This is a genomic window from Streptomyces sp. NPDC059695, from assembly GCF_042733785.1.
In the GTDB taxonomy this organism is placed as follows: Bacteria; Actinomycetota; Actinomycetes; order Streptomycetales; family Streptomycetaceae; genus Streptomyces.
The window spans coordinates 402,737-455,804 of record NZ_JBHWFF010000001.1 but is presented as its reverse complement, the minus strand read 5'-3'; the positions used below and the strand labels follow the sequence as shown (position 1 = coordinate 455,804).

Here is a 53,068-nt window from a genome sequence, read left to right as displayed (position 1 = left end):
CCCGGGTGCGGGTCGGTTACCTGGTCGGCCCCGTTGGGGGGGGGCCCGCGGGGGTGGCGGTCGCCACGCCAAGCCGGGGCGCCCCGGTCGTGGGGGGCCGCCCCCGGCCCCCCGCCCCACCGCCCCCGTGTGGTCGGCAGGACCCGCCCCTTCAGCGCGTCCCGACCGCCGCGCGCACGGCCCGCCGTGCCATGGCGCAGTCGTCGTGCAGCCGCCTCAGCAGCAGCCGCTGTTCCTCGCCGGGCGCGAGCGCCCCCGAGGGCACCGGCACGGAACCGGCCGGCGGAGCCTCCTTCATGGTGCGCTGCACCGCCGTCTCGTAGGTACGGATCTCCCGCGTCAGCACGATCATCAGGTTCACCAGGAAGGCGTCCCGGGAGGCCGGTCCGGCCTGCTGGGCGAGCTGACTGATCTGGCGCCGGGCCAGCGGCGCGTCACCGAGCACCGCCCACAGCGTCGCCAGGTCGTAGCCCGGCAGGTACCAGCCCGCGTGCTCCCAGTCGACGAGGACCGGCCCCGCGGGGGACAGCAGGATGTTGGAGAGCAGGGCGTCACCGTGACAGAACTGGCCCATGCCCTGGCGGCCGCCCGCCTGCGCCAGACCGTGCAGCAGCTTCTGCAGGTCGTCCCGGTCCCGGTCCGTGAAGAGGCCGAGTTCGTGGTAACGCGCGATCCGGGCGCCGTAGTCCAGCGGGGCGTCGAAGGTCCCGGCCGGCGGCCGCCAGGCGTTGAGCCGGGCGATCGCGCCGAGCGCGGCCCGCACGTCGGCCCGGGGCGGAGCCTCGACGGGGTGGCGCGACAGCGCCGCCGCCCGCCCGGGCATCCGCTCGATCACCAGCGTGCAGTTCTCCGGGTCCGCGGCGATCAGCCGCGGCGCGCGCACCGGCGGACGGTGACGGACGAAGGAGCGGTAGGACGCTATCTCGTGCCGGAACCGCTCCACCCACGCGGGCGAGTGGTCCAGTAAACACTTCGCGACCGCCGTGGTCCGCCCGGTCGTCCCGACGATCAGTACGGAACGGCCGCTGCGCCGCAGCACCTGCACGGGGTTGAACTCCGGGCAGATCCGGTGGACCGACGCGATCGCCATCTTCAGCTGCGCCCCCTGGGGGCCGGACAGATCGATTCTCCCGCTGACGGGCTGGGTACCGGTGCCGCCCGCCCAGCGCCTCGGCCTGACGGCCTGCGGGGCGGGGGCGAGGTACGGACCGGCGCCGGCGGGGATGATCCGGTGCTGCGGCCGGGGCGGGGCGGACACGGAGGACGATGCTGTGTACATGGAGGACAGATCCCTTCGTGTGCCGACGAGTTGCGTGCGTCGCCCCGCCCGCCCCCGGTCCGCACCCTGGGGAATGAGGGCCGGTCGGCGGGGCGGGGTGGCGCGTTCCTACCTGACACCCGGGCACGGGTGGCGGAACATCTCGCGCACCCTGGCGAAGCCTGGCGAATTGTCGCCAGGCCTATGACAGCGGGCTACTGTCAACTCAGCCGAGAACCTGGGGGCTTAGACGTGACCGAGCAAACCAACACCCGCCTGGCAGACCTGTTCGGCCTGGCCGGCTGGTCCAAGGGCGAACTCGCGAGACTGGTCAACCGGCAGGCGGCGGCCATGGGCCACCCCCAGCTGGCGACCGACACCTCGCGGGTGCGGAGGTGGATCGACCGGGGCGAGACCCCGCGCGATCCCGTCCCCCGGGTGCTGGCAGCACTGTTCACCGAGCGACTCGGCCGTGTCGTGACCATCGAGGACCTCGGGTTCGTACGACACGGGCGCGCCGGAAAGAAGCAGGACGTCAGGAAGACGGAGAACCCTGACGAACTGCCCTGGGCACCCGATCGTACGGCGGCGGTCCTCACCGAATTCACGGGAATGGACCTCATGCTCAACCGACGCGGCCTGGTGGGCGCGGGTGCCGCGCTTGCCGCCGGCTCCGTACTCAGCAACGCCATGCACGACTGGCTGCAGACCGACCCCGCACGCAAGGGCGCCGCCCCGCGGGCGACCGATCCCCTCCACGCCGACCCCGCCGGGTACGACCGCTACGAGGCCGCCCCCATCGGGTCGGAGGAGATCGAGGCCCTGGAGCACTCAGTGGAGGTGTTCCGTGCCTGGGACGCCTCCCGGGGCGGCGGACTCCAGCGCAAGGCGGTCGTGGGCCAGCTCAACGAGGTGGGCGGCATGCTCGCCTACCGCCACGCCGACCACCTCCAGCGCCGTCTGTGGGGCGTCGCCGCCAACCTGGCGGTCCTGGCGGGCTGGATGTCCCACGACGTCGGTCTCGAACCGACGGCGCAGAAGTACTTCGTCATCGCCGCCCACGCGGCGCGCGAGGGCGGCGACCGGCCCCGGGCCGGCGAGGCGCTGTCCCGGGCCGCCCGTCAGATGGTCCACCTGGGCCGTCCCGACGACGCGCTCGACCTCATGAAGCTCGCCAAGGCGGGCTCGGGGGAGCGGGTGCTGCCGCGCACCCAGGCCATGTTCCACACCATCGAGGCCTGGGCGCAGGCCTCGATGGGCCGGGGACAGGCCATGCGGCGCACGCTCGGCGAGGCCGAGGAACTGTTCGTGTCCGACCGGCAGGACGAGAAGCCGAGCTGGATGCAGAACTTCGACGAGGCCGACATGCACGGCATGCAGGCCCTCGCGTACCGCACCCTCGCCGAGCACGACCCGACGGCGGCGATCCCGGCGCAGCGCCACGCCAAACTGGCCCTGGAACTGCGGCGGGGCGGCCACGACCGCTCGAAGCTGTTCGACCACATCTCCCTCGCCTCGGCGTGCTTCATCGCCGACGACCCGGAGCAGGCCGACCGGTACGCCCGGCTCGCCCTGATGTCCATGGGGGACACGTCGTCCCACCGGACCTGGGACCGGCTGCGGGAGATGTACCGGCTCACCGGACAGTACGCGGGCTACTCGAGGATCGAGAACCTGCGCGAGGAGATCGAACTCGCCCTCCCCAGGTCTCCCGTCAACCGCCCCAGGACCGGACAGGCCTGAGCCTCCCCGTCCGGTGGGACGGGGAGGCTCGGGTCAGGTCGTGGCGGAATCCTCAGCGGGGAACCCGCGGTGGTCCCGGCAGGCGATCCCGGTGTGCGGCGCCCGTGTCACGTGCCGTCGGCCGGTGTCAGCGGGAGACCCGCACCACCATCACGCAGGCGTCGTCCTCGCGTGCCTCCTCGCCGAACTCCTCCAGCACCGCGCGCACGCCGTCCTGCGCGTCCCGCGCCCGGGCGAGCCGGGGGCCGAGGGCGAGGAGCCGTCGTGCGCCCGTGTCGTCGTCCGTGCCACCGCCACGGGTCAGCCCGTCGGTGTGCAGGACCAGCAGGTCACCCGGGAGCAGCCGGGTCTCGGCCTCGCCGTAGGCGGCGCCGGTCGTCGCCCCGAGCAGCACTCCCTCGGGCCGCCGGAGCGCGTGCCCCGTCCCGTCGCGGAAGAGCAGCGGGGCGGGGTGGCCGGCCTGGGCCCACACCAGGGTCTGGGCCACCGGGTCGTACCTGCAGCACATCGCGCTGCCGAGCGCGGGCTGCACCGAGGTCTCCAGGAGCTGGTTGAGGTGGCCCATCAGCGCGGCGGGCCGGATGCCGGCGACGGCCATGCCGCGCAGGGCCCCGAGGAGCATGGCCATGGAGGAGGTCGCGGCGACCCCGTGGCCGGTCAGGTCGCCGACGGTCAGCAGCGCGTCGCCGTCGGGCAGCGCGAGGGCGTCGTACCAGTCGCCGCCGATCAGCCCGGTGCTGGCGGCCGGGAGGTAGTGCGCGGCCACGTCGAGCGGGGCGGGGCCGCCGTGGGCGAAGCGGAGCGAGCCGCGCCACGGCGGGAGGACCGCCTCCTGCAGCTCGACGGCGACCCGGCGCTCGGTGAGCTCGATGTGGCGGCTGCGCTCCAGACTGTCCCGGCTCTCGCGGACGGCCCGCTCGCTGCGCCGCAGTTCGCTGACGTCCCGGAGGACGGCCCACATCGAGGCCGTGCAGCCGTCGGAGTCGAGGACGGGTTCGCCGGTCATGTGCACCGTGCGCACGCTGCCGTCCGTCCGCACGATCCTGAACTCGCCGTCGATCGGCTTCCCGTCGATGAGGGAGTCCGTCACCATCGACTGCAGGACGGGCTGGTCCTCGGCGAAGACCATCGTGGGCATCTCGTCGAGGGACATCGGGCCGCTCTCGCGGGGCCGTCCGAAGATCTGGAACAGCTCCTCGGACCAGCTGACCTCGTCGGTGAGCAGGTTCCACTCGGCACTGCCGACGCGGGAGAGCAGCGAACCCGTGCGGGGCGGGGCGGCCACGCCGTACGCCGTGCCGGGGGCGGTCGGCAGCGAGGTGTCGACGACGGCCTCGCCCGCCTCGGCCCCGGACTCCTCCTGAGGGATCGCGGTCGCCGGGACGCCTGCCCGGAGCTGTCCCAACTGGGCACCCAGATCGTCGAGTTGGTGCACCGCGAGGTCGCACAGGGCGCGCTGCCAGCGCTGTCGGGGATCGTCCTCGTCCGCCGCGGCGTCCCTGCGGACGGCGTCCACCTCGCCGCGCAGCCGACGGGTCTGCGTGATCAGCGCGTCCACCGCGCCCGGCTCCGGGGGTTGGGCGGGGCGGTCCGCGAACAGATGGGACGGCATGTCGTACTCCGATACAGGCGCGGCGCGGCCAGGTGTGGAAGGTGGCCCGGAGACGACTGTGGCACAGCCCGCCGAAGCCCGTAAGGGATTTGGCAACACTCGATCCGGTGGTGCTTCTGGCATATGTCAAAGGCCCGGCGATTATCGGACAGTGCGCGACGCGTTACGGTGCTCGGGTGGTGAACGACGACGGAAACGGCACGGTGGGCGCGGGTGTGAGGCCCACGGGCGGCCCGGTCGCGGGGGAGTCGGGCATGCGTACGGGGGTGGGTGCGGTGGTACCGGAGGATCGAGCGCCGGGAGCGCCGGGAGCCGGCGCGGGCGGCGACGTCACGGGTGCGGGCGCCGAAGCCGTGGGTGAGGTGTCCGTGAGCGCGGTGGGTACGGCGGTGCTGCTCGCGGCCGCCCCCGCCGGACGGGGCCGCGCGATGGACGCCGCCTCCGTCCTGCCTGCGCTCGCCGCCGTCCCGCCCGGGATCCTCACCGGCACCGCCGCCGCCACGGTCGTCGAGCTCGCCGATCCGCTGGACCCGCAGACCGTCCTCACCCGGCTGCGCGCGGCGGCCGCGAGCCCGGGCCCCCTGGTCGTCTGCCTGGCGGGCCAGCTCCACCTCGACCGCCGCCAGCGGCTGCCGCATCTCGCGCTCGCCCGCACCACCCCGGCGACGCTCCGCTACACGGCGCTGCCCTGGCACTGGCTCGCCGGCGAACTCGGCGTGCGGCCACCCGGCACCACGACCGTCGTCGCGGACCTCGCGGCCGACCCGGAGGTCTGGCAGTGCCTCGCCGCCGCCCCGGGGCTGCTGCACCTGGGACCCGGTCCCCTGCTCCACGCGCGCGTGGTGCCCGCCCCGCGCAGGGGCGAGCCCGCGACCCCCGAATATCTGCGTGCCCGGGCCGAACTCTGGCGTTCCGGAGTCCGGTTGAGCCCCGAGGCGGCGCACGCGGAGGCCGCCGCGCGCGCGGTGGCGGTGGCACCCGTACCGGAACCGGTGTTCCTCACGCCCACCCCCGCACCTCCGCCGGCGCGGGCGGGTGCCGCCGCGCCCGCGCCCCCGACCCGTACCCCGTCCACGCCCCGGCCCTCCCGCGTCCCCGTCGCGGGGTCCGCCCCGGCGGCCGCCCGTGTGCCCCGGCCCGCACCCGTGCCGGCGATCCCCCCGGCCTACGCACCCGCGACCCCTCCGGCCCCCGCTCCCGCCGCTGCGGCCGGTGCCGCGGCGCCCGTGGACCCCCACCCCGCGATCCTCGCCGCCGCCATGGCCGGGCGGCACGGGGAGGCGGCGGCGGTGGCGGCGGCCTGGGAGCACGACGCCCTGCGCCGCCACGGGCCCCGGTCGGTGGAGGCCGTGCACTGGACGGAGGTGCGCGCCGACCTCGCCCGCCTCGCCGGAGAACCGGCCCGCAGCTGCGAACTCTGGCTCGCCGCCGCCGAGGCCCGGCTCGGCATGCTCCAGCGCGCGGACGATCCCGACGTCGAAGGAGCCGTCGACCGCGCCCACCACCAGTGGGAGCACATCGAGGATCCCGCCCGCGCCCGCGCGCTCGGCCCGACCCTCGTCGACCTCCGGCGACGGGTCCCCGGCCGCCGCCCCGGCGCCCTCGCCGCGCTCACCCGCCGCATGACCTGAGCGGCCGGACCGGCGGGAGGGACTGCCCCCCGCCCGCCGGCCCGCCGCGGACCACCCGCTCCGAGCCCCCTTTCCGGGAAGGGACCCGCCCCATGACCTCGCTCGCCACCGCCCAGCGCTCACTGGCCGATCCGTCCGTGCGCCACCCGCTGTGGCCGCCGCTCACCGGAGGCTGCCCCGTCACGTCCACCGAGGACGTGGCGTACCCCCTGGACATCGACTACGCCTACGACCGGGTCCCCGCCGACCTGTTCGCACGCCCGGCCGCCCACGGTCTGGAACGCTGGGCCCCGCTGCTCCCGCCGCTGGCCGCGCCCGGTCTCGGCGAGGGCAACACGCCCCTGGTGGGGCTCCCCGACGGCGTCTGGATCAAGGACGAGTCCCGCAACCCGACGTGGAGCCACAAGGACCGGCTCAACCGGGTCGCCGTCAGTGCCGCCGTCGCCTCGGGCGCGCGCGGTGTCGTGGTCTCCTCGTCCGGCAACCACGGAGCCGCGGCCGCCGCCTACGCGGCCCGTGCCGGACTGCCGTGCGCCGTCTTCACCTCCCCGGACGCGCCGCCCGCCGTCGCCTCCCACCTCCGCGCCTACGGGGCGACCGTCCTCACCGTCCCGCTCGCCTCGGTGCGTCCGCTGATGCGCCGCATCGTGGACGAGCTCGGCTTCCAGAGCGTCAGCAGCGTCACGGACGGCGCGCACACCGGGCACCCCTTCGGCCCGGAGGGCTACAAGACGATCGCGTACGAGATCGCGCTCGACCTGGGGCGCGCACCCGCGGAGGTGCATCTGCCCACGGGCTACGGCGAGTTGCTCTTCGGCGTGGCCAAGGGCTTCCAGGAGCTGGCGCGGCTCGGCGTCACCGGATCGGTGCCCCGCGTGTACGCGGCGGAGCCCGCGGCCGCCGGTGCGCTGACCGAGGCCCTGCGCACCGGCCGGCCCGTCGCCCGCGTCCCCGTCGGGCCGACGGCCGCCTACGCCATCGACTGCGAGGTCAACAGCTACCGCGGCGTCCTCGCGGTCCGCACGACCGGCGGAGCGGTCCGTACCGTGACGGATCCTCAGATGGCTGCGGCGAAAGCCGAGTTGGCGGCCCAGGGGATCTGGTGCGAGACCTCCGCCGCGGCCGGGCTCGCCGGCTTCCGCGCCCACGGGTCGCGCGGGACCGAGGGGCCGGTGGTGTGCGTGGTCACCTCCAGCGGCTACAAGGACGTCGCCACGGCGCGGGAGTCACCCGCGCCGACGCCGCAGGACTGGGAGTCGATCAGGGACGCCCTGGCGGCGGCCGGAGACCGGCCCGACTCCGGTGCCTGACACTCCACTTGACCTCGACCGCGCTTGAGGTGTGACGATGATCCACATGACCACCGAATCCACGAACCACGCGGCGGACACCGAAGCGATCCGCCGGCTCGTCGCCACCGTCGAGCACTCCCAGCAGAACAAGGACCCGGAGGAGTTCCTGGGCCTCTTCCACCCGGACGCGATCTGGACGACGGCCCACGGCAAGGTCCTCATCGGCCGCGACGCGATCGCCGAGTTCACCCGTGCGGTCCTCCCCGCGGCGAGCTGGGACGGCAAGGTCACCTACGAGGTGGCGCACGTGCTCTTCATCCGCCCCGACGTCGCGGCGGTCAAGGTCCGTCAGCGGTACCTCTCCCCGGGGGAGGAGAGCGAGGGCGCCCCGCTGTACGTGGTGTCGAAGCAGGACGACGGCCGCTGGCTGCTGACCGCCTGCCAGAACACGGGGGTCGTCGCCGGCTGATCCGCCGCTTCGGGCAGGGTCAGGTCCGGAGCCGGAGCGCGGCGGGGACGGTGCGCACCCTCACCGTCCCCGGCCCCGCTTCCGCCTCCGGCCTGAGATGATCGGAGGCGTGACCGTCTCGCCGCACCCCGCTCCCCTCCCGGAGCCCGCGCCCCCCGCCGGTCCGCTCGTCACCGAGCGGCTGGTGCTGCGGGCCGTCCGGAGCGCCGACCTGCCCGCCGTGACGAGGCTGTGGACCGATCCGGAGGTGCGCCGCCACCTGGGCGGCCCCGTGATCGACTCGGTCGTCCGGATCCGGCAGCGGAGGATCGTCGGGGCACCCGGTTTCCACGCGGTGGTCCGGGCCGAGGACGGTGTCCTGCTCGGACTCGTCACGGTGGAGGCGGGCGGCCGGGGCGGAGAGACGGAGGTCTCGTACCAGTTCCTGCCCGAGCACTGGGGGCACGGCTACGCGCGCGAGGCGGTCGCCGCGGCCGTGGCGCGGGCCCTGGAGACCACGCCGAGCGTCGTGGCGGTCACCCAGGAGGCGAACCACAGGTCCCGCCGGCTCCTGGAGGCCGTCGGCCTGGAGCACGCCGAGTCCTTCGTCGAGTGGGACGCCCGCCAGGTCCTCTACCGCCGGTCCCGATGACGGCCCGCCGCATCCCGGACCCCCCTGCCGAGGAGCTCTGCCCCATGTCCTTCCTGGTGATCGGCGAGTGCGTCGCCGACATCGTGCGCGGCGCCGACGGCGCCGAGCGGATCCACCCGGGCGGCAGCCCCGCCAACGTCGCCCTCGGCCTCGGCCGACTGGGGCGGGACGTCACCCTGCTCACCCAGCTCGCCGACGACCCCACCGGGCGGCTGATCGCCGACCACCTGAAGGGCGCGGGCGTACGGGTCGAGATCGGCGGCGCACCCGTCCGCACCCCGTCGGCGGTCGTCGGGCTCGACGCGCACGGGCACGCCGCGTACACCTTCGACATCGCCTGGACGCTGGAGACCGACGGGCTCCCGGGGCAGGAGCGGCCCGGTCACGTGCACATCGGCTCCATCGCGGCCGTCACCGCCCCCGGCGCGGCCGCCGTCGTCGCCGAGGTCGAGCGGCTCCGCGGCGGCGCCACGGTCAGCTACGACCCCAATGTGCGGCCCGCGCTGATGGGGGAGCGCGGCGAGGCCGTCGCCCGCGTCGAGCGCTGCGTCGCACTGAGCGACCTGGTGAAGGCGAGCGACGAGGACCTGGCCTGGCTGTACCCCGGCGAGGAGCCGGAGGCGGTCGCCGCCCGCTGGCTGGCGCTCGGCCCGGCCGTCGTCCTGGTCACCCGGGGCGCGGCCGGCTCGCTCGCCCTCACCGGGCGGGGCACGGTCGTCGCCGGGGCCCCGAAGGTTTCCGTCGTCGACACGGTCGGCGCGGGCGACTCCTTCATGTCCGCCGTTCTCGACGCCCTCGCCGGGCGGGGGCGGGAGGCCCTCCTCGCGCTCGGCGCCGAGGACCTCGCGAGGCTGCTGGCGCGGGCCGGCGCGGCGGCGGCCGTCACCGTCTCCCGGGCCGGCGCCCAGCCGCCCGACCGGGCCGAACTGGACGCGGCCGGGGAGCGGTTCGCCCTCAGGTACGGGCGTGTGTCGTGATGTCCGACGCGAACTGGTCGATCATCTCCGGCGTGACCGTCGGCCGGCACTCGGCGATGGCCTCCAGGTAGTCCGCCGTGCTCGCGCCGGGCGCCGGGGCGTCGCCGCCGCGCCCCCCGACGGCGAGCAGGTCCCGCTCGAAGGAGGACTGAGCGGCGATCCGGGCCGCGTGCTCGATGTCGGCGGGGGTGAACAGCTCGCTCGCGAGCACCAGTTCGTCGATGTCGACGTCCGTGCGCCCGTCGGTGTAGCGGGCCCAGATCGCCGCCCGCGCCGCCTTGTCCGGCGTACCGATGGGGATCAGGTAGTCGAAGCGGCCGGGGCGGAGGAACGCCGGGTCGAGGGAGCGGATCGAGTTGGTGGCGCAGACGAGCAGCCGTTCGTCCCGCTCCCGGAAGCCCGGGATGAGCTTGAGGAGCTCGTTCGTCACGCCGTGCATGCCGCCGGGCTGGGCGGGCTCGGAGCGGACCGGGGCGATCTCCTCGACCTCGTCGATGAAGACCAGCACCCGCTCCAGCTCGGCGATCCGGGCGAACGCGGACCGCAGGGCGGCGGCGAGGTTGCCCTCGTCGGCGAGCCGCGAGGGCAGGATCTCCACGAAGGGCCAGCCGAGACGTGAGGCGATGCCCCGAGCGAACGTGGTCTTGCCGGTGCCGGGCGGGCCGAACAGACACACCGCGCGCGGCGGCCGCACCCCGTGCCGGGTGGCCCGCTCCGGCTCGGCCAGGGGCAGCACCACCCGGCGCTCGATCAGGTCCTTCTCCCGCTCCATGCCCGCGACCTTCGCCCACAGGTCGCCGGGGAGCAGCCGGCCGCCCAGGTCGTCGAGGAGCCCGGCGGCGGGGCCGTGCAGCGGTTCCACCTTCTCGAAGTACGCGACGGCCGGCTGGCGGGTGTACCCGGCGTTCAGCAGTCCCTCGCCGAGGAGCTCCTCCTCCGGCAGGACGTAGGCGATGCGTCCGACGCGGGCCGCGACGAGCCGTCGCTCCAGCTCCACGAGCAGGGCGCTGGCGAGGCCGCGGCCCCGCCACGCCGAGGAGATCGCGATCCGCATGACCCAGGCCCGCTCGCCGGAGACGCACGCGAGCGCCGCCCCGATGGGGACGCCCTGGTGCACGGCGACCACGGCCGGCTGGCGGGTGGTGAGGGCGCCGATGCACTCGGCGAGCGAGAAGACGGACTCCTGCCCGAGCTCGGCGGTGGTGTCGATCAGATGGACGACGGCGGCGAGATCGCTCTCGCGGTAGTCGTGGATGTGCCAGTTCACCGGTGGTTCCGCCCCTCGTTCGTGCCGTTGCGGCGAGGCTAGGCGGGGCGGTGGGAGCCGGTCGTGCGCCATCGCGCACAAGGCGGTGCGGTCAAACGCTCCGCGGCGGCTCTATGCAGAGGCGCCCGTACGCGCGAGACCCCCGGAACGGGAGGTCCGGGGGCTCGGGCTTCGGCGCGGAGGGAGAGCGCCGTCAGTAGGCCGGGGCGGCCTTCGGGTTCGGGCCGTGCGCGTTCTGCTGCTGCTCGCCCTCGCCGGCGCAGAAGACGATCAGGACGATCACCCCGGCCACCGGGATGAGGGCGAGCAGAGCCCACCAGCCCGAACGTCCGGTGTCGTGCAGGCGGCGGATCAGCACGCCCACGTACGGCAGGAGGACGGCGAGCCCGTAGAGGGACGACAGCAGCCTGAAGCCGATCACCTCGTCCACCAGGGTCAGGACGGTCAGGATGATCGCGTTGAACAGGACGAACATCCAGAATTCCTTGCGGCGCGCTCTGCCGTCGAACACCGCGTACTTCTTGAGAACGTCGACGTACCAGTTCACCTGGGCCCCCCGGGGAATGGGTGTGGGAGCGGAAGCTCTCTCTGTGGAGCAAGGTCTGCGCAGAACCCGGGTGGCTGAAACCACATCGGTCAATTCGTTACCGGGAGATTGCCGTTGACCAGAGGTGCGCGTGAACGGCGACACCTCCGGTGGGGGAGGTGCCGCCGTTCAAGGAGAGGACCGACGACGGTCCGGGGGATCAGAGCGTCACGTCGTCCGCCGCTTGGTCATGAGCAGTCCGCCGGCCGTGAGGGAGAACAGGCAGACACACGCACCGGTGATCACGTTGCTGAGGATCATTCCCGTGTCGGGGTTCCGGGTGACCACCCACGGCGCCACGATCAGCCACGCGCCCAGGAGCAGGACGACGAAGTTCAGGTCCTGCGACCTCTCGGGGACCATCGACATGCACAGGCCCAGCAGGGCGAGGGAGATGCCGACGATCAGGTTGGTGAGGGCGAGCTCCGGCCGGGCGGCCGCGAAGTGGACCGTCCACGCCGAGATCGCGGCCCACACACCGGCGAGGATCACGAGCTCCTCGACGGCCGCGACCCCTCGGGTCTGGAGCATGCGGGCATATCGGTCCCGCATTTCCGGTGCGTCCGGGTGTCCCGCGATATCACCGTGGCGATGAGAGACGTCGGCCATGTGACTCGCCTCCTTCTGGCGTCATGCATGTCAGGCCGCAGTGCGGCAGTCACGCCGCTGCTTCATTGTGCGCTTATCTGGCCTTTATGTGTAGGTCTGCCCGGTACGTGATGCGCACAGAATCGAGACCGTTCCTGTGCAGGGATCCACCAAAGGGCGATTTCTCTTCGGCGAAAATTCGATGCAAAGGTGGACCGTGCCTCGTATCGATATGCGGGGCTCCCCGTGGCGCGTGGCCGGTGATGCCCCGGCGTAGCCTGGAAGAGGACTCGGGGAAACGGGCCTATTCCACCGCCGGGAGTGCATGATGGCCGGCATCGTACGAAAGAGCTTCGACTCGGCTGACGAGACGCGCCCCTTCGAGGGCGACAAGGGCAGGCTCGACCTGCTCATCGGTGACGGCGGCTCGGTGGGCCGCGCCGTCTTCGAGCCGGGCTGGAAGTGGTCCCAGCACGTCAAGCCCCTCGCGGGCACCGACAGCTGTCAGGCCTCGCACGTCGGGTACGTGATCAGCGGCCGTATGAAGGTCGTCATGGACGACGGGGAGACGGCCGAGTTCGGCGAGGGCGACTACATGGAGGTCAAGCCGGGCCACGACGCCTGGGTGGTCGGCGACGAGGCCTGCGTGGCCCTCGACTGGACGGGCTTCGGGAACTACGCCCTGCCGCAGTCGTCCTGACTCACCCGACCACGGCCCACCGCCCCGGGCGCGGGAGCGGCACGGCGCCCGGGGCGGACAGGGGTCACACCGCCGCGGGCTCCGGCGCCGTCGAGTCGCCGGACGCGATGCCGAACGCCGGGTCCGGCACCGACTCGGGCGCCAGCAGCACTGAGGAGCGGCCGTCCACACCCACCGGGACGTCACCGTCGATGGTCACCCGGCGCAGCTTGCGCTCGTGGTCGTCGGAGTCGTCGACGCCGTAGTGCTGGGTGGCCCGGTTGTCCCAGATGGCGACGTCGCCGACCTGCCACTGCCAGCGCACGGTGTTCTCCGGGCGCTCGATGTGGCCCTGGAAGAGGTTCAGCAGGGCGCGGGAGTCGGTGCCCGTCAGGCCGCTGATCCGCTGGACGAAGTTGCCCAGGAGGAGGGTCCGCTCGCCGGTCTCCGGGTGGACCCGTACGACCGGGTGCTCGGTGAGGAACTTCGTCGAGGCGAAGACCTCCCGGAAGCGCAGCAGCTGCTCCGGCAGCGCCCCGGGGCGCAGGGCCGCGTAGTCGTAGTCGTTGGAGTGGACCGCCCGCAGGCCGTCGGCGAGCGCGCGCAGCGGCTCAGGCAGGTTCTCGTACGCCGTCGCCGTGTTGGCCCACAGGGTGTTGCCGCCGTAGGGCGGGATGACGACCGCGCGCAGGACGGAGAACGCGGGGTAGGCCGGAACGAAGGTCACGTCGCTGTGCCACTGGTTGGCCCGGCCGCCGTAGTCGGAGTCGATCGGGAACGAGTAACGGCCGTCGGCCGAGGGCACGGTGGGGTGGGCCACGGGCGTCCCGAGGAGCCGGCCGAAGGCCTCGTGGGCCTCCTCGTCCAGGTGGTCCTGGTCCCGGAAGAAGACGACCTTGTGCGCCAGGAGCGCGGCCCGGATCTCGGCGACGGTCTCGGCGGGGAGGTCGCCGCCGAGGCGGACGCCGGAGATGACGGCGCCGAGACGGCCGCCGACCTTCTGGACGGTGACGGGGGTGGTCGCGGTCGACATGACGGATCCTTTCGGAGGTCCGGGGAGGCCCGGAGCAATTAATCTCGGAGCGGAAGCAATGCGGTGACGAGGAGCCCGCGCGGCGGTTCGAGCCGGAGCCCGGCGCCGGGCGAGCCCCGCGCCGGCCCGGCGCACGGGACGGCGGGACGGCGCGGGAAGGACGTGCGGGAGAAGGGGTGTACGGGAGAGGTGACGTACAGGGATGGGTGTACGCGAGGAGGTGGCGTACACGGGAGGCGGCGGGTCCGGCGGACCGGCCACGCGCCGGAGTCGCGAGGGGTCAGGCGCCGCGGACGGCGGGACAGGAGGAGATCGCGAACATGTCCCGGAGACTCGCAGCGGCCGCCGCCGCGCGTCAAGCGACCGTCCCCGCCCCGAACCGCCGCCCGTGATGGTTGAATCGGCGCCTGCCCGGCCTTGCCGGGCCGATCCGTCGCACCTCGCGGAACCGCCGTTGACCAGCGGCGACACTCCGTCGCCCGCCGGTCCGGGCCGACCTCGGCGGCGGGTCCGGCGGGCCCGCCGCCCACGGCCCGGGGATTTCACACCGCCGCAACAGTGGCCACGCCGCGCCGGCGGCAGGACCGCACCGGTGACCGCACCGCACCGGCGACCGCCGCCGTACCCGTGATCAGAGAGGCACCCATGACGACCACCACCCCGCACGCTTCCCGCAGGGCGGGCGACGGACGGCGCGAGGCCAACGCCGCCACCGTGCTCAGGACCGTCCTCGACCACGGCCCGGTCGCCCGCGGCGCCGTCGCCCGGCTCTCCGGGCTCAGTCCCGCCGCCGTCTCGCGCCAGGCCACCGACCTCACCCGGCTCGGCCTCCTGCGCGAGCTGCCCGAACTCGCCGGGGGCGGGGGAGTGGGGCGGCCCCAGATTCCCGTCGACCTCCACGTGGGAGCCTCCGGAGGGCCCGTCGCAGGCGGCGTCCATCTGGGCGTCCCCGGCTCGACGTTCGCGCTCGTCGACCTGCGCGGACAGGTGCTCGCGCGCCACACCCACCCCCACGACGGCATCCCGCCCGACGCCCTGCCCGGCGTCGTCGCCCGCGCCCTGCGCGACTTCCTCGACGCCCACACGCGGGGGCGCCCCCTGCTCGGCGTGGGCGCCGCGGTCGGCGGCTGGGTGGACCCCGCCGAGGGGGTGGTCGTCCGGCACGACGCCCTGGGCTGGCGCCGCCGTCCGCTCGCGGCCGAACTCGCCCGAGGCCTCGGCGGGCGCGTCGTGCGCCTGGACAACCACGCCCGCTCCATCGCCCAGTCGGAGATCCTCTTCGGGCGGCCCGCCGCCCGCCGCAGCCTGGTCCACCTCTTCGTCGGCAACGTCGTCGACGCGGCCGTCGGCCTCGCGGGCGTCGTCCACCAGGGGCCCGGCGCGGCGGCCGGGGACGTGGCCCACCTTCCGGTGCCCGACTCCACCGTGCCCTGCCCGTGCGGGCGTTCCGGCTGCCTGGAGGCCACCGCCTCGAACACGGCGCTCGGAGCCACCGCCGTGCGCCGGGGCATCGTGCCCGAGCCCGACACCTCCCTCGTGGTGGACGCGGCGGCGGCCGGGGACCGCCGCGCCGACCGGCTGCTGCGCGAACGGGCCCGCGCGGTCGGACGCGCCGTCGCGCTCCTCCTGGACGTCCTCAACCCCGATCTCGTCGTCGTGACCGAGCAGTCCAGCGTCCTCGAACCGGACTATCTGGAGGAGATCCGCGGCGCCGCGATCGACCTCTCGCATGTCTGCGACGACCCCGAACGCATCGTCAGTCCACATGCCGGACCGGCCACACTCCCCGTCGCGGCCGGTACGGTGCTCCTGAATTCCCTGTTCAGAAGGCCTCTTGAGACGGCAGCCGAGCTGTTGACCGCGCCGTCCGCCGGCTGATCTTGTCTCGGAATGCGGTCAACGCCGGTTGACCGCTCCGCGAAGCCGCTGTCATATTGCTCCCGTGAATCCGGACATGCGCCTCATCTCCCGCAGGCACGTCGACCTCTGTCGACAGGCCAGCGCGGTCTGTGCCGTCCGCGCCTGACTCCGGCGCCGGTCGCCGCACCGGCCTCCTCGGTCCCGCCCCGGCACCGCCGCACGCGGGCCGCTCGCCGTACCCGCGCCGAGTCGTCCGTACGGACCCTCCTCCGCGACGGACCGCCGCGTCTCCGCGTGCCTCCGGCGTACCCGCGTAGCTCTCCCCGTACCGCTCCACGCACCTCCGCGCCTCCCGCGGGCGGTACGGGCCTCCCTCCGTGCCCTCTTCCTCCCGCCCCGCGCCCTCTTCCTTCCGCAGTGGAACGAATCCGTGCACCCTGCGGCCTCACACCTTCTTCCCCAGGCAGGCATCGATGACCGAGCTGTCCCCCTCCACGCCCACCGCCCTCACCCGGCGCACCACCCTGCGCGCCGCGGGCGGCGGCACCCTGCTGCTCGGGCTCGGCCTCGCGGGCTGCCGTTCGGCGGTCTCCGCGACCGAGGCACCGGCCGGCAATGCGGCTGCGGAGCCCCGGCGCGGCGGCACCCTCACCGTCGCCATCAACTCGGACTTCACGCCGAGCCTGCTCTTCGCCCAGAGCGGCCAGTCGCTCCAGCACCGGCTGATCTACAACACCCTGACCCGCTACGACGACCGCCTGACGCCGCAGCCCGAGCTCGCCACCTCCTGGGAGTACGCGAAGGACGGCCGCAGCATCACCCTCAGGCTCCGCACCGGCGTCACCTACCACGACGGCCGGCCCTTCACCGCCGACGACGTGATCTTCGCGGTGAAGAACCTTCAGAACCCCCTGCGTGCCGCCCAGTTGAGAGCGACGGCGGCCGCCGTCACCGGATTCGACAAGCGCGGCGACCACGAGCTGGTCCTCAGGCTCGCCCACCCGGTGAACAACCTGTTCGACCTCTTCGAGTTCATGATCCTCACCGACCGGAACAGCGTCGAGGACGCCGTCACCGGCAAGAGGCTCATCGGCACCGGCCCCTTCCGGCTGACCGGGTGGAGCCCCGGAGCGGGCCTCTCCTTCACCCACAACGAGACGTACTGGCAGCCCGGCCGCCCCTACCTGGACGCCGTCGAGTTCCGCGTGGTGCCCCAGGCCGACGCCCTGCTCTCCTCCCTCCGCACCGGCCAGTCCCAGCTGTCCTACAGCGTCCCCGGCAGGAACCTCGCGGTCGTCGCCGCCCAGCCCGACCTCGCCATCAGCGAGTACACCACCGGAGGCGGCGCCTACTACCTGGGCGTCAACACCACCGTCGCGCCGCTCGACGACAAGACCGTCCGCCAGGCCCTCGCCTGGGGCATCGACCGCGAGCGCATCCTCAAGCAGGTCCTCGGCGGCTACGGACTCGCCTCCGCCACCCCCTGGCCCAAGTCCTCGCCCGCCTTCACCGAGAGCGGCCGCACCCACTACACGTACGACCCCGGCAAGGCCCGCGAACTCCTCAGGTCCGCCGGCCACTCCCGGCTCGACCTGCCGCTCCTCCACATCAACCTGCCCGGCGACACCGCCGTGGCCGAGGCGATCCAGTACGACCTCCGGCAGGTCGGCGTCCGGACCACCCTCCAGCCCACCGACCCGGCCACCGCCCAGAAGAACCTCATCTCCCAGAAGATGCCCGGACTGTGGACCATGAGCCACGGCTTCGCACAGGTCCAGCCCTCCACCCTGGCCGTCAGCGCCTACCCCTTCAACGAGGCCAAGAACACCTCGAAGTTCCGCTCGGCCGCCTACACCAAGGTCGTCCGCGAGGCCTGGACCACTCCCGGGACCGGCGCCCGCGCCAACGCCCTGCGGCAGCAGATCACCGACACGCTCCTCGACGAGTCGTTCATCATCGACCTCGTCATCCGCGGCTCCGTCCAGGTCGCCGCGGAGCGGCTGCACGGCGTCACCCTCAACAAGTTCGCCTACCTCAACCTCGACGACGCCTACCTGGCGGGCTGAGATGCGCGGCTACCTCCTGCGCAGGCTCCCCTCCGCGCTCCTCGTCCTCCTCGCCGCCTCCTTCCTCGCCTTCGCCGTCCTCCGCCTGGTCCCCGGCGACCCCGCCGCGGTCCTCGCGGGCCCCGACGCGAGCCCCGAGACCGAGGCCGCCATCCGTGCCGGGCTCGGCCTCGACGCACCGCTGCCCGTCCAGTACGGGCGGTGGATCGGCGCTCTCCTCACGGGTGACCTCGGACCGTCCTACGCGATCGGCGGCCAGACCGCCGACCTCATCGGCGACGGACTCGGCGCCACCACCGAACTCACCCTCGGAGCGCTGCTGTTCGTCGTCGTCCTCGGCGGCGCCTTCGGCATCCTCGGCGCGACCGCCCGCAACCGCTGGATCCTCGGCACCGTCCGCGTCCTCACCACCGGCGCCCTCGCCGTCCCCCCGTTCGTCACCGGCGTCCTCCTCGTCCTCCTCTTCTCCGTCCTCCTCGGCGTGCTGCCCCCGGGCGGCCGCGTCCCCCTCCTCGCCGCACCCGACCTCGGCGTGCAGTACCTGCTGCTGCCCTCGCTCTGCCTCGCCCTGCCCAGCGCCGCCGTCCTCGGCCGCTACCTCAAGGACGGCATCGAACGCGCCCTCACCGAGGACTACGTCCGCACCGCCACCGCCGCCGGAATCGCCCCCCGCCGCCTCCTGTGGCGGCACGCCCTCCCGAACGCCCTCCCGCCCGTCGTCACCCTCCTCGGCATGCAGACCGGACACCTCCTCGGAGGCGCCGTCCTCGTCGAGGCGATCTTCGCCTGGCCCGGCCTCGGACAGCTCGCCGAACAGGCCCTGGTCCGCCGCGACTACCCGGTCGTCCAGGACCTGCTGCTCCTCCTCGTCACCGTCTTCGTCCTCGTCCAGCTCCTCACCGACCTCGTCCACGCCCGGCTCGACCCCCGCATCAGGTGGGAGTGACCGCCATGACCACGCTCACGCAGCACGCCGGCCCGGAACCCGCCCGCGCGAAGCGCACGCCGCCCGGCGCGCGACGGCCCCGCCACGCCTACCGTGCCGCCCTCGCCACCGCCCGGGGCCGCACCGGTCTCGCCCTCGTCGGCGCCGTCGTCCTCGCGGGGCTCCTCGCCCCGCTCCTCACCGGACACGGCCCCACCGACCAGAGCGGCCTGTCCCTCGCCGCGCCCGGCACCCCCGGCCACCCGCTCGGCACCGACGACCTCGGCCGCGACCTCCTCGCCCGCCTCCTGTACGGCATCCGGGCCGACCTCGGCATCATCGCCGCCGCCGTCCCCCTCGGAGCCGCCCTCGGCTGCCTCCTCGCCCTGGCCGCCGCCGCGCACCCGGTCCTGGACACCGTCGTCCAGCGGACCTTCGACCTGATCCTCGCCTTCCCCGGGCTGATCCTCGCCCTCGCCGTCACCGCGATCCTCGGCCCGGGCCGGCTGCCCGTGATCCTCGTGATCGCCCTGGCCGAGATCCCCGTCTTCGGGCGGCTCCTGCGCACCGGCATCCTCGTGCAGCGGGGCCGCGAGTACGTGACGGCGGCCCGCGTCGGAGGCACCTCCGGCGGCCGGATCCTCACCCGGCACATCCTGCCCAACGCCGCCGACCCGCTCGTCGTCCAGATCGCCGTCTCCCTCACCGTCGCCGTCTTCGTCGAAGGCGCCATGAGCTTCCTCGGCGTCGGCGTCCGGCCCCCCGAGCCCACCCTCGGGGCCGTCCTCAGCCAGTCCATGCCCTACCTCGCCCAGGCCCCGCACTTCGCCGCCGGACCGCTCGTGACCGTGACCGCGCTCGTCCTCGGCCTCTCCCTGACCGCCGAGGCACTGAACCGGGAGATACGCCGATGACCGCCCCACCGCTCCTCGAAGTCCAGGACCTGGACGTGGAGTTCACCACCCCCGACGGCGGCACCCTGCGCGCCGTGCGGGACGTGTCCTTCACGCTCCGGCGGGGCGAGACCCTCGCCGTCGTGGGGGAGTCCGGCTCCGGGAAGTCCACCACCGCCCTCGCCCTGCTCCGGATGCTCCCCGGCACCGGCCGGATCACCGGCGGCTCCGTGCGCCTCGACGGCGAGGACCTCGCCACGGCCGGCGAGGAGCGGCTGCGGGCCGTACGCGGCGCCCGGATCGGCATGGTCTTCCAGGACCCGATGACCGCCCTCAACCCCGTCCTCACCGTCGGCCGTCACCTCGACGAGGTGCTCCGCGCCCACCGGGGCGGGAAGAGCGCGGCCCGGGACAAGGCCTCCCGCCGGGCCCGTTCCGTCGAACTCCTGCGCCTCGTCGGCATCCCCGACGCCGAACGCCGGCTCGACGACCACCCCCACCGGTTCTCCGGCGGACAGCGCCAGCGGATCCTCATCGCGATGGCCCTCGCCGGCGAACCCGACGTCCTCCTCGCCGACGAACCGACCACCGCCCTCGACTCCACCGTCCAGGAGCAGATCCTCACCCTCCTCGGCGACCTCACCCGCACCACCGGCACCGCGCTCGTCCTCATCACCCACAACATGGGCGTCGTCGCCCGCGCCTGCGCACGCGTCCTCGTCATGTACGGCGGCACCGTCGTCGAGGACGGCCCCACCGCCGAGGTCCTCACCCGGCCGCGCCACCCCTACACCGCCGGTCTCCTCGCCGCCGTGCCCCGGCTCTCCGCCCCCTCCGGCACACGCCTCACCGGCATCCCCGGCACCCCGCCCGACCTCGGCCTCCCGCTCGCCGGGTGCGCCTTCGCCGCCCGCTGCGCCCTCGCCGAGGACCGCTGCCACACCGCCGTGCCCCCGCTGACCACCGTCACCGGAACCGTGCGAGCCGCCTGCCACCCCGCCGCCGAACGCGACGAACCGCTGCCCCCGCCCCCGCCGCCCGTCAGGATCGACCGGCCCGCGCCCGGCGCCGTCGTCCTCCGCGCCGACGGGCTCACCAAGACGTACAGGAGCCGGGGCCGCCGCTCCTTCACCGCCCTCGACGGCGTCTCCCTCACCCTCGCGGCGGGAGAGACCCTCGGCATCGTCGGCGAGTCGGGCTCCGGCAAGTCCACCCTGGCCCGGGTCCTCGCCCACGCCCACCCCGCCGACGGCGGCCGCGTCCTCCTCGACGGCCGGGACGTCACCCGCCCCGGCCGCGCCGAGCTGCGCGCCGTACGCCGCCGCGTCCAGATGGTCTTCCAGGACCCCTACGCCTCCCTCAACCCCCGCATGACCGCCGGCGAGATCGTCGCCGAACCGCTGCACGCCTTCGGGATCGGCGCCCCCGCGGAGCGCGCCGACCGCGTCGCCGCACTCCTCCGCCTCGTCGGCCTCGACCCGGCCGCCGCCGACCGGCACCCGCGCTCCTTCTCCGGCGGCCAGCGCCAGCGCATCGGCATCGCCCGCGCCCTCGCCCCCGAACCGGCCGTCCTGATCTGCGACGAACCCGTCTCGGCCCTCGACGTCTCCGTCCAGGCCCAGATCGTCGGCCTGCTCACCGACCTCCAGCGCGACCTGGGCCTCGCCCTCGTCTTCATCGCCCACGACCTGGCCGTCGTCCGCCAGGTCAGCCACCGCATCGCCGTCATGCACGGCGGCCGGATCGTGGAGACCGGCGGCGCCGACGAGCTGTGCGAGCGCCCCCGCGACCCGTACACCCGGGCGCTGCTCGCCGCCGCGCCCGAACCCGTACCCGTGCGTCCCGCGCCCGAGGCGGTGTCCGCGTGAGCGCCTGCTGCACCCCGGGCCGCACCTGCGCGGGCTCCGCCGGACACCCGGCCGGCGCGCAGCCGCTCCCCCTGCCGACGGTACGGACCGCCCCGCCGGCCCACCCCATGGTGGAGCTGCCGGGCGGCACCTTCCGCCGGGGCGACGCGTTCGGCGAGGGCTACCGCGACGACCACGAGGGACCCGTGCGGGAGGTCAGCGTCGCCCCCTTCGCGATCGACGCCACCGCCGTCACCAACGCGCGGTACGCCGCGTTCGTCGAGGCCACCGGTCACCGCACCGACGCCGAACGCTTCGGCTCCTCCTTCGTCTTCCACCTCCTGCTCCACGCGGCCGCCGAGCAGCACGTCCTCGGCCGCGTCCCGCAGGCCCCCTGGTGGCTCGGCGTCTCCGGGGCCGCCTGGCACAGCCCCGAGGGCCCCGGCTCCGGCCTCGAAGGCCGCGCCGACCACCCCGTCGTCCACATCTCCCACGACGACGCCCTCGCCTACTGCGCCTGGGCCGGTCTCCGGCTGCCCACCGAGACCGAATGGGAGTACGCGGCCCGTGGCGGCCTCGAAGGCGCCCGCTACCCCTGGGGCGACGAGCTCACCCCCGGCGGCGAGGAACGCTGCAACACCTGGACCGGCGACTTCCCGCACCGTTCCGACCGGCCCGGCGGACGCGTCGGCACCGTCCCCGTCACGGCGTACGAACCCAACGGGTACGGCCTGTACAACACCTCCGGCAACGTCTGGGAGTGGTGCGCCGACGCCTGGGACCCGGACGGCCGCGAGCGCGTCATCCGCGGCGGCTCGTACCTCTGCCACGCCTCGTACTGCAACCGCTACCGGGTGGCCGCCCGCTCCCACAACACCCCCGACTCCTCGACCGGCCACGGCGGCTTCCGCTGCGCCCGCTCCCTCCCCCCGGAAGGACCCACCCCGGAATGAGCACCGCCCCGCGACGCGACCCCTACGAGGGCTTCGCCGGCCGCGTCGGCCGCACCTTCGCCGAGTCCGAACCCGCCTGGCCCACCCGCACCACCCCGCCCGCCACGGCGCCCAACATCGTCGTCGTCCTCGTCGACGACATGGGATTCAGCGACATCGGCCCCTTCGGCTCCGAGATCCCCACCCCGGTCCTCGACGGCCTGGCGGAAGGCGGGGTGCGGTTCAGCAACTACCACACCATGCCGCTCTGCTCGCCGGCCCGCGCCGCCCTCCTGACCGGCCTCAACCCGCACCGCGTCGGCTACGCCATGGTCGCCAACTCCGACCCCGGCTTCCCCGGCTACGGCATGGAGGTCGCCGAGGACATCCCCACCCTCGCCGAACTGCTCCACGACGCCGGCTACGCCACCTACGCCGTCGGCAAGTGGCACCTGGTCCGCGACTCCGCGTCCAACGCCGCCGACCACCGCGGCAACTGGCCGCTCCAGAAGGGCTTCGACCAGTACTACGGCGTCCTGGAGGGCCTCACCAGCCTCTTCCACCCGCACCAGCTCGTCCGGGACAACAGCCCGCTCGACATCGACGAGTTCCCCGACGACTACTACTACACGGACGACATCACCGACCAGGCGATCTCCATGGTGAAGTCGCTGCGCGCCCACGACCCCGACAAGCCCTTCTTCCTCTACCTCGCGCACAACGCCGTCCACGGCCCCCTCCAGGCCAAGGCCGAGGACATCGCCCGCCACCGCGGCCGCTACGACGAGGGCTGGGACGCCCTGCGCGAGCGCCGCTTCGCCGCGCAGCTCGCCGCCGGACTCTTCCCGCCCGGCACCCGGCTGCCCGAGCGCAACAGCGAGGCCGGGCTCGACGTCCCCGCCTGGGACTCCCTGACGGCCGACCAACAGCGGCTCTACGCGCGCTACATGGAGGTGTACGCCGCCCTCGTCGACAACATCGACCAGAACCTCGGCCGGCTCACCGACACCCTCGCCGCCCTCGGCGAACTCGACAACACCGTCATCGTCTTCACCTCCGACAACGGCGGCACGGGAGAAGGCGGACTCGAAGGAACCCGCTCCTACTTCAGCCGCTTCGTCCACCACCCCCGCCTCCCCGGCGACTGGGACCCCGACGTCGACCGCGACCCCGAGCTCATCGGGGGCCCGCGCAGCCTCGTCCACTACCCCCGGGGCTGGGGCATGGCCTCCAACACCCCGTTCCGCCTCTACAAGGGCCACACCTACGCGGGCGGCGTCCGCGTCCCCTTCGTCCTGTCCTGGCCCGACGGCGCGCGGGACGGCCGGCTCACCGCGGGGCACCGCGCCCAGTACCAGTACGTCACCGACATCACGCCCACCCTGCTCGAACTCGCCGGCCTCACCCGCCCCGGGACCCGCGGGGGCGTCCCGCTCCAGGAACCCGACGGCACCAGCTTCACCGCCGTCCTCGCCGACCCCGCCCACGGCTCCACCCACCCCGAGCAGTACTGCGAGACGACCGGCAACCGGAGCCACTACCGCGACGGCCACAAGCTCGTCACGCTGCACCGGCCCGGGACCCCCTACGACGACTCCGAATGGGCGCTGTACGACATCAGGACCGACCCCACCGAGACCGACGACCTCGCCGCCGGGAACCCGGGCCTCGTCAAGGAGCTCTCGGCCGCCTGGGAGCGGGCCGCCTGGCGCAACGGCGTCTTCCCGCTCCCCGACCACAGCGGTGCCCTCGCCCGCCGCAACCCCGCCGAGGAGCGCTACTCCCGCCCCCTCACCCTGCTCCCCGGCACCCCGGAACTGGAGCGCTACCGCTCCTCCCGGCTCGTCGCGCTGCGCTCCTTCGAGATCGACGTGTCCGTCGAGGAGAGCGGCGACGGCGTGCTGGTCTCCCACGGCGACCAGGGCGGCGGCTACAGCCTGTACGTCGAGGACGGGCGGCTGGCCTTCGCGTACAACGAGTACGGCGACCTCCACGAGACCGACGCCGGTCCCCTCGCCCCGGGCCCCCACGAGATCCTGCTCGCCGCGACGGCGGAGGAGGGCCTGCGCTGGCGGTTCACCGTGACCGTCGACGGCGAGCACCGGGCCGCGCCGGACAGCGTCCACCAGCTCATCGGGATGGCGCCCTTCCAGGGCATCAGCGTGGGCGTCGACCGGAAGTCCCCGGTGTCCTGGCCCCTCTGGGAACGCCACCGCTCCTTCCGCTTCACCGGCCGCCTCCGCTCGGTCACCTACCGCCCCGGCGCCCCCGGCCCCGACGCTCCGGAAGCGGTCGCGGCGGCGCTGGAGGAGGCGGCAGCGGCCTTCGAGTGACCCCACGGACCGGGTACGGCGCCCGACGGCCCCCGGGGCCTGCGCTCCGGACCGGGTCCTGTCCGAAGGGTCTGGGGCCCGCTCCTCGGGCCAGGCCCTATCCGAAGGCGTCGGTGACGCAGTCGGCGGCGCACCGCCCGTGCTCGAAGCGGCGGCGGAGCGCCGCCGCCGCGTGCCGCCGCTCCACCCCGGCGTAGCCGTACCGCTCCTCGGTCGTCCGCCGCACGGCCTCGACGGTGACGATCGCCGGCTCGCCCTCGCCGGCGGAGCCGCGTGCCGCCGCGATCACGTGGTCGGCCGCGCGCTGGAGGTCCCTGGCGTACGCGCGCTGGGCGACGGAGCGGGCTCGTGAGGCGGCGAAGGGCCGGACCGCGCGGCCCTTCCAGACCACTCCGGCGAGCACGAGTCCCAGGCCGAGCAGGGCGACGAGCGCCCCGACCGCGGCATCGAGGTCCCACCTCATGGCCTGCCGCCTTCCCCCGGGACCCGCGGGTCCTGCACGAGCCTCCGAGTCTAGGGGCCGGGGCCCCGCCGCCGTGACGGTTGACACGTGTAAGTGAGCGGTGACAGGCTCTTTCTCCGGCCCCCCGTGCCCGCGCAGAAGGAGCAGCACCCCATGAGTACCGTCGTCACCACCGCCCGAGGACCCGTGCGCGGCGAGCGCCGTGCGGACGGCAGCCTGCGCTTCCTGGGCATTCCGTACGCGCAGCCGCCGGTGGGGGATCTGCGGTTCGCCGCTCCCGTGCCGCCGGAGGCGTGGCCGGATCCGCTGGACGCGACGGCGTACGGGCCGACGGCCCAGCGCCGGCCGTTCGCGGAGGTCACGACGATCCCCGAGCCGTCGATCCCGGGCGCCGGGGTGCTGAACCTGAACGTGTTCACCCCGGACACCGCTCCGGGCGCCGGTCTGCCGGTCCTCGTGTGGATCCACGGCGGCGGGTACGTGGCGGGGTCGGCGGCGAGCCCGTGGTACGACGGGGCCGCGTTCAACCGGGACGGGGTCGTCCTGGTCTCGGTCGGCTACCGCCTGGGGATCGAGGGGTTCCTGCACGTGGAGGGCGCCCCGGACAACCGCGGTGTACGGGACTGGATCGCCGCCCTGGAGTGGGTGCGGGACAACATCGCGGCCTTCGGCGGCGACCCGGCGAAGGTCACGATCGCGGGCCAGTCGGCGGGCGGCGGCGCCGTGCAGACGCTGCTGGCGGTGCCGTCGGCGAGGGGACTCTTCCGGGGCGCGCTCTCGGTCTCCGGCGCCGTCCTGCGGCCCGACGGGCCCGAGGTCGCCCGCGCCGCGGCCCGCCTCCTCACCTCCCGCACCGGCGTCCCGGCCACCGTCGACGCGCTGCGCGACCTCACCGACGACGAACTCCTCGACCTCCAGGACCGCATGGCCGCACCGGGACCCGACCGCGAGGGCCTGCCGCCGATGCTGGCCCTCGCCCCCTTCGCCGACGGCGAGCTCATCCCGGCGCCCGTCCTGGGCGCCCTGACGACGGGGGACGCGGGCGCCGACGTCCCGCTGATGCTCGGCTTCACCGAGGACGAGTTCTCGATGTTCCCGGCGCCCGGCCCCGACGGCCCGCCGCTGCCCGTCCTCCTCGGCGGGCTCGGCCTGGACCCGGCCAGGGCCGAGGCCTTCGCCGAGACGTACGCGGCGGCCGGCGAGGAGCGGTACTTCGGCCAGGCGCTGACCGACACCGTCTTCCGCGCCCCGAACCTCGCCGTCGCGGACGCCCGCGCCGCTCTCGGCCGCCCCACCTGGTTCTACGAGTTCCGCTGGCGGTCGCCGGCGCTCGGCCTCGCCTTCCACTGCCTCGACCTGCCCTTCGCCTTCGACCTCCTCGACGCCGAGGGCGTGACGGCCGTCGCCGGGGCCGAGCCGCCGCGGGCGCTCGCCGACGCGATGCACCGGGCGTGGGTCGCCTTCGTCACCGACCAGGACCCGGGCGCCGACTGGCCGCGCTACACCTCCGACGAACGCGCCACGAAGATCTGGGACGCCGACTCCGCGGTCGCCGCGGACCCCGTGCGCCGGGTCCGCGAGCTCTGGCTCGACTGACCTCCGCGGTCCGGGAGTTCTGGCTGGACCGAGCTTCCCGGATCCGCGAGCCCTGGCCCGACCGAGCAGGCAGGCCGCCCCGCGACAGGCTCCCGGGGCGGCCTGCCGGGCGCCGTGTCACACGTTCTTCATGTGCTGTGCATGGTTCCCCGGGGCGGGTGCGCCGATGATCGACGGACGTCCGACGGCCCCACCGGGGGCCGTGGCCCGGACGTCGCACGTCCCCGCGCCCGTCGCCACCGAGGAGCCCCGACATGTCCAGCCGCCGCACCTTCCTCGCCGGGTCGGCCGCCACGCTCGGCCTCGGGGCCCTGCCCGCGACCGGCGCCGTGCAGGCCGCGGCGGCGCCGCTCGTACCGGAGGACACCACCCGCCCGCCCAACCTGGTCGTCGTGCTCGCCGACGACCTCGGGTACGGGGAGCTCGGCGCGTACGGCCAGAAGCTCATCACCACCCCGCGCATCGACGGACTCGCCGCCGAGGGGCTGCGGTTCACCGACGCCTACTCGACGGCCGCCGTGTGCGCCCCCTCGCGCTGCTCGCTCCTCACCGGACTGCACACCGGCCACGCGACCGTGCGCGCCAACCCGTCCGGGGCGCAGGGCTCCCTCACCGCCGCCGACACCACCTTCGCCCAGGTGCTCAGGGCGCGCGGCTACCGCACCGGCGTCATCGGCAAGTGGGGCTTCGGACCGGAGAGCGCCGGCCAGGACAGCCACCCCAACGCCCGCGGCTTCGAGGAGTTCCACGGGTACATCGACCACGGCCACGCCCACGAGTACTACCCGGCGTACCTCTGGCACAACGGCGTCAAGGAGCCGATCCCCGCCAACGCGGGCGGCGCCAAGGGCGCGTACGCGCCGGACCTGCTGCGGCAGCGGGCCCTCGACTTCCTCGACCGGCACGCGGCCGAACCCTTCCTTCTGCTGCTCACCCCCACCGTGCCGCACGCCCCCAGCGACATCCCCGACACCGGCGCCTACGCGTCCCGGAGCTGGAGCGCCGCGAACAAGGGGCACGCCGCCCAGGTCAGCCTCTTCGACGCCCTCGTCGGCGACGTCGTCGACCGGATCCGCGCCCTCGGCCTGGCGGACGACACCGTCGTCCTCGTCACCAGCGACAACGGCCCCCACGAGGAGGGCGGGGTGAACCCCGACCTGTTCGAGGCCAACGGACCGCTGCGCGGGTACAAGCGCAACCTGTACGAGGGAGGAATCCGCGTCCCCCTCCTCGCCTGGGGTCCCGGCCGGGTCGTGCCGGGCACGAGCGACCGGCCGACCCCGCTCACCGACCTCCTCCCCACCCTCGCCGAACTCGGCGGCGCACCCGCCCCCTCCGACGTGGACGGGCTGTCCGCCGCGCCCCTGCTCACCGGCGGGGGAGCGGTCGCCGCCCGCCACGACCACCTGTACTGGTTCCGGGACGAGCGGGGCGTCACGTCCCGCGCCGACGCCCAGGACCGGCAGCGCTCCACCTGGCTCGCCGAGGCGCTCCGCAAGGACCGCTGGAAGGCGGTCAGGTTCGCGCCCGTCCGCGACCACGCCCTGCCCGACGACCAGTGGCAGGTCGAGCTGTACGACCTGGCGACCGACCTCGGCGAGACCTCCGACCTCGCCGCCCGCCACCCCGCCCGGGTCGCCGAGCTGGTGGCCCTGATGCGCTCCTCCTGGCGGGACACCTACCCGCGGGCCTCCTTCGGGGCCGGTCTGACGGTGCCGTCGCTCGCCGTGCCGGGGCAGCCGTTCACCGCCACCGCCACCCTCTCCAACGGCGCCGCCAGAGCGTGGAGTTCCGCGACGCTCGCCCTGCGGGCCCCCGCGGGCTGGACCGTACAAGCGACCACGGCCACCGGAGCCGGGCAGCTCGCGCCCGGCGCGCGGCTCACCGCCGCCTGGCAGGTCACCCCGCCCGCCGGCGCGCCCGCGGCCACCCCGTGGACGCTGACCGCCGAGGGCACCGCCCTCGCGCCCGGCGGCCCGGTGCGGTACGCCGCCGACGGCACGGTCACCACCCCGCCCCCGGCGCCCGTCCGGGACAGCTACCTCTCCGACCTGCCCTGGATCAGCGCCGTCAACGGCTGGGGCCCCGTCGAACGCGACACCTCGAACGGGAAGAACGCGGCCGGCGACGGCACCCCGATCGCCTTCGGCGGCACCACCTACCCCAAGGGGCTCGGCGTCCACGCGTACAGCGACGTCGCCTTCCACCTCGGCGGCGCGGGGAACCGGTTCACCGCCCTCGTGGGCATCGACGACTTCTCGGCCCGCCAGAGCTCCCTCGGCGCCACCCGCGCCACGGTCTACGGCGACGACCGCGTCCTCCTCGCCACCCCCACCCTGACCGCCGCCGGCGGTCCCGTCCCGGTGGACGTCGACGTGCGCGGCGTGCGCGTCCTGCGCCTGGAGGTCACGGACGCCAACGCCAGGACGTCCTTCGACCACACCTCCTGGGCCCTGGCCCGCGTCACGGTCGGGTAGCCCCTCACCGACGGGGAGCCGGCCCCCTCCACCGCCGCGCGATACGGTGCCGGGATGTCTCGATCAGCCGAAACCGGATCGGCGCGGGCTCCCGTCACCGCGGACGACGTCGACCTCGCCGTGCGGCTCGCCGCGGGCGTCCTCCGGGACGCACCCGCGGACGGGTGGGGCGCCAGGGCCGGTTCGCTGGAGTGGGACTGCTGGGAGACCGCCGAGCACCTCGCCAACGACCTGTTCTACTACGCCGTGCAGCTGGGCCCGCAGAACCCGCCACTGGACACCCATGTGCCCTTCGCGCTGACCCGGAAGCGGCCCCAGGCGCCCGTGGTCTTCGCCCACGCGGAGCGCGACGCGGGTCCGGCCGGCCTGGTGCAGGTCCTGGAGGCGTGCGGCGCGCTGCTGGTCGCCATGATCCGTACGACATCGCCCCGGGTCCGCGCCCACCACGCCGCCGGGGTGTCGGACCCCGAAGGGTTCGCGGCGCTGGGGCTGCAGGAGACGCTGGTGCACACGCACGATCTGGCGGAAGGACTCGGACTCGCCTGGACCCCGCCCGCCGCTCTCTGCTCGCGGGTCCTCGCCCGTCTGTTCCCGAAGGCTCCGGGCGGCACGGATCCCTGGCCCACCCTGCTGTGGGCCACCGGCCGCGCCGCACTGCCGGGGCACCCTCGCCTCACCACGTGGCGCTCGGACAGCACGCCGCGGCCCTAGGAGCGTCCTGGGCCGCGGCGGGGCCGATCCGGCCTGATCCGGAAGAAAAGGCCTAGTCGCCGGTCGTGCCGTCGAGCAGCTCGCGCAGGATGTCCAGGTGGCCGTTGTGGCGGGCCGTCTCCTCGGTGAGGTGGAGGAGGATCCAGCGCAGGTCGACGTGCAGGCCGTCGCGGACCGGCCGCGCGGCCTTGTCGTCCAGTCCGCGGGCGGCGACCAGCTCGCGGTGCCGGGCGCTCTCTCCGGCGTACTCGGCGAGCAGCTGGGGGAGCGGGAAGTCGACGGCGACGCGCATCTCGCGGTCGGGGTCCTCGTCGGTCCAGGGCCCCAGGTCCTCCTCGCCGAGGAAGACCACCCGGAACCAGTAGTACTCGACCCAGCGGAGGTGGTTGATCAGGCCGCTCAGGGTCATCAGCGGTGAGCCCGGCAGCAGCGCCTTGCGGGCGTTCTCCGCGGAGACGCCCTCGCACTTGGCGAGGGCGGTGCCACGGGCGTAGTCGAGGAAGGTGGTGAGCTGGGTGCGCTCGTCCCACGCGGACGGTGTGTCGTCGATTCTGGTCATCGCGCGAAGCGTCCCTGATCACCACGGCCGGTGTCGAGGCAATTAAGCCACCGGGTGCTTCAGGAGCCGTGCGGACCGAGGAGGGTGAGCAGCTGTTGGCTGGCCTGGAACGCGCTGCCGGCCGTCAGGAGGAACCGGTGGATGCGGCCCATCGCCGCCTCGCGGGCTTCGGTGTCCCCGGCGGCGAGAGCCGCATCCAGGTTTCCGGCGTTGCTCACGGCGGTGTCCGCCTCCGCCTGCGTGGCCCGGGCGGCGTCCTCGCGCAGCCGTTGCGCCAGCTCCTTGTAGAGGTTCCGGACCTCGTCCTGACGGGTCTGGTGCGTCGAGGCGGTGCTCCCGCCGACGGCCACGGTGGCGGTGTTGTCGCCCTGTTCGGTGGTCTGGTTGACGCTGATGTGCGGGGCGGTGGCCTTGCGGCCGAAATTCGCCATGTTCTCCCTCACGCCGTCGGGTGTCGCCCGGTACAGGGGCGAGCTGTAGGGGTGGTCGGGGGTCACGAACTGCTGGGCCAGTCCGAGAGCGGCGAGCCGGCCCATGAGCAGGAAGACGTCACCCCGGTTCCAGCCGCGCCCTGCGAAGTAACCCTCCATGTCGACGAAGACGCCCGGGACGCTGTTGCTCAGGGTGCACATCTCGTCCAGGGCTTCGAGGGCCAGCGCGGTCTGGGAATCCAGGGCGATCGTGGGGCGTGGCAGTGCCGCTCGGTAGTCCTCCTCACGGCGGCCGCGTGCTGCCGCGACACGGAACCTGCTCCGCGAGACCGCAACGCCGGCGAACACCGCACCGCCGAGGAGGACGAAGGGCAGCAGAGTGAGGAGATTCACGGAGAAGGCCTTCCGTCGCGGGACGCGGTGCGCGGGGCGTGGAGACGGATGGTAGGGACCGCCCCGGGCGTGAACAAGGGTGCGATTCAGCCGCCGAGTCCGGGACGGCGCGGCCACATCCCCGGCGGGAGACGGATCCGCGGGGGCGGGTGGCCGGTTCCCCGGACGGTGCGGAGCGGTGGCCTCGCCGTCGACGCGGGCGGGGCACGTGACGGCACGACACCCCCTAGCATCGGTGCAGCCCCGCACCCGCCACGGACGGATCGGAAACCCGGATGCTCAAGGACTTCGCCGGCCTCTCCACGCCGCTCGTCGCCGATGCCTGCGTACGGCTCGGGGTGCCGCTGCGGGCCGCGCCCGCCGGGATCCTGCCCGTCGTCGCCGGGCAGCGGGTCGCCGGGCGCGTGCTGCCCGCCCGTCACTACGGAAGCGTCGACGTCTTCCTGGAGGCCTTCACGCACGCCGCGCCCGGTGACGTGCTCGTCGTCGACAACGCGGGCCGCCGCGACGAGGCCTGCGTCGGTGACCTCGCCGTCCTGGAGGCGCGGGCGGCGGGCGTCGGCGGAGTCGTCGTCTGGGGGCTCCACCGGGACACCCCGGACCTGGTCGAGATCGGCCTGCCCGTCTTCTCGTACGGACGGCACGCGCCCGGCCCCGTGCGCGTCGACGAGCGGGACGGGGACGCGCTGACCGCCGCGCGGTGCGGCGACCACCGGGTGACCGCCGCCGACGTCGTGTTCGGCGACGACGACGGCGTGGTCTTCGTGGCCGCCGACCGCGCGGACGCCGTCCTGGAGACCGCGCGGGCGCTCTTCCGCACCGAGCGGGAGCAGGCCCGCCGGATCACGGCGGGGGAGACCCTCCGCGCCCAGACCCGCTTCGACGCGTACCTCGCGGCCCGGGCCGAGGACCCCTCGTACACCTTCCGACGCCACCTGCGCACGATCGGCGGCGCGATCGAGGAGTGACCGGGACGCCCGCCGGGCGGTCAGCCCTCGAAGCCGACCGTGCCGTCCGGCAGGATCGCCTCCACGCGCGCGCCGTGCTCCACGGTCCGGCTGACCGTGCAGAACTTCTCGTGCGTCAGGCGCACCCCCCGGGCGAACACCTCCGCCGCCTTGGGGTTGTTGTCGGGCAGGTCGAACTCGTAGCTCACCCGGATCCGGCCCACCCGGCCGTCGTCCTCCGGCCCCGACACCGACTCCACCACGATCCGCAGGTCGTCGTGGTCCACGGCCCGGGCCGTCCGGTCGACGACGAGCCCGCCGCAGCCGCCCATCGCCGCGAGCAGCAACTCGACCGGGGTGAACGACGGCTGCGCGTCCGCGTCGTCGGCGGCGGCCATCCGGACCTCCGCGCCACGGTCGTTGCGGGCGGTCCAGTTCCGGTACCCGGTGCGGACGGTCTCGATCCGGTAGTCGGCCATGGCGGCGAAGCTCCTTCGTTCACGTGCGTGTCCCCGTACCGTACGCGCCGGGTCCCCGTCTCAGACGCCGCGCACGCCCGCGCGGGCGCGGACGACCGCGCCCCAGGCCTCGGACACCGCTCCCCAGACGGCACGGAGTTCCGGCTCCGCCGCCCGTACCGACGCCACCGCCTCCCCGGCGTCCACCCCCGCCGTCCGCAGCTGCCCGGCGTCGCCGGCCGCCCAGTCCGCGACCGTGTCCGCGCCCGCCTCCGGATGGAACTGCACCGCCCAGCCGGAGGACCCCACGCGGAACGCCTGGTACGGGCAGTCGTCGCCGCCCAGCAGCGGAACGGCGCCGGCCGGCAGGCGGTCCACCTCGTCCCAGTGCCACTGCGCCGCGGGGGCGCCCTCCGGCACCCCGCCGAGCACCGGGTCGCCCGCGGCGGCCGGCAGCCTGCGCAGCGGTACGGCGCCGACCTCGGGCCCCTGGGCCCGCCGTGCCACCGAACCGCCCAGGGCGTGGGCGACGATCTGGCCGCCCAGGCATATCCCGAGCAGCGGCACCTCCCCGGCCACGGCCTCGCGGGCGAGCGTGCGGACCCGGGGCAGCCAGGGCGCGGCCCCGTCCTCCTCGCAGTTGACGGACCCGCCGAGGACGAGGAGCCCCGCGTGGCCGCCCAGGGTCTCCGGGAGCGGCTCGCCCTCCCAGGCGCGCCGCACGTCGAGACGGAGCCCGGCCCGTGCGAGGTGCTCGCCGACCAGGCCGGGGCCCGCGTCCTCCTCGTGCTGCACCACGAGGACGGCGGGCGCGCCGCCTCCCGCCGTACCGGTCCCGTTCGTCTCCGTCGTCACGGCCGCCCCGCCCTTCCATCCCGCCCCGGGAACGCCCAGGCGCGTTCGCACCCCCCGAGGATCTCCGAAGGAGGCCCGCCGCGGGACCCCCCCGGGAACCGGTGCGTGATCACATCTGAGTAGCGCGCGTCGGAGGTCTGAGTACGCCGACCGATACGGCCGCCGCCGTCCGCCGGTGGACTGGGGCCATGACCTTCGACGCCCGGCGCACCCGCCGCCTCCAGCACGTCACCGCCACCGGCACGGCCCTCGCGGTGGCCCTCGGCCCGCTGGTCCTCGGCGCCCTGATCGCGAGGTCGGTCGGCGGGGACCCGATGGTCTCCGTCAACGCCATGATCGCGGGCGGCGGCCAGCGCGCCCGGATCTCCCGCGCGCAGCTCCGCTCGGGAGCCCGGCTGCGCCCCGGCGGCCGGCCGCGGAGCCGCGGCCACGACCGTCCGCGGGGGAGACGTCCGCGCCGGAAGTCCCCCGCGAACGGCTCCCGTACGCCCCGCACATGAGCGATGATCGTCGCCACTGGGAGTACCCGGGAGTAACACCCCGGGTCCATGGCGAAAGGCACACCGCATGGCGAGGCGGCACCGCGTACGGGACGAGGACCACACGAGCGGCTCCGGGGACGGGAGCCCGGACCGCCCGTCCGAGGAGGGCGTCGGACGGCGGCGGTTCCTCGGATACGTCCTGGCCGCGCCCACCCTCACCGTCGCCGCCCGGCTCGGCGTCGAGGCCCTCGCTCCGCGGCAGGCCGCCGCGGCGGTCCCCGCGCTCATCCCCTCGCTGCCGGGACCGGCCGAACTCCTCGACCTCAACGAGCTGCTCACGCTGGCCGCCCTGCCCACCAGCGGCCTCATCACCATCCGGATCGACACCGACGGCACCGCCCACTTCGCGCTGCCCCGCGCCGAGGTGGGCCAGGGCGTCACCACCTCCAGCGCCATGATCGTCGCGGAGGAACTGGACCTGCCCCTCGACAAGGTGAAGGTCACCCTCGCCGACGCCCGCCCCGAACTGCTCTTCAACCAGCTCACCGGCGGCTCCAACACCACCTACTCCACCTACACCCCGATCCGGGTCGCCGCCGCCCTCGCCCGGGCCAGGCTGCTGCACGCCGCGTCGCTCGTCCTCGGCGCCGCCGTCGGCACCCTCACCACGAAGGCCGGCGCCGTCCTCTCCCCGGCCGGCGCGCTCCTCGGCTACGGCGAACTGGCCGAGAAGGCCGCCGCCCTCACCGACGCCGCCGTGGAGGTCACCCTCAAGGACCCGGACCGCTTCCGCGTCATCGGCACCGCCCAGCGCCGCGTGGACGCCCTCGAAGCCGTCACCGGGCGCAAGAGGTTCGCGATGGACCTCCGGATCCCGGACGCCCTGCCCACCATGGTCTGCCGTCCCCCCACCATCAACGGCACCGTCCGCTCCGTGGCCAACCTCGCCGAGGTCCGGGCCATGCCCGGCATCACCGACGTCGTCACCGTCTCCACCGGCGTCGCCGTCCGCGGCCGCACCTTCGGCCAGTGCGTCGACGCCGTCCGCGCCCTCCGGGTCGACTGGGGGCCCGGCACCGCCGAGGGCGCCTCCGACGCCACGGTCCTGGAGAAGCTCCGCCGGGCCGAACTCCCGCTCGTCGTACCGGCGCTGCCCCTGCTCACCAAGGCGGTCGACGCCCGCTTCACCTTCCACTTCGCCAGCAACGCGGCCCTGGAGACCAACTGCGCGATCGCCGACGTGCGCCCCGGCTCCGCGGAGGTCTGGGCCTCCCTCAAGGCGCCGGTCGTCGCCCAGGAACAGATCGCGCTCAGGCTCGGACTGCCGCCCGCCGCCGTCCGCGTCCACGTCACCGAGGGCGGCGGCTCCTTCGGCCGCAAGCTGTTCTCCGACGCCGCCCACGAGGCCGTGGAGATCTCCAGGGCCCTCGGCAAGCCGGTGAAGCTGATGTGGCACCGGACCGACGACTTCCGCCAGGGCCGTACGCACCCGATGTCCACCTCCCGGGTCCGCGCCACGTACTCGCTCGGCGAGGTCCTCACCTACGAGCAGCGCCACACCTCCGTGGCCACCGACTTCGGGCACGGCATCGGCGAGGTCCTCACGGCCGAGGCGGCCCGGCTGCCCGTCGCCGACGCCACCTTCTCCGAGACGATGTTCCAGCTCACCCAGATCAGCCCCTACCACCTCGGCGTCACCACCCAGCTCCTCGCCGAGACCGACAAGGGCTTCAACACCGGTTCCATGCGGAACATCTACTCGCCCAACGTCCGCTGCGCGCAGGAGCTCGTCCTGGACGAGCTGGCGAAGCGCACGGGCCAGGACGGGTACGCGATGCGGCGCCGCCTCCTGAAGGACGGGCGGGCCCGCGCCGTCCTCGACAGGGTCGCGGAGGCGGGGGAGTGGGGCCGGAGCATGCCGGCCGGCACCGGCCAGGGCATCGCCGTCCACACCGAGTACCACTCGGCCGTCGCGGTCCTCGCCGAGATCGACTGCCGCCCCGCGACCACCGGACGGAAGATCCCCCAGGCGTACACCGGTCCGCGCGTGACCAGGGTGGTCTGCGCCGTCGACGTCGGCCTCGCGGTCAATCCGCGCGGCCTGGAGGCCCAGATGATGGGCGGCATCGCCGACGCCATCGCCCTCACCCTGACCTCGGGACTCCACCTGAGGGACGGGCACTTCCTCGAAGGCAGCTGGGACCAGTACTTCTACACCCGGCAGTGGAACACCCCGCCCGAGCTGGAGATCATCGTGATGCCCCCGAGCGGCGACAAGCCCGGCGGCGCGGGCGAGCTGGCGGTCGCCGGGGCCATGGCGGCCGTCGCCTGCGCCTACGGCCGCGCCACCGGCACGATGCCGACGGTCTTCCCCGTCAACCACGCCGAGCCGCTCGCCTTCACCCCCCTGCCGACCGTCCCGCCCGTCCCCGCCTCGCCCACCGACGGCCGCGACCGCACCATCTGAGACCTGGAGCCCCCGTGCCGCAGCACACCTTCATCCTGAACGGCAAGGCCGTCACCGCCGAGGTCGAGGACGACGTCCGGCTCCTCTGGGTCCTCCGGGACGTCCTCGGCGTCACCGGCCCGAAGTACGGATGCGGGGTCGGCGTCTGCCGGGCCTGCACGAGCCACCTCAACGGCAAGGCGTTCACGCCCTGCGCCGTGCGCGTCGACGACGTGGCCCCGACCGACGAGATCACCACCATCGAGGGCCTCCCGGACACCGTCGGAGCCGAACTCCACCCGATGCAGGAGGCCTGGCTCGACCTCGACGTCGCCCAGTGCGGCTTCTGCCAGCCCGGCCAGATCATGGCCGCCGTGGCCACCGTCCGCCGGGCGCGCGAGGCCGGGCACGAGGTCACCGAGGCCGACCTCGACACCATCCGCAACATCTGCCGGTGCGGCACCTACCACCGCATCCGGCAGGCCGTCCTGGAGGGCGCCCGCCGGATGGCCTGAGACGCGGAGGAGCGGAGGCGCTGAGGCGCGGTGACGCCGAGACGCGGTGGCGCGGTGGCCTGCGCGCCGGCAGACCCGGCGGCCGCGCGAGGCCGGGCGTGGGGGAGCGGCGGCCGTGCGCCGCCGCGCACTCAGGGGGCCGACTGCAGCAGGGCGAGCGTGGACTCCAGCTCCTGGCGGGTCAGCCGGGCGGCCTCGTCCGGGTCGCCCGCCTCCACCGCCCGGACCACGTCGGCGTGGGCGTCCTCGCCGTGCCGGAGATCGGTTCCCCGCAGCCCCAGCAGATCGAGCAGCTCGATCAGGCCCTCGCGGAGCACCGGCGCGAACTCCCCGAACAGATCGGTCAGCACGGGGTTGCGCGCCGAGGCGACGATCGCCGCGTGCAGGGCGATGTCGGCGTCGACGAAACCCGCGTCGTCGAGCGCGGCGGCCGCCCGGCGCCCGGCCAGCGCCTCCCGCATCGCCGCCACGTCCTCCTCGGTCCGGCGCCGCGCCGCGAGCCGCGCCGCCTCCACCTCGACCAGCATCCGCACCTCGTACACGTCCGTCACCGCCGCCCGGCGCAGACGGGCCGGCCAGTCCTCCGCCGGGCGGGTCGCGATCACGAAGACGCCCGCGCCCTGCCGGGGCTGGACGAGCCCCGCACCCGCCAGGGCCCGCAGTGCCTCGCGGACCGTGGAGCGTCCCACGCCCAGCTCCCTGGCGAGCGTGGTCTCCCCGGGGAGCTTGGTGCCGACCGGCCACTGACCCCCGACGATCTGTTCGCGCAGCCGCTCGGCGGCCTGTTCGACCAGGGGGCTGGGGCGCAGGGCACCGAGCGGCATGGGGTCACCTGATTCTCTGATGTCCGGAGCGTCGCTGACGGTCCGGAGTGCGGGCGCGTCCTCCGGATCACGGGAACGCTGCGGGGGAATCTACCCGAACTTGTCTGAGGAGTACTTGTCTGAGGAGCTGAGGAGTGGATACGGTACCGGCCATGATCCGCAATCCCCAGCGCCCCGGACCCATGCCCCACCACCGCTACCGACCCTTCCAGGAGCGCGTCCACGTCCCCGAGTTCGACCGCCGCTGGCCGTCCGCGCGCCTGGAGAGCGCCCCGCTGTGGGTCCCCGTCGACCTCCGCGACGGCAACCAGGCGCTCGCCGAGCCCATGGACACCGACCGCAAGCACCGCTTCTTCGACCTGCTCGTCCGCACGGGCTTCAAGGAGATCGAGGTCGGATACCCCTCCGCCAGCCGCGCCGACTTCGACTTCGTCCGCCACCTCGCCGGACTCGTCGCCTCGGGTGCCGTACCCGAGGACGTCACACCGGTGGTCTTCACCCCGGCCCGGCCCGAACTCGTCGAGCGGACCTTCGAGGCCGTCGACGGCCTGCCCCGCGCCGTCGTCCACCTCTACATCGCGACCTCGCCCGTGTGGCGCGAGACCGTCCTCGGCCGCGACCGCGCCGAGGTGCGCCGCACCGTCCACGAGGCCGCCACGCTCATGGCGCGGCTCGCCGAGGCCCGGCCCGGCGCCGACATCCGCTTCCAGTTCTCCCCGGAGACCTTCAACCTGACGGAACCGGACTACGTCCTGGAGCTCTGCGACGGCCTCACCGCCCTCTGGGACGCGAGCCCCGACCGGCCCGTCACCCACAACCTGCCCGCGACCGTCGAGATCGCCACCCCCAACGTGTACGCCGACCAGATCGAGTACGTGCACCGCCACCTCGCCCGCCGCGACTCCGTGATCCTCTCCGTCCACCCCCACAACGACCGCGGCACCGGAGTGGCCTGCGCCGAACTCGCCGTCCTCGCCGGCGCCCAGCGGGTCGAGGGCTGCCTCTTCGGGAACGGCGAACGCACCGGCAACGTCGACCTGGTGACCCTCGCCCTCAACCTCTACGCCCAGGGCGTCGACCCCATGCTCGACCTCTCCGACATCGACGCCGTCCGCGACGTCGTCGAGCACTGCAACCGGCTCCCCGTCCACCCCCGCCACCCCTACGCGGGCGACCTCGTCCACACGGCCTTCTCCGGCACCCACCAGGACGCCATCAGCAAGGGCCTCGCCCGGCACGCCAAGGACGCCGCCGAGGCCGGGATCCCGCCGGAGCTCGCCCCCTGGAACGTGCCCTACCTGCCGCTGGACCCCGCCGACCTCGGCCGTGGCTACGAGGCCGTCATCCGGGTCAACTCCCAGTCCGGCAAGGGCGGAGTCGCCCATCTGCTCCGCACCCACCACGGCCTCGACCTGCCGGAGCGGATGCGCCCGGACGTCTCCCGCGCCGTCCAGGCGGTCACCGACGACAGCGGCTGCGAGGCCACCCCCGACGACCTCCACGCCCTGTTCCACACGGCCTATCTGGATCCGGGCCGGGGGGAGGGCCCCGTCGCCCTGGAGTCCTGGAGCACCGACCGCGACGCGGACGGCGGACACCGCTTCACCTGCGTCCTGCGCGTCGGCGACCGTACCGCACCGGCCGAGGGCCGCGGCAACGGGCCGCTCGCCGCCCTGGCCGACGCCCTCGCACGCGCCGAAGTCCCGGTCGACGTCATCGACTTCGCCGAGCACGCCGTCACCACCGGCAGCACGCGCGGGTCCGCCGGTGCCACCCCTGGCAGCGCGCGCGGGTCCGCCGCCGTCACCACCGGCAGCGCGGGCGAGGCCGCCGCCTACGCCGAGTGCCGGGTGGGGGACCGCACCGCCTGGGGCGCGGGCGTGGACACCTCCGTCCTCACCGCCTCCGTACAGGCCGTCCTCTCCGCCGTGAACCGGGCGTACGCGGCATGAGCCGGCTCTCCGGGACGGCCGCGCCCCTGCCGACGCCCGTACGACCGTCCGCGCAACCGGTGGAGGCCCCGCAACCGGTGGACACCCCGCATCCCGTGGAGCCCCCGCCGCCCGTTCTCCACGCCGAGGCCGTCACCGTCGTCCGCGAGGGCGATCGCCTCCTGCGCGACATCACGCTCACCGTCCGGCCCGGCGAGCACTGGGCGCTCCTCGGGGCCAACGGGGCCGGGAAGACCACGCTCCTCGGGCTGCTCGGCGCCCAGACCCATCCGACGCGCGGCCGGGTGGAGGTCCTCGGCCGCCGGCTCGGCCGGGTCGATCTGCGCGAACTGCGTACCTCCATCGGCCATGTCACGCCCCGCCATCCACTCCGCTCCGCCCTCGCCGTCCGCGACGTCGTCCTCACCGGAGCCGTCGGCTCCGTCGAACGGCCGCCCCGGTGGACGCCGAGCCCCGCGCAGGAGGCGCGGGCGGACCGCCTGATCGCCACCCTCGGGCTCGCCGGGCGGACCACCGCCCGCTGGCCCACGCTCTCGCAGGGCGAGCGCGGCCGGGCCCTGATCGCCCGAGCCCTGATGCCCGAGCCGCGGCTCCTGCTGCTCGACGAGCCCGCCACCGGGCTCGACCTGCCGGGCCGCGAGCAGCTCCTCGACGCCCTGGACACCCTCGGCGAGGAACACCCCGACCTCGCCACGGTCCTGGTCACCCATCACCTGGAGGAACTGCCCTCCGGCACCACCCACGCCCTGCTCCTGCGCGAGGGCCGGGCCCTGGCGCGGGGACCCGTCGACGAGGTGCTCACCGGGGAACTCCTCGGCGCCTGCTTCGGCCTGTCGCTCGCCGTGGAGCGGCACGGCGGCCGGTACGCCGTACGCACCGCACGCCCCGCACGGGCTACGCCGACGACCCCGCCACCAGCTTCTCCCTGACCGCGTCCAGATACTCCGCCACCGCGTCCCGGTTCCGGGTCAGGCAGCGGATCCGGTCGGTCATCCGGTCCCGCTCGTCCTCCAGGGTCGCGAGCATCTCCGGGGTCGCGTCGGGGAAGTGGATCGTCCGCGGCTTGTTCAGGCAGGGCAGGATCTGCTTGATGATGCGGGTCGGCAGACCCGCGTCGAGCAGCCCCCGGATCTGCATCACCCGGTCCACGTTCGACTCGTCGTAGTCGCGGTAGCCGTTGGGCAGCCGGTCCGCGACGATGAGAGCCTGCTCCTCGTAGTAGCGCAGCAGCCTGCGCGGTGTTCCGGTGCGCTCGGACAGCTCGCCGATCCGCATGGGAAGCCCCCTCCAGGGAATCGCTTGACCCTCACATCAATGTGAGGGTTCGAGCATACGGACATGACCCACGACACGACAGTGGCGGCCGGTCCCGCCACGCCCGCGCACCCCGAACCCCGCCCCGCCTCCGGCCGGCTGCCCCTCCCGGCGCTCCTCGCCCTCGCCACCGCCGTCTTCGTCACCAGCCTCACCGAGACCCTTCCCGCCGGGGTCCTGCCCGCGATGAGCGCCGACCTCGGCGTCGGCGAGGCGGCCATGGGACAGTCCGTCACCGGGTACGCCCTCGGGACGGCCCTCACCGCCGTCCCGCTCGCCGCCCGCACCGCCGCCTGGCGCCGCAAGCGCCTGCTGCTCACCTCGATGGCGGGCTTCGCCGCCGCCAACACCGTGACCGCGTTCTCCTCCTCGTACGCCCTCACCATGGGGGCCCGGTTCCTCGCCGGGGTCGCCGCGGGCGTCGCCTGGGCCCTGCTCGCCGGCTACGCCCGCCGCCTCGCCCCGGCGCACCTCCAGGGCCGCGCCGTCGCCGTCGCGATGACGGGCATCCCGCTCGCGCTCTCCCTCGGCGTCCCGGCCGGCACCTTCCTCGGCGAGGCCGTCGGCTGGCGGGCCGCCTTCACCGCCATGACCGTGATCGCCGTCGTGCTCCTCGGCTGGATCGCGCTCGCCGTCCCCGACCTGCCGGGCGAGCCGCACGGCGGACGCGCCCCGGTCGCCCGCACCCTGAAGGTCCCCGGCGTCCTTCCGGTGCTCGCCGTCACCTTCGCCCTCGTGCTCGCCCACACCGTGCTCTACACCTACGTCGCCGCCTACCTGGACCACCTCGGTCTCGGCGGCTCCACCGGCCTCGTGCTGCTGGTCTTCGGCGCCGCCTCGCTCGCCGGGATCTGGTTCACGGGCCGTCACATCGACCGCAGGCTCCGGGCCCTGACCCTCGCCGGAACGATCCTCTTCGCGGTCGCCGCGGCCGTGCTCGCCGTCCCCGCCGCGAACACCGCCCTGGTCCTCGCCGCCGCCGCGCTGTGGGGCTTCGGCTGGGGCGGCGCCCCCACCCTCCTGCAGACGGCCGTCGCCGAGGCGGGCGGGGACGACGCGGACACCGCGCAGACGATGCTGGTCAGCCTCTGGAACGCGGCCATGGCGGCCGGCGGCGTCGCCGGCGGCCTCCTCCTCGACGGGCTCGGCGCGGGCGCCCTGCCCTGGAGCGTCCTCCTGCTGCTCGTCCCGGTGCTCGCGCTCGTGACCGGGGCCCGCGCTCACGGCTTCCCGGCCCGCGGATGAACCCCGCCTGTACCGACGGACGCACCGAGGCCCCCACCGCGCGCGGTGGGGGCCTCCGTACGTTCCCGGGAGCGCTGCCGGGTCAGACGGCCGGCGGCACCCGGGACGGGCGGCCCGAGCCGCGCGTCAGGGCGTAGCCGCCGATGCCGGCGAGCGCCGCCAGGACGCCGCCCGCCAGGGTCCAGATCCAGCGGTCGGACCACCAGCCGGAGGACCAGCCGTCCTCCGGGGCCGCCGCCTCGACGGCCGTGTTCCGGTCCGCGTCCTCGTCGGCCTTCGCCTGATCGGCGGTGGTCGCCCCGGGGACGAGCGGCGCGGCGAGCGAACCGTCCGTGGCGTAGGCGCCGCCCTTGTCGACTATGTCGACCCCGACGCGGGCGGTGAACGGCTGGCCGAGGTCCTCGTCCGAGCCGCCGGTGACGGTCAGCCGGACGTAGTAGCTGCCGGGCAGCGGGTCGTTGGCCCAGGCGTCCGCAGAGGCCCGGACCGGGCGCAGCACACAGGCCAGCTCCACGGTCGCGGTCTCCTTCGCCGCCGTACGGGACTGCATCCCGTACATGCACGGCTGCCGCCGCCGCAGCCCGTCGTACACGTCGACGCGCCAGGTGGCGGGACCGTGCCGCAGGGCCGCGTCGGGCAGGGTGACCGTGGCCTTCACGGTCGGCCGCTCGCCGGTGTCCGCGGGGAACACCCAGTACAGGTAGTCACCCGTCGCGGCCTGTGCGGTGGCCTGCTGCCCGGGGAGGAACCGGGCGGCGGTGCGGAAGGTGGTGCCGGCCTCGGTGGGGCCCGCCTCGCCGGAGGGGGACGCCGAGGCGCCGGGGGAGTCGGCCAGGGCGGCCGGGGCCGCGAGACCGAGCAGGGCGGCGCCGGCGAGCGCGGCCGTGGCGAGCATCCGTACGGTACGCATCAGTTGGTCCTCCAGACAGCGAAGCGCCAGCGGGACAGCCAGCCCCAGAGCAGACCGGCGACGAAGCCCACGAGGACCAGCGTCCCGAGCAGCCACCAGCCGCGGCCGAGACCGAAGGAGGCGACGTCCGAGGCGGACGAGGGGCCGTCGACGACGTCCACCGTCAGCTCGACCGGCATGCCCGGCGTCGTCTTGACCGACGGGGGCGCGGAGAAGGAGTTGCTGACCTGGAGGCAGACGGTCTCGGCCGCCGGCTTGGCGTCCCTGGGGCCGTCGTCGAGGTCGGGCTTCGGATAGCGCAGCCCGGTCGAGATGACGTCCGTGCGGCCGTCGCCGGCCTCGGAGCCGCGCACGATCTCCCGCCCGTGGAGCGTGACGGCGCGCAGCAGCACGCCGTAGTCGTCGTTGACGGCACGGTCGGCCGACACGCTGACGGAGGCGCGGAGTTCCTGGCCGGGCAGCAGGTCCACCCGGTACCAGCGGTGCTCGCCGAAGGACTCGCGGTCCGTGTACAGGCCGGGCTTCAGCTGCGGCGCCTTCTCGCAGCGCGCCGCGCCCTGGGTGGCCACGGGGGTGACGACCGGGTCGGCCGCGCGGTCCACCAGCTGCTTGACGCGCCGGGAGAGCTCCTCGGTGCGGTGGACCGAGGTGTACGTGCCTCCGGTGGCCTCGGCGATGCAGGTGAGCTGCTGCCGGGTCTTGGCGTCCGGCACGAGGCCGAGGGTGTCGATGACGAGGTGGATGCCCTTGGCCGCGATCTCGCGCGCCACCTGGCACGGGTCGAGCGGGGCGCAGGTGTCCTCGCCGTCCGTGATGAGAACGATCCGCTTGGTCGCCCCGTCCTCACCGAGGTCGTCGGCCGCGCCCAGCAGCGCCGGGCCGATGGGCGTCCAGCCGGTCGGCGCGAGGGTGGCGACGGCGGTCTTGGCCTCGGTCCGGTCGAGCGGCCCGACCGGGTACAGCGAGCGGGTGTCCTTGCAGCCGCGCTTGCGGTCGTTGCCGGGGTAGTCGGCGCCGAGCGTGCGGATGCCGAGCCGCACCTCCTCGGGCACCGCGTCCAGGACCTCGTTGAAGGCCTGCTTGGCGGCGCTCATGCGGGACTTGCCGTCGATGTCCTTGGCCCGCATCGAGCCGCTGACGTCGAGGACCAGCTCGACCTTGGGGGATTCCTTCGCCGCCGGTTCGTCGGCGGCCGCGCCCGTCGGCAGGAGCGCGACGCTCAGGGCGGCGAGCAGCGCGCAGGCCCCGGTCGCCAGCCGTTTTCTCGTGATCATCGCCGGATCGTATTGATGATCGTGCGACAAACCAAAACGGGGGTGGGGGCCGGGGCCTGAGGGGCGGACGGGGGTCATGCCCCCTGGCTGTTGACGAACCCGATGAGGCAGGCGCCCCACCAGCCGGTCTGGCTCACGGTCGCGGCCAGGCCCGAGCGGACGAGCAGCCGTCGCGGGACGGTGCCGCCCCGGTGGTGCTCCAGGAGCTGGCCGAGGCGGTGCGCCCAGAGGCCGTTGAGGGTGACGGCGACGACGAGGCCCAGCTTGACCAGGGTCAGCGGGGAGTGGAGGTCGGGGCGGAGGAAGAGCCCGGAGACGACCAGTCCGCCCAGGCCGGCCCAGATCGGTGTCTGGAGGGCGACGGCCGTGTCGAGGACGCCGGCGAGGGGGCGCTTCCCGGTCAGCCAGAGCACGGCGAACCAGTCGACGGCCAGCACCGAGCCGAGCCCGACGACCAGGAAGGCGACGTGCAGGAAGCGGGCCACCGTCAGCAGGGACGCGTCGGCGTGGACGTGCCCCGCGGTCCAGCAGGCTGCCGCGATCCCGGCGGTGGCGGCGAGCCCGAGGGCGGTGAGGAGCCAGGAAGGGGTGAGCTCCTGCGCGGTTCTGGACATGCGGTGATCTTCCGGACGTATGGACGGCGTAAGTAAGGTAAGGCGAAGCTAAGTGCCGCCTGTGTGCACGTCAAGCCGGTGTGGCACACGTCCCACCCCTCGGAAGGCCGGGCCCCGGCCCCGGTCGTTTCCCCGAAGTCCGGGAAGAGGTGAAGTCCGTCCCTTGGGGGTGGCCCGTCTGCCGGTCCTCGCGCGACGGAGTCCGGCACGTCGTGACGCCGGGTCATGGAGCCGGACCAGCCGGCGGCTTCAGTCCGAGAAGTACTGGCTCAGGACCTGGCGCAGGTAGTCCGCGCCCGGGCCGAGGCGGCCGGCCCGTTCGGCCGAGGGGACGAACGCGATCTCGTCGAGCTCGGGTTCCGCCCCGCGCTCCGTCTCCGCCGCCGTGAGCTCCGCGTGCCGGCGCCGTACGAGTGCGCGGGATACGGGCGGGGCGAGGAAGTGGAAGCCGAGGCTGCCGAATCGTGCTCCCCGCGTGAGGCCCCACAGCCGCAACCCCTCGTCGGAGACGCGTACGCCGAGCTCCTCGGCCAGTTCGCGGGCGGCATCCCGCCGGAGTGACGCCACGTCCAGCGGCCGGCCGGCCGCAGGGGGCTCCGCCGACCCGCCGGGGAGGCTCCAGTGGCCGGGCGCCGCGGTGGTGGGGGAGCCGCGTCCGACCACGAGTCCGGCCTCCGTCGGCAACAGGACCGTGGCGAAGACGGACCCGGGGACCTCTTCGGCCGGGCGCAGCTTCCGCAGGGCTCGGTACCGGTACGTCATCCGCGCCCATCGCACCACCGACGGGCCGGCCCCGGCCCGCTCGACGCCCAGGCTCGCGACGAGCGGGCCGTCGAAGGCGGCGGGGTTGAGGCCCTCGGTCTCCGCCCAGAGGCGATCGACCGCGCCTCGCTCCCGCGCCGACAGAACCGGCGGAGGGTGCTCGACGAAGTCGATCCGCCGCGCGTCGAGGAACTCGACGGGGAGGTGCCCAGACCGCATCGAAGATCCTTCCCGCACGTGGGGCGCCCGCATCGATCCAGTGTGGCGAACTGGGCCCCGAGGGGAAAGGGGGCACTGCTCGATCCCCGGCCGCTCTGCGGCGCCCGGCCCGCTCCTAACGGTGCTCGGGGTTCTCGAAGTCGAAGCGGCAGCCGGCGTCCCATTCGGCGCGCTGGTTTCCGTGGGCGGGGATGCCGCCGGTGTCCTTGAGCATCCTCGCCAGGTGGAGCTGGTTCCAGGTCATGAACGTCGTGTTGCGGTTGGTGAAGTCGTTCTCCGGCCCGCCCGAGCCCTCGTCGAGGTAGGAAGGGCCGGGTCCGGCCGGGCCGACCCAGCCCGCGTCCGCCTGCGGAGGGATCACGTAGCCGAGGTGCTGGAGGCTGTAGAGGACGTTCATCGCGCAGTGCTTGGCGCCGTCCTCGTTGCCGGTGATCAGACAGCCGCCCACGCGGCCGTAGTAGGCGTACTGACCGTGCTCGTTGAGGATCGACGAGCAGGCGTACAGGCGCTCGATCACCTTCTTCATGACCGAGGAGTTGTCACCCAGCCACACCGGCCCCGCCAGGGTCAGGATGTCGGCGGCCATCACCTTCGAGTAGATCACCGGCCACTCGTCCGTCTCCCACCCGTGCTCGGTCATGTCCGGCCAGACGCCGGTCGCGATGTCGATGTCCACCGCCCTGAGCACCTCGACCTGCACGCCCTGGCGCTCCATGATCCCGGTGCTGATGTCGATCAGCCCCTGTGTGTGGCTGCGCTCCGGGGAACGTTTCAGGGTGCAGTTGATCACCAGGGCGCGCAGGTCGGCGTACGACGTCGTTGGGTCCGGCACGGAAAGCCCTCCATTCGCTCCGGGAGCCCGGATGCGAAGGCGCCGGAGATCTCCCCGGTACAGCTCACCAGGCCTTCGCCGCGGGCGCCCGCGGAACTGGGCCGGTCGCCTGAGACCGCCCCGCCCCCCGCCCCGGCCGCGGCGCCGTGTCAGCCGGCGGGATCCGCCTCGGGGAGCGGGCGGGCCCGGACGCTCTGGGAGGGTTGCTGATGGCCGCCCGAGGCGAGGATGCGCACCTCGTCCCGGTCGCTGATCTCGGCCCGGATGATGCCGGTGGCGTCGGAGTAGACCGGATGGCCCCCGGATCCCTTGAGCTGGGTGCGCTCCACGATCACGATGTCCTCGGCCGAGTCCGTGCCGTCGGAGAACACCAGCTCGTAGCGGAGTGGGTTCATCTCCCTGATTTTACGCTGATCGGACATTCGTACCTGTTCGTGAAGGCGCCGGCCTCATCAGGCCACCGCGTCGACCAGGGCGGCCAGGGCCAGCCCGAGGGCCTCGGCGCCCGGGCCCGCGGGCCCGCCCGGCTCGCTCATGTAGAGGTCGCGGCGGATCTCCACCATCAGGGCGCTGACCCGGGGATCCCTGCCGTAGTGCTCCAGCGGCACGTACGTCCCGGCGAAGGGACTGTCCGTCCCGACACCGAACCCGCCGAACGCCCGCCGGGCCGCGTCGAGCAGCGCGGGCGGTGTGTGGAACGCGTCCGTGCCGAGACAGACCGGCGGGCGCGGGCCGCTCCCGTGCAGCTCGTACGGCAGGGGACCGGTCGGGTACGAGTGGACGTCGACGATCACCACCCGGCCCGCCACGGCGAGGCGCTCGGCCACGACGTCGGTCATCGCCCGGGCGTACGGCGCGAAGTACCGGTCGAGCAGCGGACCCGCGTCGAAGCCCTCGGACCGCAGCGCCGCGCGGTGCGTGGTGCGGGTGTACACCGCGCCCATCCCGACGGACAGCATCTCCTCGCGTTCGTCCGGGAACCGCTCCGGGTCGACGACGAGGCGCGAGAGCCGGTTGACGAACCGCCACGGTGCCGCGCCGGCCGCCGCCGCGGCCACGGCGGCGATCTCGGCCGTGTGGGAGTCGGTGATGTGGTCCAGCTCGAGCGCCAGCTCCTCGTCGCCGAGCAGGATCCCCTCGCGGACGTCCGGCGGTATCTCGCGGGAGGAGTGCGGGACATGGAGGAGGACGGGGGAGTCCGGGGCTCCGGGCAGCAGACGGAACGGGGGCGTGGTGTCGGTCATGGGTCGATCCTGCCCCGGACCCCGCCGTCTCCGTGGCGAAACCGCTGCTTAGAGTGGTGCGAGGTCGCGCCGCCGCACCAGGACCAGGCGTGAGACCGGGCCGACTGTCGACCACAGGGACCCGAACGACCGCCTTCCCCGTCCCGCCCGGCCCACGGCCGCCCGCCCCGGAAACCCGCATCGCATGAGCACCGACGCCGCACCGCGCCCCGACACCGCCCCCGCCCGGGAGCCGCGCCTGCCGTGGATCGCCGGGCGCGCACCGGCCCGTCCCGCGCCCGGCGCCGCCTTCCACAGCGTGAGCGCGGCGACCGCCGCCCTCCTCGGGCTCGTCGCCATCGGCGCCCTCATCCACGAGCCGGTCCTCATACCCCCGCTGGCCGCCAGCGCCGCGCTGGTGCACTGCGCTCCCGCGCTGCCCCTGGCCCAGCCCCGCAGCGTGATCGTCGGCCACCTGCTGGGCGCCGCCGCCGGATACGCCGTGGCGGCCGTCGCCGCCCACGGCAGCGCCTGGGCCGCGGCCGTCGCCGCCGGAGTCACCCTGGCCCTGACCACCCTGGCCCGTACCCCGCACTCGCCCGCCTGCGCGACCTCCGTCGTCATCGTGCTCCAGGCCCCCGCGCCCGGCCGCTTCGTCCCCCTGCTGGCCGGCGCCACGGTGCTGCTCGTCCTCACCGCGTACGCCGCCTCCCGCATCCGCCGCGCGGCACCGAGGTACCCCGCCTACTGGTGGTGAGCTCCGGGGCGCCGCACCCGGGGACGGCCGCACGCGGGGACGGCCGCACGCGGCTCAGCGGTCGACCGCCACCGCCGCGTGGACCGTCTTGCCGTCCGTCCGCGCGTCCACCGTCACCTCGCGGCACAGGCGCAGCACGATCGGCCAGCCGAAGCCGCCGGGCCGCAGCTCGTCGTGGAGCCGGGGGCGCGGGGGCTCCCCGCTGGAGTCGGCCACGGAGACGGTGACCCGGTCACGGCCCACGGCTATGCCGAACGAGGTGACCCCGCCGCCGTGCCGGTGCGCGTTCGTGACCAGTTCGGAGGTGACCAGCAGCAGGTCCTCCACCTGGGCCGCGTGCAGGGGGCCCAGGGCCCCCAGCGTCTGACGGACCAGCTGCCGTGCCTGCGCGGGCGTGAGGAGCCGCGAGGGTCCGGCCGACCTCCCGACGGTGCGGGGGGCCGCGATCGTCGTGCGGGTCCTGGTTTCGCTCCGGGTGTTCATCACGGTTCCCTTTCTTCCCGATGTGTCAGGGGTGATAGGACCCGTCTGCCCGGTCATGCCGGACTGATGCCTTTCCCGGAGCGGGACCGTCTCCCGTCAGGTCCGGTCCTCCGGGCGCGCGGCGACGAAGGAGGGACGGCGTACCGGGGCCGCGAAGGGGGCCTCGGGCGCGTTCTCGACGCTGTTGAAGACCAGGAAGACGTTGCTCCGGGGGTACGGGGTGATGTTGTCGCCCGAACCGTGCAGCGCGTTGCAGTCGAACCACGTGGCCGATCCCGCCGGACCCGTGAAGTGCCGGATGCCACAGGCGTCGGCGAAGGTCGTGAGCGCCTCGTGGGACGGCGTCCCGGCGTCCTGCATCCGGAGGGACTGCTTGTAGTTGTCCTTGGGCGTCTCACCGGCGCAGCCGAGGAAGGTGCGGTGCGAACCCGGCATGATCATGAGGCTGCCGTTGGTGGTGTGGTTCGGGGTGAGCGCGATCGAGACCGAGACCGTCCGCATCCGGGGCAGGCCGTCCTCGGCGTGCCAGGTCTCGAAGTCGGAGTGCCAGTAGAACCCGCTGGCGCCGAAGCCGGGCTTGACGTTGACCCGGGACTGGTGGACGTAGACGTCGGAGCCGAGGATCTGGCGGGCCCGCCCGACGACCCGCGGGTCCTCGGCCAGCCGGCCGAAGACCTCGCTGATCCGGTGCACCTCGAAGACGGAACGTATCTCCTGCGAGCGGGGCTCGACGACGGCCCGCTCGTCCGCCCGTACGGCCGGGTCCACGACGAGCCGGTCCAGCTCGGCGCGGAGCGCGTCGACCTCGTCCGGGGTGACGAGCTCGTCCACCGTGACGAAGCCGTCGCGGTCGAACTCCTCCAGCTCCCGGGCCCAGAACGGGCCCGGCGTGCCGGGCTCGGACCACACCACGGGGTCCTTGCGGCCGATGAGCTCCTCCCGGGAGCCGCGGGTGGGGTAGAGGTCGACGGGACGGGTGGGTGCGGAGACCATGGGGCGGAACGCCTTCCTTTCGCGGTACGGAATCAGGTGGGGGGCCGGTCGTCAGGCCTGACCGGGTTCGGTGAGGAGCGGGTAGACGCCGTTCTCGTCGTGGTCCTCGCGGCCGGTGACGGGCGGGTTGAAGACGCACAGGCAGCGGAAGTCCCGCTTGACCTTGAGCGTGTGGCGCTCGTGCCCGTCGAGCAGGTACATGGTTCCGGGCAGGATCGTGTAGGTCCGGCCGGACTCGTGGTCCGTGAGCTCGGCCTCGCCGGCGGTGCAGACGACCGCCTCGACGTGGTGGGCGTACCACATGGAGGTCTCGGTCCCGGCGTACAGCACGGTCTCGTGGAGGGAGAACCCGACCTGCTCGCGGGCGAGGACGATGCGCTTGCTCTCCCAGGTCCCGGACGAGGCCCTGACGTGCCGGTCGGTGTTCTCGAGCTCGTCGAAGGTGCGGACGATCATGGTCTGTGTCCTTTCCGTGGGGGTGATCAGGCGGCGCGGCGGAGGGCGGCGTGGCGGACGGAGCGGGCCAGGATCCCGAGGCCCTCGTCGAGTTCGTCGTCCGTCGCGGTCAGCGGCGGCAGCAGCTTGACCACCTCGCCGCGCGGCCCCGAGGTCTCCAGGAGCAGCCCGGTCTCGAAGGCCCGCCGGCACACGGCCGCGGCGCGCTCCCCGTCGGTGAACTCCAGGCCCCAGACGAGGCCCCGGCCGCGTACGGTCAGGCCGGTGCCCTCGTCGTCGCCGCACAGGTCGAGCAGGGCGTTCTGCACGCGTCCGGCCCGGTCCAGGGTGCGCCGGCGCAGGGCGTCGTCGCGCCAGTAGGCGTCGAGGGCGGCCGTGGCGGTGACGAAGGCGGGGTTGTTGCCCCGGAAGGTGCCGTTGTGCTCGCCGGGCTCCCACACGTCGAGCTCCGGGCGGAAGAGGCAGAGGGACATGGGCAGGCCGTAGCCGCTGATGGACTTGGACAGGGTGACGATGTCGGGCGTGATGCCCGCCTCCTCGAAGGAGAAGAAGTCGCCGGTGCGTCCGCAGCCCATCTGGATGTCGTCGACGATGAGGAGCATCCCGTGCCGGCGGCAGAGCTCCGCCAGGGCGCGCAGCCACTCGGCCCGTGCGACGTTGATGCCGCCCTCGCCCTGGACGGTCTCGACGATCACGGCGGCCGGGTGGTCGAGGCCGGATCCGGCGTCGTCCAGGAGCCGTTCGAACCAGAGGAAGTCGGTGACCTGGCCGTCGAGGTAGTCGTCGAAGGGCATCCGGGCGGCGTGGTGCAGCGGGACGCCCGCTCCGGCGCGCTTGGCCGCGTTGCCGGTGACGGCCAGCGAGCCGAGCGACATGCCGTGGAAGGCGTTGGTGAAGGAGACGACCGTCTGGCGTCCGGTGACCTTGCGGGCGAGTTTGAGGGCCGCCTCCACCGCGTTGGTGCCCGTGGGGCCGGGGAACATCACCTTGTAGGGCAGGGCGCGGGGCTCCAGGACGGTGCTGCGGAAGGTCTCCAGGAAGGCGCGTTTGGCCGTCGTCGACATGTCCAGGCCGTGGGTGATGCCGTCGTCGGCGATGTAGTCGAGGAGGGCGCGCTTGAGCACCGGGTTGTTGTGGCCGTAGTTGAGCGAGCCCGCTCCGGCGAAGAAGTCGAGGTACGGGCGGCCGTCCTCGTCGTAGAGCCGGGTTCCGGCGGCGCGTTCGAAGACGACGGGCCAGGCACGGCAGTAGCTGCGGACCTCGGATTCGACGGTCTCGAAGACGGAGGGGGCGGCGATGTCGGTCAGGGTCACGAAGTCTCTTCTCCTGGATGTGGTGCGGGGGGAGTGGCGAGGGGGCGTGGGGGCGGCTCAGGAGGCCGGGCGTGCGAGGGGGCCGATGCCGTAGAGCACCTCGGCCTCGTGTCCGGAGCCGGGGAAGGAGGCGGCCGGGAAGAGGACCTCGCGGGTGAGGTCGGCCCCGTGCCGTCGGGCGTAGGACCGGAAGAGCCGGTCGGACGCCTGGTTCCCCGGAGTGACGGTCGCCTCCACGCGGTCGAGTCCGTGCTCGGCCGCCACCCGGGCGGACAGAGCGTCGAGCAGGGTCCCGGCTACCCCGGTTCCGCGGTGCGAATCCTCCACGGCGACCTGCCAGACGAAGAGCGTCCGGGGTGCGTCGGGCCGCAGGTAGCCGGTGACGAAGCCGACGGGCCGCCCGGAGGCGTCACGGGCGACGGCGGTCGTGTCGGCGAAGTCGCGGCACCACAGCAGGTAGCTGTACGGCGAGTTGAGGTCGAGTTCTCCCGAGCCGCGTGCGATCCGCCAGAGCTCGGCGCCGTCCGCGATCTCGGCCGGTCCGACGGAGACGTCGCTGGTCGGGGATGTCAGGGGAGCAGTGGTCATGGGCGCCGAAGTTACCGAGCGGACCGCTGAACTTCCTGGGGCTGGGATCTTGTTCGGGGTGGGGCGGGTGTGATAGATGAGCCGACGCGTTCTGTGGCGGGAATGTGCTCCGAACCGTACGGAAAACGCGAACAGAACCCACCAAAGTGCCCGTTTATAACGGACGGGTAACGGCTTCGGGTTCTCCTGATCCGGCTGTCGGAATCGTGAGACGATCCGCGATTTCGTGTTTGAGGGCGCCCGAAGCGGTCAGGCGTAGGGGCCGCCACGACGGGAGCCGGGGGGGGGGGGGGGCCCCCCCCCCCCCCCCCGCGCCCCCCCCCGGCCCCCCCCCCCCAAAACCCCCCCCCCAAA

General features: G+C 74.2%; 51 protein-coding genes. 26 read left to right on the top strand and 25 right to left on the bottom strand.

The features are described from left to right. Positions 1-151: 151 nt before the first annotated feature. Positions 152-1,279, bottom strand: a complete 1,128-nt coding sequence (locus tag ACFV2S_RS01990; RefSeq protein WP_383797896.1) for an aminoglycoside phosphotransferase family protein — start codon at positions 1,277-1,279, stop codon at positions 152-154. Positions 1,280-1,510: 231 nt separating this feature from the next. On the opposite strand from ACFV2S_RS01990, the gene ACFV2S_RS01985 reads away from it, so the two are divergent. Then, a complete protein-coding gene (locus ACFV2S_RS01985; protein WP_385553320.1) occupies positions 1,511-3,001 on the top strand; it encodes a hypothetical protein in 1,491 nt (496 codons plus the stop codon). 127 nt (positions 3,002-3,128) lie between these two features. Here the strand turns inward: ACFV2S_RS01985 and ACFV2S_RS01980 are convergent, their stop codons facing one another. Beyond that, positions 3,129-4,613, bottom strand: a complete 1,485-nt coding sequence (locus ACFV2S_RS01980; RefSeq protein ID WP_385553318.1) for a PP2C family protein-serine/threonine phosphatase — start codon at positions 4,611-4,613, stop codon at positions 3,129-3,131. Positions 4,614-4,981: 368 nt separating this feature from the next. Here ACFV2S_RS01980 and ACFV2S_RS01975 point away from each other — a divergent pair, with 368 nt between their 5' ends. From ACFV2S_RS01975 to ACFV2S_RS01955, 5 genes are all read left to right on the top strand, one after another. Continuing rightward, the gene (locus ACFV2S_RS01975) at positions 4,982-6,244 is read left to right on the top strand and encodes a hypothetical protein (RefSeq protein ID WP_385553316.1); all 1,263 of its coding nucleotides are present in this window, start codon (positions 4,982-4,984) and stop codon (positions 6,242-6,244) included. Between the two features lie 92 nt (positions 6,245-6,336). Then, positions 6,337-7,554, top strand: coding sequence for a pyridoxal-phosphate dependent enzyme (locus ACFV2S_RS01970; RefSeq protein WP_385553314.1), 1,218 nt, complete (start codon positions 6,337-6,339; stop codon positions 7,552-7,554). Between the two features lie 37 nt (positions 7,555-7,591). Further along, complete coding sequence (locus ACFV2S_RS01965) at positions 7,592-8,005, top strand: SgcJ/EcaC family oxidoreductase (RefSeq protein ID WP_385553312.1); 414 nt, start codon at positions 7,592-7,594, stop codon at positions 8,003-8,005. 109 nt (positions 8,006-8,114) lie between these two features. Next, a complete protein-coding gene (locus tag ACFV2S_RS01960; protein WP_385553310.1) occupies positions 8,115-8,636 on the top strand; it encodes a GNAT family N-acetyltransferase in 522 nt (173 codons plus the stop codon). A 44-nt stretch (positions 8,637-8,680) separates the two neighbouring features. After that, on the top strand, positions 8,681-9,613 hold the full coding sequence (locus ACFV2S_RS01955; RefSeq protein ID WP_385553309.1) for a PfkB family carbohydrate kinase: 933 nt from the start codon (positions 8,681-8,683) through the stop codon (positions 9,611-9,613). Here the strand turns inward: ACFV2S_RS01955 and ACFV2S_RS01950 are convergent. From ACFV2S_RS01950 to ACFV2S_RS01940, 3 genes are all read right to left on the bottom strand, one after another. Continuing rightward, complete coding sequence (locus ACFV2S_RS01950; protein ID WP_385553307.1) at positions 9,591-10,880, bottom strand: ATP-binding protein; 1,290 nt, start codon at positions 10,878-10,880, stop codon at positions 9,591-9,593. The genes ACFV2S_RS01955 and ACFV2S_RS01950 overlap by 23 nt on opposite strands. A gap of 193 nt (positions 10,881-11,073) precedes the next feature. After that, on the bottom strand, positions 11,074-11,427 hold the full coding sequence (locus tag ACFV2S_RS01945) for a DUF805 domain-containing protein (protein ID WP_385553305.1): 354 nt from the start codon (positions 11,425-11,427) through the stop codon (positions 11,074-11,076). 207 nt (positions 11,428-11,634) lie between these two features. Further along, positions 11,635-11,997 (bottom strand): SPW repeat protein, encoded by a 363-nt coding sequence (locus ACFV2S_RS01940; RefSeq protein WP_385553303.1) that lies wholly within the window; start codon positions 11,995-11,997, stop codon positions 11,635-11,637. 385 nt (positions 11,998-12,382) lie between these two features. Here ACFV2S_RS01940 and ACFV2S_RS01935 point away from each other — a divergent pair, with 385 nt between their 5' ends. Further along, positions 12,383-12,754 carry a cupin domain-containing protein gene (locus ACFV2S_RS01935; RefSeq protein WP_385553584.1) on the top strand — a complete coding sequence of 124 codons (372 nt, stop codon included), beginning with the start codon at positions 12,383-12,385 and terminating at the stop codon, positions 12,752-12,754. A gap of 64 nt (positions 12,755-12,818) precedes the next feature. Here the strand turns inward: ACFV2S_RS01935 and ACFV2S_RS01930 are convergent, their stop codons facing one another. Further along, positions 12,819-13,766, bottom strand: a complete 948-nt coding sequence (locus tag ACFV2S_RS01930) for a TauD/TfdA dioxygenase family protein (protein WP_385553301.1) — start codon at positions 13,764-13,766, stop codon at positions 12,819-12,821. A gap of 645 nt (positions 13,767-14,411) precedes the next feature. On the opposite strand from ACFV2S_RS01930, the gene ACFV2S_RS01925 reads away from it, so the two are divergent. The 8 genes from ACFV2S_RS01925 (at position 14,412) to ACFV2S_RS01890 (ending at position 24,622) form a co-directional block, all read left to right on the top strand. Beyond that, a complete protein-coding gene (locus ACFV2S_RS01925; protein ID WP_385553299.1) occupies positions 14,412-15,644 on the top strand; it encodes an ROK family protein in 1,233 nt (410 codons plus the stop codon). A 76-nt stretch (positions 15,645-15,720) separates the two neighbouring features. Further along, a complete protein-coding gene (locus ACFV2S_RS01920) occupies positions 15,721-15,792 on the top strand; it encodes a putative leader peptide (protein ID WP_313896399.1) in 72 nt (23 codons plus the stop codon). A gap of 307 nt (positions 15,793-16,099) precedes the next feature. Further along, the gene (locus tag ACFV2S_RS01915; protein WP_385553297.1) at positions 16,100-17,692 is read left to right on the top strand and encodes an ABC transporter substrate-binding protein; all 1,593 of its coding nucleotides are present in this window, start codon (positions 16,100-16,102) and stop codon (positions 17,690-17,692) included. A gap of 1 nt (position 17,693) precedes the next feature. Continuing rightward, on the top strand, positions 17,694-18,638 hold the full coding sequence (locus ACFV2S_RS01910; protein WP_385553295.1) for an ABC transporter permease: 945 nt from the start codon (positions 17,694-17,696) through the stop codon (positions 18,636-18,638). A 5-nt stretch (positions 18,639-18,643) separates the two neighbouring features. Beyond that, entirely contained in the window at positions 18,644-19,531 is an 888-nt protein-coding gene (locus tag ACFV2S_RS01905; protein WP_385553293.1) for an ABC transporter permease, read from the top strand. Next, positions 19,528-21,378 (top strand): ABC transporter ATP-binding protein, encoded by a 1,851-nt coding sequence (locus ACFV2S_RS01900; RefSeq protein WP_385553291.1) that lies wholly within the window; start codon positions 19,528-19,530, stop codon positions 21,376-21,378. The genes ACFV2S_RS01905 and ACFV2S_RS01900 overlap by 4 nt, the downstream gene beginning before the upstream one ends. Positions 21,379-21,485: 107 nt before the next feature. Next, on the top strand, positions 21,486-22,310 hold the full coding sequence (locus ACFV2S_RS01895) for a formylglycine-generating enzyme family protein (RefSeq protein ID WP_385553582.1): 825 nt from the start codon (positions 21,486-21,488) through the stop codon (positions 22,308-22,310). Then, positions 22,307-24,622, top strand: a complete 2,316-nt coding sequence (locus ACFV2S_RS01890) for an arylsulfatase (RefSeq protein ID WP_385553289.1) — start codon at positions 22,307-22,309, stop codon at positions 24,620-24,622. Before ACFV2S_RS01895 ends, ACFV2S_RS01890 begins: the two co-directional genes overlap by 4 nt. Positions 24,623-24,719: 97 nt before the next feature. Here ACFV2S_RS01890 and ACFV2S_RS01885 read toward each other — a convergent pair whose 3' ends face one another. After that, positions 24,720-25,085, bottom strand: a complete 366-nt coding sequence (locus ACFV2S_RS01885; protein WP_385553287.1) for a hypothetical protein — start codon at positions 25,083-25,085, stop codon at positions 24,720-24,722. A 153-nt stretch (positions 25,086-25,238) separates the two neighbouring features. On the opposite strand from ACFV2S_RS01885, the gene ACFV2S_RS01880 reads away from it, so the two are divergent. The 3 genes from ACFV2S_RS01880 (at position 25,239) to ACFV2S_RS01870 (ending at position 29,869) form a co-directional block, all read left to right on the top strand. Continuing rightward, the gene (locus ACFV2S_RS01880) at positions 25,239-26,681 is read left to right on the top strand and encodes a carboxylesterase/lipase family protein (protein WP_385553285.1); all 1,443 of its coding nucleotides are present in this window, start codon (positions 25,239-25,241) and stop codon (positions 26,679-26,681) included. Between the two features lie 254 nt (positions 26,682-26,935). Continuing rightward, entirely contained in the window at positions 26,936-29,158 is a 2,223-nt protein-coding gene (locus tag ACFV2S_RS01875) for a sulfatase-like hydrolase/transferase (RefSeq protein WP_385553283.1), read from the top strand. 54 nt (positions 29,159-29,212) lie between these two features. Further along, positions 29,213-29,869 (top strand): hypothetical protein, encoded by a 657-nt coding sequence (locus tag ACFV2S_RS01870; RefSeq protein WP_385553281.1) that lies wholly within the window; start codon positions 29,213-29,215, stop codon positions 29,867-29,869. A gap of 52 nt (positions 29,870-29,921) precedes the next feature. On the opposite strand, the gene ACFV2S_RS01865 is transcribed toward ACFV2S_RS01870, so the two are convergent. Together ACFV2S_RS01865 and ACFV2S_RS01860 are read right to left on the bottom strand one after the other, a co-directional pair. Further along, positions 29,922-30,428: a DinB family protein gene (locus ACFV2S_RS01865; protein ID WP_385553279.1), complete on the bottom strand. Its 507-nt coding sequence runs from the start codon at positions 30,426-30,428 to the stop codon at positions 29,922-29,924. A gap of 59 nt (positions 30,429-30,487) precedes the next feature. Further along, positions 30,488-31,252 (bottom strand): hypothetical protein, encoded by a 765-nt coding sequence (locus tag ACFV2S_RS01860; protein ID WP_385553277.1) that lies wholly within the window; start codon positions 31,250-31,252, stop codon positions 30,488-30,490. 275 nt (positions 31,253-31,527) lie between these two features. Here ACFV2S_RS01860 and ACFV2S_RS01855 point away from each other — a divergent pair, with 275 nt between their 5' ends. Continuing rightward, positions 31,528-32,220, top strand: a complete 693-nt coding sequence (locus ACFV2S_RS01855; RefSeq protein ID WP_385553275.1) for an RraA family protein — start codon at positions 31,528-31,530, stop codon at positions 32,218-32,220. A 20-nt stretch (positions 32,221-32,240) separates the two neighbouring features. Here ACFV2S_RS01855 and ACFV2S_RS01850 read toward each other — a convergent pair whose 3' ends face one another. Together ACFV2S_RS01850 and ACFV2S_RS01845 are read right to left on the bottom strand one after the other, a co-directional pair. Further along, positions 32,241-32,678, bottom strand: a complete 438-nt coding sequence (locus ACFV2S_RS01850; protein ID WP_030689015.1) for an OsmC family protein — start codon at positions 32,676-32,678, stop codon at positions 32,241-32,243. Positions 32,679-32,738: 60 nt separating this feature from the next. After that, the gene (locus ACFV2S_RS01845) at positions 32,739-33,512 is read right to left on the bottom strand and encodes a type 1 glutamine amidotransferase (RefSeq protein ID WP_385553273.1); all 774 of its coding nucleotides are present in this window, start codon (positions 33,510-33,512) and stop codon (positions 32,739-32,741) included. A 188-nt stretch (positions 33,513-33,700) separates the two neighbouring features. Between ACFV2S_RS01845 and ACFV2S_RS01840 the strand changes: the two genes are divergently transcribed. The 3 genes from ACFV2S_RS01840 to ACFV2S_RS01830 all read left to right on the top strand — a co-directional run bounded on the left by ACFV2S_RS01840 (position 33,701) and on the right by ACFV2S_RS01830 (position 36,955). Further along, positions 33,701-34,012, top strand: coding sequence for a hypothetical protein (locus ACFV2S_RS01840; RefSeq protein ID WP_385553271.1), 312 nt, complete (start codon positions 33,701-33,703; stop codon positions 34,010-34,012). A gap of 67 nt (positions 34,013-34,079) precedes the next feature. Further along, the gene (locus ACFV2S_RS01835) at positions 34,080-36,461 is read left to right on the top strand and encodes a molybdopterin cofactor-binding domain-containing protein (RefSeq protein WP_385553269.1); all 2,382 of its coding nucleotides are present in this window, start codon (positions 34,080-34,082) and stop codon (positions 36,459-36,461) included. Positions 36,462-36,475: 14 nt separating this feature from the next. After that, complete coding sequence (locus ACFV2S_RS01830; RefSeq protein ID WP_385553268.1) at positions 36,476-36,955, top strand: (2Fe-2S)-binding protein; 480 nt, start codon at positions 36,476-36,478, stop codon at positions 36,953-36,955. A gap of 131 nt (positions 36,956-37,086) precedes the next feature. Here ACFV2S_RS01830 and ACFV2S_RS01825 read toward each other — a convergent pair whose 3' ends face one another. Next, a complete protein-coding gene (locus tag ACFV2S_RS01825; protein WP_385553266.1) occupies positions 37,087-37,779 on the bottom strand; it encodes a FadR/GntR family transcriptional regulator in 693 nt (230 codons plus the stop codon). A 152-nt stretch (positions 37,780-37,931) separates the two neighbouring features. Here ACFV2S_RS01825 and leuA point away from each other — a divergent pair, with 152 nt between their 5' ends. Together leuA and ACFV2S_RS01815 are read left to right on the top strand one after the other, a co-directional pair. Further along, a complete protein-coding gene (gene leuA / locus ACFV2S_RS01820; protein WP_385553264.1) occupies positions 37,932-39,731 on the top strand; it encodes a 2-isopropylmalate synthase in 1,800 nt (599 codons plus the stop codon). A 77-nt stretch (positions 39,732-39,808) separates the two neighbouring features. Continuing rightward, positions 39,809-40,660: an ABC transporter ATP-binding protein gene (locus ACFV2S_RS01815; protein WP_385553580.1), complete on the top strand. Its 852-nt coding sequence runs from the start codon at positions 39,809-39,811 to the stop codon at positions 40,658-40,660. Here the strand turns inward: ACFV2S_RS01815 and ACFV2S_RS01810 are convergent. After that, positions 40,626-41,006: a MerR family transcriptional regulator gene (locus ACFV2S_RS01810; RefSeq protein WP_385553262.1), complete on the bottom strand. Its 381-nt coding sequence runs from the start codon at positions 41,004-41,006 to the stop codon at positions 40,626-40,628. The genes ACFV2S_RS01815 and ACFV2S_RS01810 overlap by 35 nt on opposite strands. Positions 41,007-41,069: 63 nt before the next feature. On the opposite strand from ACFV2S_RS01810, the gene ACFV2S_RS01805 reads away from it, so the two are divergent. After that, the gene (locus ACFV2S_RS01805; protein WP_385553260.1) at positions 41,070-42,290 is read left to right on the top strand and encodes an MFS transporter; all 1,221 of its coding nucleotides are present in this window, start codon (positions 41,070-41,072) and stop codon (positions 42,288-42,290) included. An 82-nt stretch (positions 42,291-42,372) separates the two neighbouring features. Here ACFV2S_RS01805 and ACFV2S_RS01800 read toward each other — a convergent pair whose 3' ends face one another. From ACFV2S_RS01800 to ACFV2S_RS01770, 7 genes are all read right to left on the bottom strand, one after another. Further along, a complete protein-coding gene (locus ACFV2S_RS01800; protein ID WP_385553258.1) occupies positions 42,373-43,200 on the bottom strand; it encodes a hypothetical protein in 828 nt (275 codons plus the stop codon). Further along, the gene (locus ACFV2S_RS01795) at positions 43,200-44,474 is read right to left on the bottom strand and encodes a VWA domain-containing protein (RefSeq protein ID WP_385553256.1); all 1,275 of its coding nucleotides are present in this window, start codon (positions 44,472-44,474) and stop codon (positions 43,200-43,202) included. Before ACFV2S_RS01795 ends, ACFV2S_RS01800 begins: the two co-directional genes overlap by 1 nt. A gap of 74 nt (positions 44,475-44,548) precedes the next feature. Continuing rightward, positions 44,549-45,088, bottom strand: coding sequence for a hypothetical protein (locus ACFV2S_RS01790; RefSeq protein ID WP_383794005.1), 540 nt, complete (start codon positions 45,086-45,088; stop codon positions 44,549-44,551). Positions 45,089-45,337: 249 nt separating this feature from the next. Then, positions 45,338-46,069 (bottom strand): NUDIX hydrolase, encoded by a 732-nt coding sequence (locus ACFV2S_RS01785; RefSeq protein ID WP_385553254.1) that lies wholly within the window; start codon positions 46,067-46,069, stop codon positions 45,338-45,340. 115 nt (positions 46,070-46,184) lie between these two features. Next, positions 46,185-46,901 carry a flavodoxin family protein gene (locus ACFV2S_RS01780; protein ID WP_385553252.1) on the bottom strand — a complete coding sequence of 239 codons (717 nt, stop codon included), beginning with the start codon at positions 46,899-46,901 and terminating at the stop codon, positions 46,185-46,187. Between the two features lie 149 nt (positions 46,902-47,050). After that, positions 47,051-47,296 carry a DUF6296 family protein gene (locus tag ACFV2S_RS01775; RefSeq protein WP_385553250.1) on the bottom strand — a complete coding sequence of 82 codons (246 nt, stop codon included), beginning with the start codon at positions 47,294-47,296 and terminating at the stop codon, positions 47,051-47,053. A gap of 57 nt (positions 47,297-47,353) precedes the next feature. Continuing rightward, positions 47,354-48,145 (bottom strand): N-formylglutamate amidohydrolase, encoded by a 792-nt coding sequence (locus ACFV2S_RS01770; RefSeq protein ID WP_385553248.1) that lies wholly within the window; start codon positions 48,143-48,145, stop codon positions 47,354-47,356. A gap of 184 nt (positions 48,146-48,329) precedes the next feature. On the opposite strand from ACFV2S_RS01770, the gene ACFV2S_RS01765 reads away from it, so the two are divergent. Further along, a complete protein-coding gene (locus ACFV2S_RS01765; protein ID WP_385553246.1) occupies positions 48,330-48,881 on the top strand; it encodes an HPP family protein in 552 nt (183 codons plus the stop codon). A gap of 54 nt (positions 48,882-48,935) precedes the next feature. Here ACFV2S_RS01765 and ACFV2S_RS01760 read toward each other — a convergent pair whose 3' ends face one another. The 5 genes from ACFV2S_RS01760 to ectA form a co-directional block, all read right to left on the bottom strand. After that, positions 48,936-49,364, bottom strand: a complete 429-nt coding sequence (locus ACFV2S_RS01760; RefSeq protein WP_385553244.1) for an ATP-binding protein — start codon at positions 49,362-49,364, stop codon at positions 48,936-48,938. 96 nt (positions 49,365-49,460) lie between these two features. Further along, the gene (gene thpD / locus ACFV2S_RS01755) at positions 49,461-50,357 is read right to left on the bottom strand and encodes an ectoine hydroxylase (protein ID WP_385553242.1); all 897 of its coding nucleotides are present in this window, start codon (positions 50,355-50,357) and stop codon (positions 49,461-49,463) included. A 51-nt stretch (positions 50,358-50,408) separates the two neighbouring features. Continuing rightward, positions 50,409-50,813, bottom strand: coding sequence for an ectoine synthase (locus ACFV2S_RS01750; RefSeq protein WP_385553240.1), 405 nt, complete (start codon positions 50,811-50,813; stop codon positions 50,409-50,411). A 26-nt stretch (positions 50,814-50,839) separates the two neighbouring features. After that, on the bottom strand, positions 50,840-52,126 hold the full coding sequence (ectB, locus tag ACFV2S_RS01745; RefSeq protein ID WP_385553238.1) for a diaminobutyrate--2-oxoglutarate transaminase: 1,287 nt from the start codon (positions 52,124-52,126) through the stop codon (positions 50,840-50,842). A gap of 57 nt (positions 52,127-52,183) precedes the next feature. After that, positions 52,184-52,714, bottom strand: coding sequence for a diaminobutyrate acetyltransferase (gene ectA, locus ACFV2S_RS01740; protein WP_385553236.1), 531 nt, complete (start codon positions 52,712-52,714; stop codon positions 52,184-52,186). Positions 52,715-53,068 lie beyond the last annotated feature (354 nt).

Excerpts from the sequence above, each read along its gene's own strand:
- ACFV2S_RS01990 (WP_383797896.1), bottom strand. The coding sequence starts at position 1,279 with ATGTACACAGCATCGTCCTCCGTGTCCGCCCCGCCCCGGCCGCAGCAC.
- ACFV2S_RS01980 (WP_385553318.1), bottom strand. The coding sequence starts at position 4,613 with ATGCCGTCCCATCTGTTCGCGGACCGCCCCGCCCAACCCCCGGAGCCG.
- ACFV2S_RS01970 (WP_385553314.1), top strand. The coding sequence starts at position 6,337 with ATGACCTCGCTCGCCACCGCCCAGCGCTCACTGGCCGATCCGTCCGTG.
- ACFV2S_RS01965 (WP_385553312.1), top strand. The coding sequence starts at position 7,592 with ATGATCCACATGACCACCGAATCCACGAACCACGCGGCGGACACCGAA.
- ACFV2S_RS01955 (WP_385553309.1), top strand. The coding sequence starts at position 8,681 with ATGTCCTTCCTGGTGATCGGCGAGTGCGTCGCCGACATCGTGCGCGGC.
- ACFV2S_RS01940 (WP_385553303.1), bottom strand. The coding sequence starts at position 11,997 with ATGCTCCAGACCCGAGGGGTCGCGGCCGTCGAGGAGCTCGTGATCCTC.
- ACFV2S_RS01935 (WP_385553584.1), top strand. The coding sequence starts at position 12,383 with ATGGCCGGCATCGTACGAAAGAGCTTCGACTCGGCTGACGAGACGCGC.
- ACFV2S_RS01930 (WP_385553301.1), bottom strand. The coding sequence starts at position 13,766 with ATGTCGACCGCGACCACCCCCGTCACCGTCCAGAAGGTCGGCGGCCGT.
- ACFV2S_RS01925 (WP_385553299.1), top strand. The coding sequence starts at position 14,412 with ATGACGACCACCACCCCGCACGCTTCCCGCAGGGCGGGCGACGGACGG.
- ACFV2S_RS01915 (WP_385553297.1), top strand. The coding sequence starts at position 16,100 with ATGACCGAGCTGTCCCCCTCCACGCCCACCGCCCTCACCCGGCGCACC.
- ACFV2S_RS01910 (WP_385553295.1), top strand. The coding sequence starts at position 17,694 with ATGCGCGGCTACCTCCTGCGCAGGCTCCCCTCCGCGCTCCTCGTCCTC.
- ACFV2S_RS01905 (WP_385553293.1), top strand. The coding sequence starts at position 18,644 with ATGACCACGCTCACGCAGCACGCCGGCCCGGAACCCGCCCGCGCGAAG.
- ACFV2S_RS01900 (WP_385553291.1), top strand. The coding sequence starts at position 19,528 with ATGACCGCCCCACCGCTCCTCGAAGTCCAGGACCTGGACGTGGAGTTC.
- ACFV2S_RS01895 (WP_385553582.1), top strand. The coding sequence starts at position 21,486 with ATGGTGGAGCTGCCGGGCGGCACCTTCCGCCGGGGCGACGCGTTCGGC.
- ACFV2S_RS01890 (WP_385553289.1), top strand. The coding sequence starts at position 22,307 with ATGAGCACCGCCCCGCGACGCGACCCCTACGAGGGCTTCGCCGGCCGC.
- ACFV2S_RS01885 (WP_385553287.1), bottom strand. The coding sequence starts at position 25,085 with ATGAGGTGGGACCTCGATGCCGCGGTCGGGGCGCTCGTCGCCCTGCTC.
- ACFV2S_RS01880 (WP_385553285.1), top strand. The coding sequence starts at position 25,239 with ATGAGTACCGTCGTCACCACCGCCCGAGGACCCGTGCGCGGCGAGCGC.
- ACFV2S_RS01875 (WP_385553283.1), top strand. The coding sequence starts at position 26,936 with ATGTCCAGCCGCCGCACCTTCCTCGCCGGGTCGGCCGCCACGCTCGGC.
- ACFV2S_RS01870 (WP_385553281.1), top strand. The coding sequence starts at position 29,213 with ATGTCTCGATCAGCCGAAACCGGATCGGCGCGGGCTCCCGTCACCGCG.
- ACFV2S_RS01865 (WP_385553279.1), bottom strand. The coding sequence starts at position 30,428 with ATGACCAGAATCGACGACACACCGTCCGCGTGGGACGAGCGCACCCAG.
- ACFV2S_RS01855 (WP_385553275.1), top strand. The coding sequence starts at position 31,528 with ATGCTCAAGGACTTCGCCGGCCTCTCCACGCCGCTCGTCGCCGATGCC.
- ACFV2S_RS01850 (WP_030689015.1), bottom strand. The coding sequence starts at position 32,678 with ATGGCCGACTACCGGATCGAGACCGTCCGCACCGGGTACCGGAACTGG.
- ACFV2S_RS01840 (WP_385553271.1), top strand. The coding sequence starts at position 33,701 with ATGACCTTCGACGCCCGGCGCACCCGCCGCCTCCAGCACGTCACCGCC.
- ACFV2S_RS01835 (WP_385553269.1), top strand. The coding sequence starts at position 34,080 with ATGGCGAGGCGGCACCGCGTACGGGACGAGGACCACACGAGCGGCTCC.
- ACFV2S_RS01825 (WP_385553266.1), bottom strand. The coding sequence starts at position 37,779 with ATGCCGCTCGGTGCCCTGCGCCCCAGCCCCCTGGTCGAACAGGCCGCC.
- leuA (WP_385553264.1), top strand. The coding sequence starts at position 37,932 with ATGATCCGCAATCCCCAGCGCCCCGGACCCATGCCCCACCACCGCTAC.
- ACFV2S_RS01810 (WP_385553262.1), bottom strand. The coding sequence starts at position 41,006 with ATGCGGATCGGCGAGCTGTCCGAGCGCACCGGAACACCGCGCAGGCTG.
- ACFV2S_RS01805 (WP_385553260.1), top strand. The coding sequence starts at position 41,070 with ATGACCCACGACACGACAGTGGCGGCCGGTCCCGCCACGCCCGCGCAC.
- ACFV2S_RS01800 (WP_385553258.1), bottom strand. The coding sequence starts at position 43,200 with ATGCGTACCGTACGGATGCTCGCCACGGCCGCGCTCGCCGGCGCCGCC.
- ACFV2S_RS01795 (WP_385553256.1), bottom strand. The coding sequence starts at position 44,474 with ATGATCACGAGAAAACGGCTGGCGACCGGGGCCTGCGCGCTGCTCGCC.
- ACFV2S_RS01790 (WP_383794005.1), bottom strand. The coding sequence starts at position 45,088 with ATGTCCAGAACCGCGCAGGAGCTCACCCCTTCCTGGCTCCTCACCGCC.
- ACFV2S_RS01785 (WP_385553254.1), bottom strand. The coding sequence starts at position 46,069 with ATGCGGTCTGGGCACCTCCCCGTCGAGTTCCTCGACGCGCGGCGGATC.
- ACFV2S_RS01775 (WP_385553250.1), bottom strand. The coding sequence starts at position 47,296 with ATGAACCCACTCCGCTACGAGCTGGTGTTCTCCGACGGCACGGACTCG.
- ACFV2S_RS01770 (WP_385553248.1), bottom strand. The coding sequence starts at position 48,145 with ATGACCGACACCACGCCCCCGTTCCGTCTGCTGCCCGGAGCCCCGGAC.
- ACFV2S_RS01765 (WP_385553246.1), top strand. The coding sequence starts at position 48,330 with ATGAGCACCGACGCCGCACCGCGCCCCGACACCGCCCCCGCCCGGGAG.
- ACFV2S_RS01760 (WP_385553244.1), bottom strand. The coding sequence starts at position 49,364 with ATGAACACCCGGAGCGAAACCAGGACCCGCACGACGATCGCGGCCCCC.
- thpD (WP_385553242.1), bottom strand. The coding sequence starts at position 50,357 with ATGGTCTCCGCACCCACCCGTCCCGTCGACCTCTACCCCACCCGCGGC.
- ACFV2S_RS01750 (WP_385553240.1), bottom strand. The coding sequence starts at position 50,813 with ATGATCGTCCGCACCTTCGACGAGCTCGAGAACACCGACCGGCACGTC.
- ectA (WP_385553236.1), bottom strand. The coding sequence starts at position 52,714 with ATGACCACTGCTCCCCTGACATCCCCGACCAGCGACGTCTCCGTCGGA.